Below are 57,069 nucleotides of genomic sequence, written 5' to 3' on the forward strand. Positions count from 1 at the left end.
GGACCGAGTTGCCGAGCACGATCAGGAAGGAGTCGGTCGTCGGGTCGAGGACCAGGGAGGTGCCGGTGAAACCGGTGTGGCCCGCGGTGCGCGGTGTGGCCATCGCGCCCATGTACCAGTGCTGGTAGAGCTCGAAGCCGAGTCCGTGGTCGTCCCCGGGGAAGGCGGTGTTGAAGTTCTTGAACAGCAGATCCACGGACTCCGGCCGGAGAATGCGGGTGCTGCCGTAGACGCCCCCGTTGAGCAGGGTGCGGCCGAGGACGGCGAGGTCCCAGGCGCTGGAGAACACCCCGGCGTGCCCGGCGACCCCGTCGAGGCTGTAGGCGTTCTCGTCGTGCACCTCGCCCCACACCAGGCCCCGGTCCAGGCCGGACCAGGGCGCCCGCTCGTCCTCCGTGGCCGCGATCTTCGGCTTCCAGGTGGCGGGCGGGTTGTAGCGGGTGCGGTTCAGGCCGAGCGGGCCGGTGATGTTCTCGTGGAGCAGGGTGTCCAGTGTGCGGCCGGTGATCTTCTCCAGGACGAGCTGGAGCGAGATCAGATTCAGGTCGGAGTAGAGGTACTTGGTGCCGGGCGGGTTGATCGGCGCCTCGTCGAAGATGAGTTGGAGTTTCGCCGCGCGCGTCGGCGCCTTGTACAACGGGATCCAGTCACGGAACCCCGAGGTGTGGGTGAGCAGCTGACGGATCGTGATGTCCTGCTTGCCCGCCGCGCCGAACTCCGGGACGTAGGAGGCGACCGTCCCCTCCAGCTGCAGCGTGCCGCGCTCCATCTGCTGCACGGCGAGCAGCGAGGTGAACAGCTTGGACACCGAGGCCAGATCGAAGACCGTGTCCCTGGCCATGGGGATCTGCCGGTCGGCCGGGAACTCCACGCCGGTGTCGGTCTTCTCGTCGTACGCCTGATAGCGCACCGCCATCCCGATGGGCTCGTGCAGGGCCACGGTCCCGCCGCGGCCGGCGAGCAGGACGGCGCCCGCGTACCACGGGTGCTTGGGGGACGGGCCGAGGAACGTCTCCGCGTCGGTGACCAGTTGACGCAGATGGGTGGCGAGCAGGCCCGCGCGTTCCGCCGAGCCGTGGCGCAGGGTGGGGTGCCCGGAGCCCGTCGCCGCCTCGGCCGCCGGGCCCGCGGGGAAGGGCGCGACGGCCAGGGCGCCGCCCAAGGCGAGGGCTCTTCGGGCCAGTTGACGTCGGGACAGGCCGGGCCGTCCCGCCGTTTCGTCCGTCATGGGCGATCCTCCACGGAGTGAAAGTATTTTTCCTCGGTCGCCTTCCGGGGTGAAACTTTCGTGTCAGGCGTGCGGTGTGTCAACGAGGCGTGCGGAAGGTGCCGGGCCGTCCAGAAAACTGACGGCGCATCAGAAAAGGTCTTCCGTCGGCCGGAGGACTGCGGCATCCTGCGCCCATGCAGACGGAGCTGAGCAAGAAACTGGGAGTCGAGCACGCCATCTTCGGCTTCACGCCGTTCCCCGCCGTCGCCGCCGCCATCAGCCGGGCCGGAGGCTTCGGAGTGCTCGGCGCGGTCCGCTACACCGCCCCCGACGACCTCAAGCGCGACCTGGACTGGATCGAGGCCCATGTCGAGGGGCGCCCCTACGGCCTGGACGTGGTGATGCCCGCCAAGAAGGTCGAAGCCCCGAAAAATCAGACGCTGACCGAGGCCGAGATCGAAGCCATGATCCCCGAGGCGCACCGGCAGTTCGTCAAGGACACCCTCGCCAAGTACGGCGTGCCCGAACTGGCCGAGGGCGACGCGACCGGCTGGCGCATCACCGGCTGGATGGAACAGGTCGCCCGCAGCCAGCTCGACGTCGCCTTCGACTACCCGATCCGGCTGCTCGCCAACGCCCTCGGCTCCCCGCCCGCCGACGTCATCGCCCGCGCCCACGAGCAGGACGTGCTCGTCGCCGCGCTCGCGGGCAGCGCACGGCACGCGCTCAAGCACAAGGACGCCGGCATCGACATCGTCGTCGCCCAGGGCTACGAAGCCGGTGGCCACACCGGCGAGATCGCCTCCATGGTGCTCACCCCGGAGGTCGTCGACGCCGTCGGCCCACTGCCCGTGCTGGCCGCAGGAGGCATCGGCAGCGGACAGCAGGCCGCCGCCGCGCTCGCCCTCGGCGCCCAGGGCGTCTGGCTCGGCTCGATCTGGCTGACCGTCACGGAGGCCGACCTCGCCTCGCCCGCGGTCACCCGGAAACTCCTCGCCGCCGGCTCCGGCGACACCGTCCGCTCCCGCGCCCTGAGCGGCAAACCGGCACGCCAGCTCCGTACCGAATGGACCGACGCCTGGGACGACCCGGCCGGACCCGGCGCCCTGCCCATGCCCCTGCAGGGCCTTCTCGTCGCCGACGCCCTCACCCGCATCCAGAAGTACGAGGTCGAGCCGCTGCTCGGCACGCCCGTCGGCCAGATCGTCGGCCGGATGAACAGCGAACGCAGCGTCCAGGCAGTCTTCGACGACCTCACGCGCGGCTTCGAGGAGGCCGTCGACCGCATGATCCGTATCGCCGGAAGGAGCGGCACGTGACGAGTACGCCCCCCGTCGGATTCTGGGCCCAGGCCGCGGCCGATCCCGACCGTCAGATCCTTGTCGCGCCCGACGGCGAGCAGTGGACCGCGGGCCGGCTGCACGCCGCCACCAACCGGATGGTGCACGGCCTGCGCGCCGCCGGACTGGAACGCGGCGACGCCTTCGCGGTGGTCCTGCCCAACGGCGTCGAGTTCTTCACCGCCTATCTGGCGGCCAGCCAGGCCGGGTTCTATCTCGTGCCGGTCAACCACCACTTCGTCGGCCCGGAGATCGGCTGGATCGTCGCCGACTCCGGCGCCAAGGTGCTGATCTCCCACGAACGGTTCGCGGACGCGGCACGGCACGCGGCCGACGAGGCCGGGCTTCCGGACACCCACCGGTACGCCGTCGGCACGGTCGAGGGATTCAGGCCGTACGCCGAACTCCTCGACGGGCAGCCGGAGTCGGCGCCCGAGCACCGCGAACTCGGCTGGGTCATGAACTACACCTCGGGCACCACGGGCCGCCCACGCGGCATCCGCCGCCCGCTGCCCGGCAAGACCCCCGAGGAGGCCTATCTCGGCGGCTTCCTCGGCATCTTCGGCATCAAGCCGTTCGACGACAACGTCCATCTCGTCTGCTCGCCGCTCTACCACACCGCGGTGCTCCAGTTCGCGGGCGCGTCCCTGCACATCGGCCACCGGCTCGTCCTGATGGACAAGTGGACCCCCGAGGAGATGCTCCGGCTCATCGACCGTGAGAAGTGCACGCACACCCACATGGTCCCCACCCAGTTCCACCGGCTGCTCGCCCTGCCGGAGGAGGTCAGGCGCTCCTACGACGTCTCGTCCATGCGGCACGCCATCCACGGCGCCGCCCCCTGCCCGGACCATGTGAAGCGGGCGATGATCGACTGGTGGGGCGAGTCGGTCGAGGAGTACTACGCGGCCAGCGAGGGCGGCGGCGCCTTCGCCACCGCCGAGGACTGGCTGAAGAAGCCCGGCACCGTCGGCAAGGCCTGGCCCATCAGCGAACTCGCGGTCTTCGACGACGACGGCAACCAGCTGCCCGCCGGTCAACTCGGCACCGTCTACATGAAGATGAACACCGGCGGCTTTGCCTACCACAAGGACGAGGCCAAGACGAGGAAGAACCGCATCGGCGACTTCTTCACCGTCGGCGACCTCGGCTACCTCGACGAGGACGGCTATCTCTTCCTGCGCGACCGCAAGATCGACATGATCATCTCGGGTGGCGTCAACATCTACCCCGCCGAGATCGAGTCGGCCCTGCTCGCCCACCCCGCCGTCGCCGACGCCGCCGTCTTCGGCATCCCGCACGACGACTGGGGCGAGGAGGTCAAGGCCGTCGTCGAGGCGGCCCCCGGCCACGAGCCCGGACCGGCCCTCGCCGCCGCGATCCTCGACCACTGCGCCGACCGACTCGCGGGCTACAAACGGCCCAAGAGCGTCGACTTCATCACCGAGATGCCCCGCGACCCCAACGGCAAGCTCTACAAGCGGCGGCTGCGTGACCCGTACTGGGAGGGCCGTGCGCGAGCCGTGTGACGGGCGTCGCCGTGCCATGCATTCGGTGACCCGCCGGGCCCGCGACCCCGCCACATGCTTGACCTGACCCGGTGCCGGACCGAGGATCATCAGTCATGACGCAGGGACAGGGCAGCACGGTGGACGGGGTGCTGCGGCGCAGCGCCCGGCGCACTCCCGCGCGCGTCGCGGTGGAGTACCGCGACCGCTCGTGGACGTACGGGGAACTCGACGAGGCCGTCTCCCGGGCGGCGAGCGTCCTGCTCGGCCTGGGCCTCGCCCCCGGTGACCGGGTCGGCGCCTACGGCCACAACTCGGACGCCTATCTGATCGGCTTCCTCGCCTGCGCCCGCGCGGGCCTGGTCCATGTGCCGGTCAACCAGAACCTGACCGGCGACGACCTCGCCTACATCGTCGGCCAGTCCGGCAGCTCGGTCGTCCTGGCCGACCCCGATCTCGCCGACCGACTCCCGGACGGCGTACGGACGTTGCCCCTGCGCGACGCCGAGGACTCCCTGCTGGCACGGCAGGCGACGGCGCCCGCCTACGACGGGCCCGAACCGCGCGCAGAGGACCTGGTACAGCTGCTGTACACCTCCGGCACCACCGCCCTGCCCAAGGGCGCGATGATGACGCACCGCGCCCTGGTCCACGAGTACTTGAGCGCGATCACCGCCCTCGACCTCAGCGCCGGCGACCGGCCCGTGCACTCCCTGCCGCTCTACCACTCGGCACAGATGCATGTGTTCCTGCTGCCGTATCTCGCCGTCGGTGCCACGAACATCGTCCTCGACGCGCCCGACGGCGACCGGATCTTCGAACTGATCGAAGCGGGCCGGGTGGACAGTCTGTTCGCGCCGCCCACGGTCTGGATCGGCCTGTCCAACCGCCCGGACTTCGCGACCCGGGACCTGTCCGGACTGCGCAAGGCCTACTACGGGGCGTCGATCATGCCGGTGCCCGTCCTGGAGCGGCTGCGCGAACGGCTGCCGAAGCTCGGCTTCTACAACTGCTTCGGGCAGAGCGAGATCGGCCCCCTGGCGACCGTCCTCGCGCCCGACGAGCACAAGGGCCGCATGGACTCCTGCGGCCGCCCCGTCCTGTTCGTCGACGCGCGCGTGGTCGACGAGGACGGCAAGGACGTCCCCGACGGCACACCGGGCGAGATCGTCTACCGTTCCCCGCAGTTGTGCGAGGGCTACTGGGACAAGCCCGAGGAGACGTCCGCCGCCTTCCGTGACGGCTGGTTCCACTCCGGCGACCTCGCCGTGCGGGACGCGCACGGCTACTACACGATCGTCGACCGGGTGAAGGACGTCATCAACTCCGGTGGCGTACTGGTCCCTTCACGCCAGGTCGAGGACGCGCTGTACACGCACGAGGGCGTCGCCGAGGTCGCCGTGATCGGCCTGCCCGACGAGCGCTGGATCGAGGCCGTCACCGCCGTCGTCGTCCCGCGCGGCGAGGTCTCCGAGCAGGACCTCATCGCCCACGTCCGTGAGAAGCTCGCCCACTTCAAGGCGCCGAAGCGAGTGGAGTTCGTGGACGAACTGCCGCGCAACGCGAGCGGGAAAATCCTCAAACGGGAGCTGCGGAACCGCTTCGCCGGGTGACGGGATACACAACAAGTCTCATTTCATACCTGGTACGGCCGCCGTTACCATGTCTCATGTATACGGCAGGAGGGCACAAACCAGGCATGCGATGCTGTTTCCCCGCCCCTCTCGCCGCCCTCGCCGGCGTCCCCGGCCCCTGTGAGGTGCTGCGTTCGGGAGCACTGCTCGCCCCCGCCCTGCTCAGGGCCGCCTCCGCCGCCCGCGCGCGTCTCCCGCACCACCAGACCGTCGCGGCCGTGCACCTGGAACTGGTCACGCTGACCGAGGACCGGGCGATCATCACGTGGTACACCGGAGTGCCGGGCACCGACGACGGCTTCGGCCACATGCTGCCGGCCGTCACGGAGGGCGAGGTCGTCTACGGCACCCACCCCGGCCGTCTCGACCGCGTCGCCGGAGAGGATCGGCTCACCGCGCACCACCATGTGGAACTCACCGGTCTCGAACCCGGGCAGACGTACTACTACCAGGCGCGATCCCGCGGCGCGGCCGCCCGGCCCACCACGCTCCACCTGGTCCGGGGCAACGCGGCGGGCACCTCACGGCACGGTCTGGGCTCGCTCGGCGGGCCGTACTCCTTCACCACGCCGCAGCCCCCGCCCGGCCGGCACCTGATGACCCTGGCGCTCTGCAACGACCTGCACCTCGGGGAGACCATCGCCGGGCTGGTGACCGGTTTCCCGCTGTTGCGCGGGATCTCGCAGGAGCCGGGGCTCGCGCCCTATCCGGAGATGATGAGCCGGGCCCTGGTCGAGGAGGCCCGCAGGCGAGGGGCCGACCTGCTGCTGGCCGCGGGCGACATCTCGGCGGGCGGCGGGGAACGGGACCTGGCCGAGGCCAGAGCGATCCTGGACGGGTTCGGCACCCACGGCGAGGAGTACTTCGTCGTACGGGGCAACCACGACCGGCCCGGGTCCGGCGACGGCCGGGGCGACGACGGCGACACCTTCCGGCGCGGCTTCGGCGGCGAGGACGAGCCCGGGTACTTCGCGCGCGAGCTGGGCGGGTTGCGGCTCATCGGCCTCGACACCTACGAGAAGCCGGGCAACGGCGCCGACTCGGGCGGTCTCCGCGCCGAGCAACTGTCCTGGTTCCGCGGCCGGTTGCGCGAGAACCGGGACCAGCCCACCCTGGTCTTCGGCCATCATCCACTGATCGTGCGGGACTCCCTCTTCCCGGTCGGCGCGGGCCAGCGCATGGGCCGCCGCCAGGCGCGCGAGATCGTCGAGGCCTACGCCGCCACCCCCGGAGTCTTCCTGCACCACGCGGGCCACACCCACCGCAACAAGCGCACCCTGCTGCCCCACGCCCCGCACGTGGCCCTGCAGGAGGTCGGCGCCGCCAAGGAGTACCCCGGCGGCTTCGCCCTCCTGCGCATCCACTCCGGCGGCTACGCCCTGAACTTCTACAAGGCCCGCACCACCGAGGCCCTGGAATGGGGCGAACGCAGCCGCCGCATGGCCGCCGGCCTGTGGCCCCACCACGCCCTGGGCCGCTCAGTGAGCGACCGCAACAGCATCGTCTTCCGAGACCTGTCCGGCCTCACCCACCCAACTCCGCCGCCCCCGGCAACAGCTGTCCCGGAACTACCCGCCTGACCTGACGCGCAGCGGGCCCACACCCACGGCCGCGGGCCGACGCCTCCGACGACAGGGCCAGGGCCGCGGCCCGCGCGCTTACGGTTATTGGCGGCGGGTTCATGGCTACGCGCTGCGGGCTCGGCTGCCGGCCACGGGCCCGCGACTATCGGGCGCGGGTTCGCAACTCCGGGCGCAGACGGATGACTTCGGTTGCGGGTTCGTGTCTACGGACCGTGGGCTCGGCTGTCAGCCGCGAGTTCACGACTGTCGGGTGCGGGCGCGCGGCCCTGGCCACGGGTTCATGGACACGGACCTTGGGCTCGACTGTCAGCCGCGGGCTCGCGACTATTGGGCGAGGACTCGCGATTCCGGCCGTAGGACTACGACTCCAAGCGTAGGTTCACGGCTGCCGGCCGCGGGCTGACGAGTCCCTGCGCAGGCTCGCAATTCCGGCCGTAGGCCGACGACCCCGGGTCGGGGACTTGCGACGGCCCGCCACGGGTTCACGGCTTTGGGCCGCAGGCCCAACGGCCCCCGGCCGCAGGCCAGCGACTCCCGGCCGCAGGCCCAACGGCCCCCGGCCGCAGGCCAGCGACTCCCGGCCGCAGGCCATCCCCTACCCTCGCAGATCCACGATCCGCCGGATCTTCCCCACCGACCGTTCCAGCGTTTCCGGTTCGACGATCTCCACCGCCACCGACACCCCGATGCCGTCCTTCACGGTGGTCGCGATCGACCGGGCCGCGGCGTCGCGTGTCTCGGGGGTTGCGTCCGTGCGGGCCTCGGCTCGGATGGTGAGGGCGTCGAGGCGGCCCTCGCGGGTGAGGCGGAGTTGGAAGTGGGGGGCTACGCCGGGGGTGCGTAGGACGATCTCCTCGATCTGGGTGGGGAAGAGATTCACGCCGCGCAGGATGACCATGTCGTCGCTGCGGCCGGTGATCTTCTCCATACGGCGGAAGACGCGAGCCGTGCCGGGCAGCAGGCGGGTCAGGTCGCGGGTCCGGTAACGGATCACCGGCATCGCCTCCTTGGTGAGCGAGGTGAAGACCAGTTCCCCCTCCTCACCGTCGGGCAGCACCTCCCCGGTGATCGGGTCGACGATCTCCGGATAGAAGTGGTCCTCCCAGATGTGCAGCCCGTCCTTGGTCTCCACGCACTCCTGGGCGACCCCCGGGCCGATCACCTCCGACAGGCCGTAGATGTCGACCGCGTCGATCGCGAACCGCTCCTCGATCTCGTGCCGCATCTGCTCCGTCCACGGCTCGGCGCCGAAGATCCCGACCCGCAGCGAGGTCGAGCGCGGGTCGACGCCCTGCCGCTCGAACTCGTCGAGGAGCGTGAGCATGTACGACGGCGTCACCATGATGATCCCGGGCTGCAGGTCCTGGATCAGCTGGACCTGACGGGACGTCATCCCTCCGGAGGCCGGGACGACCGTGCAGCCGAGCCGCTCGGCGCCGTAGTGCGCGCCGAGGCCCCCGGTGAACAGCCCGTAGCCGTACGCCACATGCACCGTGTCACCGGGCCGCCCGCCCGCCGCGCGGATCGAGCGCGCCACCATGTCGGCCCACAGGGAGAGATCGCCCTCGGTGTAGCCGACGACCGTGGGGCGCCCGGTCGTGCCGCTGGAGGCATGGATGCGGCGGATCCGGTCCCGGGGGACCGCGAACATGCCGTACGGGTAGTTCGCCCGCAGGTCGGCCTTGGTGGTGAACGGGAACCGGGCCAGGTCGGCGAGGCTGGTGCAGTCCTCGGGGCGGACGCCCGCCTTGTCGAAGGCCTCGCGGTAGAAGGGCACCTGCTCGTAGGCATGCCGCAACGACGCCCGCAGCCGCTCCAACTGCAGCTCTCGCAGCGCCTCGGCGTCGAGCCGCTCCCCGGCATCCAGCAGATCCTGCGCACCCGCCATCGGGACCTCTCCCTGGCCGACCGGGTAGGCCCGGACGACCGATCATTCGGTAGTTCTGTTCGGGATCAGTAATTCAGGCCAGGTCGGCGCAGGCAAGTGGTCCGGCCATGGTTTCCCGCATCCGCATCCGCATCCGCATCCGCCGCAACGGTCCGCGAAACGCCCGGCGCCGGAAAACCGTTGCGGTCCGCGACCGCGGCCCACGAGGATCGGCGCCATGCCGACCTTCAGTGCCCCCGACGGAACCGAACTCGCCTATCACCTGCGCGGCGAGGGCCCTTCGCTGGTCGTCCTGCCCGGCGGACCGATGCGCGCCTCCGCCTACCTCGGCGACCTGGGCGGACTCACGGCGCACCGCCGGCTGGTCCTGCTCGACCTGCGCGGCACCGGCGACTCGGCCGCACCGGCCGATCCGGCGACGTACCGCTGCGACCGGCTCGTGGACGACGTGGAGGCGCTGCGCGTCCATCTGGGCCTTGAGCGTATGGATCTGCTGGCGCACTCGGCGGGCGGCAGTCTCGCGATGCTCTACGCCGCCCGGCACCCCGAGCGGGTGTCCCGGCTGGTGCTGGTGACCGCCATCCCCTGGGCGCTGGGGATGCCGGCGACACCGGAGCACCGGCTGGCGGCAGCGCGGCTGAGGAGCGCCGAGCCGTGGTTCGACGAGCTGTTCCCCGCCTACGAGGAATGGCTCACGGGCCGGGCCGACTTCGACCCGGCCTTCGCGCCCTTCTTCTACGGCCGCTGGAACACCACGGCCGCGGGGCACGACGCCCGCGCCGAGGACGAGTTCAACGACGACGCCGCCGACGTCTACGGCTCCGACGGCGCCTACGACCCCGAGGCGACCCGCGCCGCACTCGGCGCGGTCTCCGCCCCCGTCCTCGTCCTCGCCGGCGAACTCGACGGCGGCCCCCGCCCCGAACTCGCCCGCGCCGCCGCCGACGTCTTCCCGAACGTGGAGATCACCGTCCAGCCCGGCGCCGGCCACTACCCGTGGGTGGACGACCCGCAGTGGTTCGCGGGCCGGGTGGCCGGGTTCCTCACTTCGGCTGCGGCCCGTACGCCGTCATGAAGCGGTCGCGGAACTTGTTCATGGTCCACTCCGGGGCGTTGTCCGCGGGCTTGAGCCCCTCCGTCCAGCCCCAGTTCGAGACCCGGTCCAGCACCTTCGGGTCGTGGGCGACGATGGTGACCGGCACGTCCCTGTTGGCGCTGCCGCCGGTGACCGTCGGGACGGGCTGGTGGTCGCCGAGGAAGACCAGCACGGTGTTCTTGTCGCCGTAGCGCTGCATCCACTGCGTCAGGCTGTCCAGGGAGTACTGGATGGCCTTGCGGTACTCGGTGCGCACGCGCTTCGCGCTCTTCCAGACCTGGGTGGGGTTGGTGCCCTCCTTCTTGATCTTGTAGAAGACCTTGCCGTTCCCCAGGTCCTTCCAGTCGATCATGTGGGCGATCGGGGACCAGGGGTTGTGGCTGGAGGCGAGGATGATCTCCGCCATGATCGGGTCGCGGTGCTTCTTGCCGTGCTCCAGCTTCTGGAAGGCCTCCAGGCTGAACTGGTCCGGCACCGGCGTCCAGCTGAAGTACGGGCCCTCGTAGCCGAGGTGCGTGGAGTCGTAGATGTGGTCGAGGCCGAAGTACTTGCCCTCGGGCCAGGACTTGCGCACGCCCGGGACGATGCCGACCGTGCGCCAGGCGCCCGTCTTCTGGAAGTAACTGGTGAGGGTCGCGCGGTCGCTGGTGGTCAGGGTGCGGTAGCGCTGCTGGTTCTTGACCCACAGGCCGGACAGGAACGTCGAGTGGGCGAGCCAGCTGCCCGCGCCGGTCACGGGCGACCTGAGCCAGCCGCTGCGCGCGGCGAACCCGGCCGACTTGAGCCTCGCGTCACCCTCCTTGAGCGTCGCGTCGATCTCCGGCGCCATCGACGGATCGTCGATCGCCACCCGACCGTAGCTCTCGATGAACGTGAGCATCACGTCCTTGCCGCGCAGACCGGTCAGCAGCTGGTCGGGCGGGGTCTTGGCGTACGCGTCGACGGCCATCTGCTTCTTGAAGACGTCGGCGTCGCCGAGTCCCTCGCGGACGTACTGCACACGGTTGGACAGGTACTGGGCGTAGCCCTTGGTGGCGACCGTGACCCCGCCGAACTGCACTCCCACGGTGAAGCAGATGATCCAGACGACGCCGAGGACCAGGGTGGAGCGCGCGGCGACCGAGCGGTGCCGGCCCATCAGGTTCGCGAGCCGGACCATCGCCAGAGCGGTCACCACGAGCACGACGACCGCCAGCACGATCACTCCGATGACGGCGAGGATCTCGCCGGAGTGGCCGAAGGAGTCCTTCAGCCAGTCCGCCGCGTCCGTCAGCAGCACCCAGTCGAAGACCAGGTCGAACGGACGGGCCAGCGTCTGGCGGAAGCCCATGTCGAGGCACTTCAGGATGGCCGTGAGGCCGAGGAACACTCCGAGCCCCCCGGCCGTGATCCGCCGTGCCTTCGACGGGAGCAGGAGCAGCAGCGCCGCGAGGAAGAGCCCCTCGACGGGCAGGCGGAAGAACGACCGGACGGTGATCCAGTCGAGCCGGTTGGGCACGAGCAGCACGGTGAGCACCAGCGCGCCGGCCAGGACATGCGTGCCCACCCGCACGACGCGCGCGGCGAGCGGGTAACGCCGCCGCCAGCCGAACCAGCCGGGGCGGGCCGCCGGGGTCGGCGGGGCGGACTCGTCGGTGGGGGCGGTGTCGGCGGTGGACTTGGTGTCAGTGGTGGGTGCGGTGTCGTCGGTGGACGTGGTGTCAGCGGCGGGGGCGGTGTCAGTGGCGGGTGCGGTGTCGTTGTCCGCACCCGGCTCGGGTGATTCCGCCTGTTTCGCCTCCGCCGCACTCTCCGTTGCCGTATCGTCCGATGGCGCGGTCGCATCAGGGGTCACAGCCGTATCGGGGTCGGCCCCCGCTGTGGCGTCCTGCAGCTGGCGAGGGGGCGTGAGGTGCGACACCCGTAGGTCCTTCCGTGCGAAGCCCGGTGATGGCACGGCGGACCGGGCCCGCAGGGCCGGGCCGCCAACCTCCGTACGGCCCGGCTTCACTCTCCGTTCAAAAAGCCCGGGTCAACCGCGCGCAAAGACTACGCCGGTCCATGCCCGGGGCCGAGATTCCGGGGCTCACGCGGGAGCCACGTCCGACGCCGCCGCCACCTCCCGGGCCCACCGGTAGTCCGCCTTCCCGCTGGGCGAGCGCCGTACGGACTGCGTGATCACCAGCTGGCGCGGGATCTTGTAACCGGCGAGACGGGTACGGCAGAAGGACTGGACATCCTCCAGCGAGGGGCGGGCCGCTCCCTCCCGCAGCTGTACGACCGCCGCCACATGATGGCCCCACTTCGCGTCGGGCACCCCGGCCACCAGCGCGTCGTACACGTCGGGATGGGACTTCAGCGCCTGTTCGACCTCCTCCGGGTACACCTTCTCGCCCCCGGTGTTGATGCACTGCGAGCCCCGGCCCAGAACGTTGACGACGCCCTCCTCGTCCACCGTCGCCATGTCGCCGAGCAGCACCCAGCGCTCGCCGTCCCGCTCGAAGAACGTGTCGGCGGTTTTGGCCGGGTCGTTGTAGTAGCCCAGCGGAACGTGTCCGCACTGGGCCACGCGTCCCACCTCACCCGGCGCCACCGGCACATGGGTGGCCGGATCGACCACCTGCGTACGGGGGTTGACGCGGATGCGGAAGCTCTGGCCCGCGCCGGAGTCGTTCGTCGCCGTGCCGTTGAACCCGGACTCGGACGAGCCGTAGTTGTTCAGCAGCATGATGTTCGGCAGCAGTTCCTGGAACTGGCGGCGCACCGTCTCCGACATGACCGCGCCGGACGAGGACACGCTGAACACCGATGAGCAGTCGGTGCCCTTCAGGGGCCCGTTGAGGGCGTCGATCAGCGGCCGCAGCATCGCGTCACCGACCAGGGAGATGCTGGTGACCTTCTCCTTCTCGATGGTGCGCAGCACCTCCTCGGGCACGAACTTGCGGTGGAGCACGACCCGTTGGCCGAAGTTGAAGCCGATGAAGGAGGTGAGGGTGGAGGTGCCGTGCATCAGCGGGGGAGTGGGGAAGAAGGTGATGCCGTCGCCGCCCGCCGCGACCCGCTCGGCCAGCTCCTGCGGCTTGGTCACCGGCTCACCGGTCGGCGCGCCCCCGCCCAGGCCCGAGAAGAACAGGTCCTCCTGACGCCACATCACACCCTTGGGCATCCCGGTGGTGCCGCCGGTGTAGATGATGAACTGGTCGTCTCCCGAGCGCACCGGGAAGCCGCGCTCCGGTGAACCGCCCGCCTCCGCCTCGGTGAAGGGCACTGCGGCGGACTGATCCCCGTCGCCTCCGACCCGTATCAGATGGCGCAGCTTCGGGCAGTGCGGCAGTGAGGCCGCCACCCGGTCGTCGAACTCGGCGTCGAAGACCAGGGCGACGAGATCGGCGTCGCGGTAGAGGTAGACCAACTCGTCCTCTATGTAACGGTAGTTGACGTTGACCGGGACGATCCGTGCCTTCAGGCAGCCGAACACCGTCTGCAGATACTCGATCCCGTTGTAGAGGTGCAGCCCGAGGTGCTCGCCCGGGCGGAGCCCGGCGTCGAGGAGATGGTGTCCGATGCGGTTCGCCGCCGCGTCCAGCTGCGCGTAGGTCAGACGGCGTTCCGCACCCGTGCCCGGATGGTCGATGTACACCAGGGCCTCACGGTCGGGCACCACGTCGACGACCGACTCGAACAGGTCCGCAAGGTTGTACTCCACCGCTCCTCCTGACCCCGGCAGCCATGACGAAGAAAGGCATCCGTCGGTTCGCCGGTCATCAGAGCAAAGGGCGCGGCAACTGTGAAGGGTTCGCGCGAAGAAATCTGACTGTCTGTCAGAAAACTCTTGAAGTGCCTTCCCGGGTACTGCAACCTGTTCTCGTTCCCGGAGAGGGGAGACGGCAATGGGTGGGACCGAACACCTCACCGTGCAGCGGGAAGGCGCCACACTGGTGCTCACGCTCAACCGGCCCGAAGCCAAGAACGCGCTCTCGCTGCCGATGCTCGTCGGGCTGTACGACGGCTGGATCGAGGCGGACGAGGACGACGCCGTCCGCTCGATCGTGCTGACCGGTGCCGGCGGTGCCTTCTGCGCGGGCATGGACCTCAAGGCCCTGGCCGGCCAGGGCATGGCGGGCGAGCAGTACCGCGACCGCCTCAAGGCCGATCCCGACCTGCACTGGAAGGCGATGCTGCGCCACCACCGCCCCCGCAAACCGGTGATCGCCGCCGTCGAGGGCCACTGTGTGGCGGGCGGCACGGAGATCCTCCAGGGCACCGACATCCGGGTCGCGGGCGAGTCGGCGACCTTCGGGCTCTTCGAGGTCAGGCGCGGCCTGTTCCCCATCGGCGGCTCCACGGTCCGGCTGCAGCGCCAGATCCCGCGCACCCACGCCCTGGAGATGCTCCTCACCGGCCGCCCCTACAGCGCCCGCGAGGCCGCCGGCATCGGGCTGATCGGCCACGTCGTACCCGACGGCAGCGCCCTCGCCAAGGCCCTGGAGATCGCCGAACTGGTCAACGCCTGCGGCCCGTTGGCCGTCGAGGCCGTCAAGGAGTCCGTCTACGAGAGCGCGGAGATGACCGAGACGGACGGGCTCGCCGCCGAACTCCGGCGCGGCTGGCCCATCTTCGACACCGCCGACGCCAAGGAGGGCGCCCGCGCCTTCGCGGAGAAGCGACCGCCCGTCTACAAGCGATCCTGAGCCCCAGCAGGCCCTCCCAAGGAGACCGGCATGCCCGAAGTCCTCACCGCCCCTCTCACCGTCGAGTTCCCCTTCACCCGCTCGCTCGGCCCCGTCCAGAGCGCCTTCCTCACCGGCCTGCGCGAGCGCGTCGTCCTCGGGGTGAGGACCGGCGACGGCCGCGTACTCGTCCCGCCCGTCGAGTACGACCCCGTCACCGCCGACGAGATACGCGACCTCGTCGAGGTCGCCCCCACCGGCACCGTCACCACCTGGGCCTGGAACCACGAGCCGCGCCGCGGCCAGCCCCTGGACACGCCCTTCGCCTGGGTCCTGGTCCGGCTCGACGGCGCCGACACCGCCCTGCTGCACGCCCTCGACGCCCCCGGCCCCGACGCCGTGCACACCGGCATGCGCGTCCGTGTGCGCTGGGCCGCGGAGCGCGAGGGCGCCATCACGGACATCGCCTGCTTCGAGTCGTACGACGGCGAACAGGAGCAACCGACCGGTCACAGCGGCGAGTTCGCGGACGCGATCACCAAAATCGTCACCCCCGCGCGCCTCGACTACCGCTACTCGCCGGGCCGTGCGCAGACCGCCTACCTCCGCGCGCTCGCCGACCGGCGCACGGTGGGCGAACGCTGCCCCTCCTGCCACAAGGTGTACGTCCCGCCGAGGGGCGCGTGCCCCACCTGCGGCGTCGCCACGACGGAACAGGTGGAGGTCGGCCCGGCCGGCACCGTCACCACCTTCTGCATCGTCAACATCAAGGCGAAGAACCTCGACATCGAAGTCCCCTACGTCTACGCCCACATCGCCCTCGACGGCGCCGGACTCGCGCTGCACGGCCGCATCGGCGGCATCCCCTACGACCAGGTGCGCATGGGACTGCGCGTCGAACCGGTGTGGACCGAAGGGGCCCGCCACCCCGACCACTACCGGCCCACCGGTGAACCCGACGCGGAGTACGACACCTACAAGGAGCTGCTGTGACGCGGGACATCGCACTGGTCGCCTTCGCCCAGACCGACCACCGCCGCACCAGCGACGAGCTCTCCGAGGTCGAGATGCTCATGCCGGTGCTGCACGACGTGCTCGGACAGACCGGCCTGAAGACCGCCGACATCGGCTTCACCTGCTCCGGCTCCAGCGACTACCTGGCCGGTCGCGCCTTCTCCTTCACCCTCGCCCTCGACGGCGTCGGCGCCTGGCCGCCGATCTCCGAGTCGCACGTCGAGATGGACGGCGCGTGGGCCCTGTACGAGGCGTGGACGAAACTGCTCACCGGCGACGCCGACACCGCTCTCGTCTACTCCTACGGCAAGTCCTCGCCCGGCTCCGTGCGCGACGTCCTCACCCGGCAGCTCGACCCGTACTACGTCGCCCCGCTGTGGCCCGACTCCGTCGCCCTGGCCGCACTTCAGGCGCAGTCCCTCATCGACGCGGGCGAGACCGACGAGCCCGCGCTGGCCGCCGTCGCCGCCCGCAGCCGCACGGACGCCGCCGCCAACTCCCGTGCCCAGCTGAGGGGCTCGGTGCCGCACGGCGACTACCTCGTACGCCCCCTGCGCACCGGCGACTGCTCGCCCATCGGCGACGGTGCCGCCGCGGTCGTGCTCGCCGCGGGGGAGCGGGCCCGTGAGCTGTGCGAGCGGCCCGCCTGGATCCGCGGCATCGACCACCGCATCGAGGCACACAGCCTGGGCGTGCGTGACCTGACCGACTCGCCCTCCGCGCGGCTGGCCGCCGAGAAGGCCGGTGTCTTCGAACGGCCCGTCGACACCGCCGAGTTGCACGCGCCCTTCACCTCGCAGGAAATCGTGCTGCGCAAGGCGCTGCGGCTCGGCGAGGACGTACGGGTCAATCCGTCCGGCGGGGCGCTCGCCGCCAACCCGCTCATGGCCGCGGGGCTCATCCGCCTCGGTGAGGCCGCCGCCGCGATCCACCGCGGAGAGTCGGACCGGGCCCTCGGCCACGCCACCTCCGGTCCCTGTCTGCAGCAGAACCTGGTCGCCGTACTCGAAGGGGATCCGCGATGAGCAAGGAGCCCGTGGCCGTCGTAGGGGTCGGCCAGACCAAGCACGTGGCGGCGCGGCGGGACGTGTCGATCGCCGGGCTGGTCCGGGAGGCGGCCCGAGCGGCGCTCGACGACGCCGAGCTGACCTGGGCCGACGTCGACGCCGTCGTCATCGGCAAGGCGCCCGACTTCTTCGAGGGCGTGATGATGCCCGAGCTCTACCTCGCCGACGCCCTCGGCGCGGTGGGCAAGCCGATGCTGCGCGTGCACACCGCGGGCTCGGTCGGCGGCTCCACCGCGCTCGTCGCGGCGAACCTGATCGCGGGCCGGGTCCACGGCACCGTCCTGACGCTGGCCTTCGAGAAGCAGTCCGAGTCGAACGCCATGTGGGGCCTGTCCCTGCCGATCCCCTTCCAGCAGCCGCTGCTGGCGGGCGCGGGCGGGTTCTTCGCACCGCACGTGCGGGCGTACATGCGACGCACCGGCGCGCCCGACCACATCGGCTCGCTCGTCGCCTACAAGGACCGGCGCAACGCCCTGAAGAACCCTTGTGCCCATCTCCACGAGCACGACATCACGCTGGAGAAGGTGCAGGCTTCCCCGATGCTGTGGGACCCCATCCGCTACTCGGAGACCTGCCCGTCCTCCGACGGCGCCTGCGCGATGGTGCTGACCGACCGGGCGGGTGCGGCACGCGCTCCGCGGCCGCCGGCCTGGATGCTCGGCGGCGCCATGCGCAGCGAGCCGACCCTCTTCGCCGGCAAGGACTTCGTCTCGCCGCAGGCCGGCAAGGACTGCGCGGCCGACGTGTACCGGCAGGCCCAGATCGCCGACCCGCGCCGCGACATCGACGCCGTGGAGATGTACGTGCCGTTCTCCTGGTACGAGCCCATGTGGCTGGAGAACCTCGGCTTCGCCGACGAGGGCGAGGGCTGGAAACTCACCGAGTCCGGGGTGACCGAGCTCGACGGGGACCTGCCCGTCAACATGTCGGGCGGCGTCCTGTCGACCAATCCCATCGGTGCCTCGGGCATGATCCGGTTCGCGGAGGCCGTGCTCCAGGTGCGGGGGCAGGCCGGAGAACACCAGGTGGAAGGGGCCAGGCGGGTCCTCGGGCACGCCTACGGGGGCGGATCGCAGTTCTTCTCCATGTGGCTCGTGGGCAGCGAACGCCCGGGCTCGTAGAACTCCGCCGAAAAGGTCCCCCTCACGTGGCCTGTCGGCATCAGAAACCGATCGCTAGGCTGGCCGCGGACGACGAACCGGGAGGAGCACGGACGTGGCCGAGAGCACCATCCAGCAGTACCCGCTTGCAGGCTGGGAGAAGCCGGATCTGGACCTCAGCAACGCCGACTGGCATTCGAGCAGCCGTGGCCTGGGGGATGTCCAGATCGCCTTTGTCGAGGGATTCATCGCGATGCGCAACAGCGGCCGCCCCGAAAGCCCTTCCCTGATCTTCACGCCCGCGGAATGGGGCGCGTTCGTGTCGGGGGCGCGGGAGGGAGAGTTCGATCTGACCTGACCCGGTACGGGCCGGACCGCCCCGGCACGGGCGGTCCGGCCCGCACCGGGCCTGCGTAAGGGCGACGCACGCATTGACCGGCCGACGCCGCCTGCACCCCCCAGGGGCGCGGGGAACTGCGCGACCAACCCAGTCGAACCCGCACCCGCCCAACAACCGAACCCCTCCGAACCCTGGCACCCCCACCCCCACCGCCGGACGGCACGTACCATTGCGGCATGTCGTTCCTCCGCCGTCGCAGCGCGACCCCCGCCGGCCCAGACTTCGACGTACTGGCCATGGACCCGGGCGACTGGCCCGGCAACCTCGGCGCCGGCCTGCTCCCCGCCCCCGACGGCAGCTGCCAGGGCGTCTTCCTGCGCTACGACCTGTTCGGCGGCCGCGGCCCCGCGATGATCATCGGCAATCTGCCGGAGGGCTCCCCGGCCCGCGAGGTCGCCGAGGGCGAGGTCCCCTTCGAGGTGGCCCAGCTGCTGCTCGCGCTGGAGAACGAGGAGGAGGTGACCGTCGTCGGCGCGGACGACATGCCGGTCATGCAGGGCGACAACCTCCTGATCGTGCGCCGCCTCAAGCTCTCCGAGAGCCGTATCTCCTGTGTGCAGTTCGACCGCAGCGACAACGTCCTGGTGACCATCGCCGCCTGGGACCGCCCGATCACGGACGACCTGTACGCCCTGCTCAAGCCGCTGCCCGCGGAGCTGTTCCAGCAGAGCTGACGCCGGCCCTGCCGGCACGGCGCACCTGACACCTAGTCGCGAATGTCCTGCAACAACCACTCGCGCGGGACCTCATGCCCCATGCCGCGCTCGCGAGCCCGCTCGTAGACGACGGCCGCGACGGCGTGGAACTGTGCGCCCTGGATGTTGCCGCGCTCCGAGAACGTCACCTGGTGCTCGTCGTCGCGCGCGCGTTCGCGGCCCGCGAGGACGGCGTCGAGGCCGACCGTCCGGGCCGTGCGGGGCGGGCGGCGCGGCCCCCTTTCGTGGTGGTGCTGCCAGACGGGGTCGTCGGGCCGGGCGCGGTAGGACACGTACTCGTCGTCCGTCGCCCAGGCGGGTGTCGACACCGGCACGCTCGCGCTGCCCAGCCGCAGCCGGACGTCGAAGCGCTCCAGGGCCGCCGCGTCCGGGTGGCCGCCGATGCAGGTGACATGGGTGCCCGGGGACAGATGGCGGCCGAGGACGACATCCCCGACGGCATCGGTGCAGCCCGCCACGATGTCGGCGCCGTGCTGGGCGTGTTCGGGCTCGTCCACCGCCACCACGTCCAGGCCGTGCAACTCCCGCATCTCGGCGGCGAAGCGCTCACGGTGGCCGAGGGTGGGGCTGTAGACCTGGATTCGTTCGAGAGGGCGTACCGTGCGAAACGCCTCGACGTGGCTGCGGGCCATGCCGCCCGAACCCAGCAGGCCCAGCACCCGGGCGTCCTCCCGGGCCCCGAAGCGCACACCGATCGCGGAGTCCGCGCCGACCCGAAGATGCTGCAGCAGCCCGTCGTTGAGCAGCGCGAGGGGTTCCCCTGAGCGTGCGTCGAGCAGGAGCACGAGGCCGCAGAACCTGCCCGGCCGTACGCAGTACTTCTCCTGGGTCCGCAGTCCGGGCGGCCCGGTCTCCGTGAGCACGTCGGACTTCATGCGGATGGCGACATAGCCGCTGCGCGCCGAGCCGCCCTCCATGGTTCCCCACCGGTACACGCGCGTGCCGTCCACGGGGAGGTTCAGGTCGATGCGCGGCCGGCACACGCCCTCGCCGTCGGCCAGGTCCCGGTAGGACTCCTCCAGCGCCCGCACCACATCGGGCATGGTGAGGACTTCGGCGGTGACCTTGTTGTCGAGGACGAGCATGATCCTCCGCTCGGTCGGAAACCGGGGCGCCGGGGGGCGCGAGTCAGCCGCGCAACGGGATACCGGGGCCTTCGTGCTCCACCCGGGCGGTCAGATGGCGCCACATGGCGGCGACGTTGAACGCCGGTCCCAGATCGGGCAGTTCGGCGATGTCCTCGTCGGGTATCGGCTTCAGCGGAGCGCCGGTCGCCGCGACGGCGAGAGCGGTGCGGGCCAGTGAGTCCACCGCCAGCGCATGCGTGACGGCCTCCGCGACAGCCTGGGCCGGGTCGCCCGTGCCGACGGCGACGAGGCCGTGGCCGCGCAGGACGACGACGGGGCGGTCCCCGAGCGAGGCCGTCATCCGCTCGGCCAAATCGCGGCGGCGGATCAGCGCCGAGCGGGGCCAGACGGGGATGCCGTCGTGGGCCAGGCGGGCGGCCGGGATGTCGTAGGAGCCGACGAGCGGCAGCCAGGGCAGTTCCGCGACGGACGCGGCGACCACCGCCGGCGGATGGGCGTGCACGACGGCCGTGACCTCGGGGCGGGCGCGCAGCACCTCGCTGTGGATGGGGAGTTCGCTCGGCACCCGCCAGTCCGCCGGAACGTCGCCTTTGCCGTCGAGGTCGACCTGCTGGACGTCGTCGACGACGGTGAAGGCCAGCCCCCGCTCCTCGGGACCGCGTCCGCGGATCAGCAGCGTCTCGGGGCCGGTACGGGCGCTGACGTGACCCAGGATGTGCTCGACCAGGCCGGTGACGGCGAGCACCCGGCAGGCCAGGGCGATCCGTTCACGCAGAGCGTCGTGGGAGCTCTCGGGGAATCCCATGTCCGTGTCGGTCTCCTCGCGTACGATTCACCCGCAAGCCATTGGACTGTTGGTATGACTTTAAGCCATTGCGTAGGATGACGTCAACGGACCCTCTGACCATGGGACAATGCGCGCATGCCATCGCGACCGAGCCAGCCTCAAGGCGCTGAGAACGGCGGAACGACGCCTGCCAGGAAGACCGCCCCCGCGGACGGTCTGTTCAAGGCGGTCTCCTCCAGCCGTGTCTCCCAGCTGATCGTGGAGCAGATCAAGCTGCTGCTGAAGGAAGAGCGTCTGCAACCGGGCGATCGGCTCCCCAGTGAACGCGAGCTGTGCGTGCAGTTCGGCGTCAGCCGGGTGACCGTGCGCGAAGCCCTGCGCAGCCTGGAGGCCAGCGGCCTGGTCGAGATCCGGGTCGGTGCCCGTGGTGGCGCGTTCGTGACGGCGCCGTCCTCGCAGCGGGTCGGGGAGGGTCTCGCCGATCTGCTGTCCCTGTCGCCGCTGACCGCGGCCGAGGTCACCGAGGCGCGCATCGTCTTCGAGCTCGGCATCGTGCCCCTGGTCGTCGAGCGCGCCACCGACGAGGACATCGAGAGTCTGCGCGCCCTGTGCGACGAGCACGCCGAAGCGGTGAAGCAGGGCGTGTACGACATGGAGATGTCGGCCGACTTCCACACCCGTGTCGCGGCCTGCACGCACAACACCGCGATCGAGATGCTCGTCCAGTCCTTCCACGGCCCCCTGCTCATGAGCCTGCGCGAGGCCCAGAGCGTCGAGCCGCAGATGGGTCAGCAGGGCTCCAAGGAGCACCGCAAGTTCGTGGACGCCGTGGCGGCGCGTGACGTCGAGACCGCCTCGGACATCATGCGGACGCACATCCGGCGCACCGCCTCGCGCGTGAAGGGCGGCGGCGCAGGCAAGTGAGCCGGATCCGCGTGATCCACAACTGATCGAGTCCCGGGTCCGGTTGGGTCCGGGACTCTTTTGTGTCCTGCACTAAGGCATTATGGTTAGACCATCAGTCATTGGCAGTCATTCATTCAGTGATCCATCGGAGGCACCATGGGCAAGAAGGGACGCGTCTTCGTCCGCGGCCTGACCTCGGAGACATACGGGCTCGGGGAGTTCCGCCGAAGGCAGCTGGCCGTCAAGCGCGTGCGCGACGACTCGGTGGTCGTCGACGACGCGAAGGTGGCCCACTCCGGCGACAGCGAGAAGTCCCGGACGTGGTGGCGGGTCGGCCCGGGCGACGAGGAGTTCCTCACCCAGACGATCCAGGTCCACTTCGTCGAACTGCCGCCGCAGTCCAGCAACCACGGACACGGCCACCAGAACGAGGCGGCCTTCTACATCCTCGAGGGCCGCGGCTACGAGATCCACGACGACCAGCGCTACGACTGGACCAAGGACGACCTCGTCTTCGTCCACACCGACTCCGTGCACCGCCACTTCAACCCCTACGACGAGACCGCGACCGCCCTGGTGGTAAAGGCCAAGAGCACCTGGATGTTCATGGGCCTGCTGCAGCAGGGCCGCAGCGGACCGGTCGAGCGTGAGACCGAGTTCGGGCCCCGCGAGGACTGGTCGCGGATCTGGACGCCCGGCGTGCTGGACCGCAAGAAGGTCATCAGCCTCGGCGACACCACCTGGGAGAACACCCCGCTCGGCCGCGTCCGCGTGATGTCCTCGCCCGAGCGCACCGACGCCCGCATCTTCTCCATCGACGCCTTCGAACTCGACATCCCGGCCGGCAGCCGTTCGGGCAAGTACTGGAAGATGGCCGACGAGGTCTTCTACGTCCTCGACGGCGGCGGCTACGCCCTGCAGTGGGAGGTCGAGGCGGAGATCGCGGAGAAGTACTACGCCCGCATCGCCAAGGAGCCCACCCGCCACGAGATCACCAAGGGCGACACGCTGTACGTGCCGCAGAACCACGTCTGCCGGCTCTTCGCCCACGACGGCACGCCCCTGAGGGTGCTGTCGGCACAGAACCGCGTCTTCAAGCACCTCGGCTACGACACGGTGCACTTCCTGGAGGACGCGCCCGAGTACGCGTCGGCGCGAAACGCCTGACGGGGCATACGAGTTCGGCCCCACACCCTTGCGCGAGGGTGTGGGGCCGAAGCGCTGTCGGGCCGGGTCGGGCTCGCCGGGCCGGGTCAGCCTTGCTGCGCCGACGCCTCCTCTGCGGCCGCGACCAGGTCGTCGAGAGCCAGCAGCGCCGGATCACGCGCCGTCTCCAGTCGCAGCGCGAGCGCCCCATGGACCGTCTTGCGGATACGGCGCCCGTCCAGACCGTGCAGCAGCTTGCCGACCTTCCGGTGCACCGCCGAGTCCTCGGCCAGTGCGGCCAGTTCGGGCCACTGAGCCGCCAGACCGCGCAGCGAGTCGGCCACGATCAGCGGGACCACCGACTCGTCGGGCAACTCGGTGCGTACGACGAGGTCGGCCCGGGACAGGAACGCCTCGTCGACGGCCTCGGCGAAGTTGGTCGTCACGACGAGCAGTGTGCCGGGGCGCTGGGCGCGCAGTGCGTCGAGTCCGCTGAGCACGGCGTCCGTCGCCCGGTGCACGTCCACCGGATTGGTGTCGAAGGAGGCCGAGTGCCGCCGCACGGCGAGCGCCTCGACCTCGTCCACGAGCACGATCGTGTGCGGACGGCGCGCGGCCAGCTCGGGCAGGGTCTCCCTGAACAGCCGGGAGACCGACCGCTGGCTCTCGCCGAGCATCTCGCTGGGAAAGGCGTGCGGATCGACCTCGACGAGCGTGGTCGCGCCGTGCGGGGCCAGCGTGCGCGCCGCGGCCTGCGCGAGGCCCTGGGCCAACGTGGTCTTGCCGGTGCCCGGCGGCCCCGCCAGCACCACCAGGCCGTGCGGTGCCACGGCCGAGCCGGCGAGCCGCCGCCCGTGCCGGAGCACGAGGACGGCGGTCGCCAACAGCCGTTCCTTCAGCCGGTCCTCGACGATCACGGAGTCCCACGGCCCGTCATGGTGGTCGGCGGGCAGCGCATGGATCCCCGCGACGCCGTGCGGCAGTGTCTCGCTCACCGCGTGCCGCCCCCGTTCACGGCCACGTGGGGCGCGTCAGCGCCGGCCACTGGATCGTCGACGGATCGCCGGCCTGCGCGTCGCGGATGTGGTCCGGCGGCTCCTCGAACAGCACCAGCGGATCGCACAACGCCCGCATGGTCTCCAGCAGGCTGTCGAACATATGGATGCGGACCACCTTGGCGGTCTGTTCCGGGTGGGAGTTGATGTGCTGGTGCCACAGGAAGTGGTCGACGACGATGATGTCGCCCTTCTTCCACGGGTGCTTCTCGCCGCCCTCCGGCTCGGTGCCCAGATAGCTCTCGCCCGAGCCCTCGACCACGTACAGCCAGGCCTCGCCCGGGTGCCGGTGCATCGACTGGGCGCGGCCCGGGCCGATCTCGAACATCGCCATGGTGATGCCGGAGGCCTGGTAGCCGATGGCGCGGTCGAGCAGGAAGGTCGTCCGGGTGCCGCGCGGGGTGTTGCGCAGTTCCAGCTCGTCCCAGCTGGTGTGCAGCCGGCCCGAGCGGCGGGCCTCCTGGTCGCGGGCGAGCCTGCGCAGCCGGTTGGCGTACGGGTCTGCGCCGTCGCGGCCGGGGGAGAAGGCGGGACGCGGCGGCAGCTCGGAGACCGGGGTGTGCCCGGCGTCCTCGATCACGGCCATGCCCATCGTCTCCAGCAGCGGCGCGCACGAGAAGGTGAGGTAACGCGTCGTCGTGTCACCGTCGTTGCCGCTGCGGTGCCAGGCCCAGGCCGGAAGGTGCAGCGAGTCGCCGGGGCCCCAGTCGACGCGCCTGCCGTCGATCTCGGTCCAGCCCCAGCCGGCCACGACGAACACCATGGCGTCCCACGAGTGCCGGTGCAGCGTGGTCGTCGTCCCCGGGTCGATCTCGTGAGCGAGCGCGTCCATGGTGCGGGTCGGCCGGTCGCCGTCGGCACCGACGTAGACGCCCACCCGGCTGCCCCGTTCCGTGGGGTGCATCTCGACGTCTTCCAGCGCGACGATCGTGCGGTGGGTCTTGCGCCACTCCTCGATGAAGGCGGCGCGTCGTCGTTTCTGGACGTGGTAGTGGGTGACTTCGGTCGTGGTGTGCGTACTCAAGGTGTCTCCCAACAGGCCGAATAAAGCGGGGAGTTCGAGGTGCGGTTTCAGGAGGTGGCGGGCTCAGGGCGGGGCACGCTGTACTCGCGGACGGTGCGGCTGCGCACCGCGCTGACCGCGGAGACAGCCGTCGGCACCAGGCCGCCGACGGTCAGCGCCGCGATGGGGCCGACGGCGCCCGCGAACAGACCCATCACCGAGTCGCCGATCGCGGGACCACCGCGCGAGCACATCTGGTAGATGGCCGAGACCCGGCCGCGCAGTTCGTCGGGGGTCTCCACCTGTACGGCGGCATGGCGGACGGTGGTCGCGACCGCGTCCGCCGCGCCCAGGAGGAGGGCCATGACGATGGCGACGGCGAACACCCGCGCCTGCGCCAGGCCCACAACTACCACGCCGTACGCGGCCGTTCCCCACAGCACGATCCGTCCGGCACGCGCCGTGCGCACCAGCCGGAAGACCCACATCGAGCCGATCAGGGCGCCCGCCGAAGGCGCCGCGGACAGCAGGCCGTAGCCGGTGGCTCCCACATGCAGGACGTCCGCGGCGAACGCGGGCAGCAGCACCCGGTAGGCGCCGAACACCGTGGCCGTCATGTCCAGGCCCATCAACTGCCAGACCACGGGCCGGTGCGCGACATACCGCACGCCCTCCCGCAGGCTCTCCAGCAGCGAGCGCCTTCCGGTGTCGGCGACCAGCGGCGGCACGCGCAGCACGGCCAGGACGACGACGAGGGCGGCGTAGGTGACGGCGTCGAAGACGTAGACCGCGCCCGGCCCGCCGACCGCGATCAGTACGCCCGCGAACGCCGGCCCGACGAGGACGGCCAGTTCGCGCGACGGGTTGAGCAGTGCGAACGCCTCGACGAGCCGTTCGCGGGGCACCATCGCCGGGATCAGGGCCTGCCGGGCGGGCTGGTCGAAGGTGGCCGCCGCCGTCGCGAGGAGCGAGGAGACGACGACCGTCCAGACGGTGGCGGCGCCGGCCAGGGTGATCGCGGCCAGGCCCGCGGACACCAGCAGCGCGATGCCCTGCGTGGCCTGCAGCAGCCGGCGCCGGTCCAGCCGGTCGGCGTAGATCCCGCCGACCGGTGACAGGACCAGCAGCGCGACGGCCTGGGCGAGGCCCACCAGCCCCACCTGGGCGGTGGAGCCGGTGAGTTGGTACACCTGGTAGAGATTGGCGGCGACGGCGCCCCGGGTGCCGATCTGGGAGAGGACGACGCCGCTCCAGTAGAGCGTGAAGTCGCGGTTGCGCAGTACCTGGGGTATCGGCATCGCTCAGTCGACCGGGACCAGGGTCACCTTGTCCGGGGCCACGGTGAAGTGGACCTCGGTCCCCGGCGGGATCGACAGGTTGGGGTTGGAGCGGTTGCGGATCTCCAGGTCGCCCACGCCCACGATGTGGTCGACGACGTCGCCCATGAAGGCACGGTTGCGGATCGTGCCGGACCACTCGTTGGGCACGTCGCCGCGCGGCTCGCGGGACAGGTCGACGCACTCGGGCCGGATCGAGATCAGCACCGTGTCACCGATGGCCGGCGTCCGCTCCACCCCGCGCGCGACCATCCGGCCGTGCGCGGTGTCGGCCTGCACCTCGTCGCCCTTGACCGAAACGACCTTGGCCTCCATGAAGTTGGAGGTGCCGATGAACTCGGCGACGAAGCGGGTGGCCGGCTTGGTGTAGATCTCGCGGGGCTTGCCGATCTGCTCGATACGGCCCTGGTTCATCACCGCGATCCGGTTGGACATCACCAGCGCCTCGGACTGGTCGTGCGTCACATAGATCGCGGTGAGGTTCAACTCCCGCTGCAATCGCTTGAGTTCGAAGCGCATGGTCTCGCGGAGCTTGGCGTCCAGGTTGGACAGCGGCTCGTCGAGCAGCATCAGTTCGGGCCGGGTCACCAGGGCGCGGGCCAGGGCGAGGCGCTGCTGCTGGCCGCCGGAGAGCTTGGTGGCGGGCCGGGACGCGTAGGCACCGAGCTCGATCACGTCGAGGACCTGTCCGACGCGGTCCTCTATCTCCTTTCGGTCGGGGCGTTTGCCGCGGGGCAGTACGTCCAGCGGGAACGAGACGTTCTTGAAGACCGACATGTGCGGCCAGATCGCGTACGACTGGAAGACCATGCCGAGTCCGCGCCGGTTGGCACGCATGTTGATGCCCTGTTTGTGGTCGTAGAGGACCTTGCCGCCGAGCGTCACCCGCCCCTCCGTCGGGCGTTCGAGGCCCGCGACCGAGCGCAGGGTCGTGGTCTTGCCGCAGCCGGAGGGGCCGAGCAGCGTGAACAGTTCGCCGTCGTGGACCTCGAAGTCGACCCCGCCCACGGCGTACACCCGTGTGCCCGCCCCGGAACCGCGTTTCGCCTTGCGTCCCGACGTGTCGTCGTAGCTCTTCTTGAGGGATTCGACCGTCAACATCGCTGATGGTTCCTTCGGTTAGTTCGCGGAGTCGTTCTGCAGCCCGAAGCGGGCGCCCAGCCGGTAGGCGACGGAGACCAGCACGACGAGCAGGACGACCATCAGGACGCCCAGGGCGGCCAGGGTGGTGAACTGGCCGTTCTCGAACTGCTCCCAGATCAGCACCGACAGCACCTCCTTGCCGGGGCTGTACAGCAGGATCGTGCTGGACAGCTCGCGGAAGGACACGACGAGGATGTAGACCCAGCCGGCCAGGATGCCGCCGCTCATCAGCGGCAGCACCACGCGCCGGAAGGTCTGGAACCAGGAGGCGCCCGACACCGCGGCCGACTCCTCCAGCTCCGGGGACATCTGCGCCATGGCCGACGACGCGTAGCGCATGCCGTAGGGCAGATAGCGCGTGCAGTACGACACCAGCAGGATCAGCAGCGTGCCGTAGATCGGCAGCGGCATCCGCAGGTAGACGAACGACAGCGCGAGGCCCAGGACGAGCCCGGGGATGACGATGGGGGTGAACGCCAGCAGGTCCAGGGCCCGCCGGCCGGGTGCCTTGGTGCGCAGGACGACCCAGGACACGATCGACGTCAGGAGCATCACCGCGGTCGCCGCGCCGAGTCCGACGATCAGCGAGTTCTTCAGCGCGGTGAAGGCGAGCGGCATGTTGAGTACCTGGCGGTAGTTGGCCAGCGTCATCTGGCTGAGCGTCTTGTGCGTCGGGGCCGCGTAGTACTTCAGCAGCGAGGCGTAGACGAGGACCGCGACCGGCAGGACGACGGTGAGCAGGAAGTAGAGGATCACTCCCGCGCCCACGAACGGCCGGGCGCGGCCCAGTTCGACCGGGCGGGGCCGGAAGGCCTTGCCGGTGACCGTCTGGAAGTTGCGCGAGGAGCGCTGCAGCCAAGCCGAGAGCAGCACGCCCGCGGCGGCGATGACGAGCAGGCCGATGGCGTACGCCCCGGCGGCTCCGTAGTCGACGGGGTAGGCCCGCAGCACGAAGTAGATCCGGCTGGTGAAGACGTAGATGCCGTTCTGCAGGCCGAGCAGGCCGGGCACCTCGAAGCTCTCCAGGGACTGCACGAACATCAGCAGTGCCGCCGAGATCATCGCGGGCCGCAGCAGCGGCACCGTGACGCGGCGCAGCACGGTGATCCTGCTCGCCCCCGACATGGCGGCGGACTCCTCCAGCGAGGGGTCCATCGCCCGGAAGGCGGCGACCATGAGCAGGAACGCGACCGGCGCGAGATGCAGCCCCTGCACCCAGATCATGCCCCACACGCTGTAGATGTTGATCGGCGTGGAGCCGAACAGGGGCTTGAAGACAAGGGCGTTGAGCAGTCCGCTCGACGGGTCGCCGAGGAAGATCCACGAGGTGGCGTACAGAATGCCGGGCACGATCAGCGGCACCAGCGACGCGGCGAAGAACAGCGCCTTGAACGGGGTGTCCGTGCGCACCTGGATGTAGGCGAGCGAGGTGCCGAGGACCAGGGCCAGCGCGGCGGCGCCGACCGCGAACCACAGCGAGTTGAGCATCATCTCGCCGGACTGCGAGTTGCCGCCGTAGGCCCGTGAGAAGGCGCCGAAGGAGACGCCGTTGCCGTCGGCGCTCAGGAACGTGTCGTGGATCAGATAGCCCAGCGGCACGACCGCGAGATAGCCGACGATGATCACGGCGCCGCCGACCAGCAGCCCCTGCAGGGACAGCGGGCGGCGCAGCAGGCGAACGAGCCTGCCGGGACGGGTGACTTCGGGTGGCTGCGGGGCCGGCGCGGGTCCGGCGCCGTCGTCACGTGTGGTGGTGGTCGCGAGGGTCATCGGCCGTCACTTCCCCACGGACGCGACACCGCGCAGCAGCGCGTCGTACTTCTTGTCCCAGCTGCCGTCGTCCTTGCTCAGTCCCTTGACGTCGAAGGGCACCAGGGTGATGCCGGTCAGGCTCTTGTCGCCCGGGACCTTCGTCGACGGGGTCAGGCCGAGTTTGACCAGTTCCTTCTGGCCGTCGGTGAGCAGCCAGTCGTAGAACAGCCAGGCGGCGGCCGGGTGTTGGGCGTTCTTGATCATGCCGACACCGTTGGGCCGGCCGAAGGCGGGGATGGACGACTTGCCGCTCTTGGGCAGATGGGTCACGGGGGCGCCCTTCTCGGCGGCGCGGTCCGTGATGTACGTGTAGTTCATCGCCTCCATGGGCGTCTGGCCCGCGGTGAGGAACTGCATCATCGTCGTGTGGCCCTTGGCCACCTTGGCGTTGGCGGCGATCTGCTTCCACAGCTGGTCGACCTCGGCCTGCGACTTGCCGTGGTCCAGCCAGTACTTGGTGACGTTCTCGAACCAGTCGCTGTCGCTGACCTCGAGGGTCACCTTGCCCTTGTACTTGGGCAGCGCCAGGTCCTCCCAACTGTGCGGCTCCTGGCCGGGCTTGATCAGGTCGGTGTTCCAGGCGGGCTGGAAGACGTTGAACCGGCTGGCCGTCCAGTACCTGAACTTGCCCGTCGGCTCGACCTTGCCGAGGGCCGAGCCGTTGAAGGCGGCCAGGATCTTGTTGTCGGAGAGGGCGGTCATCTCCAGGAAGTTGGTCTCCACCGCATCGGCGCCGGCCTTGCCGGCCTGGGCCTCCTGCATGGCCCGCTGGAGCACGGTCTCGGAGTTGCCGCGGAAGACGTTGACATGGATGCCGTACTTCTTCTCGAAGGCGTCGGCGACCGGAGTCGCGATGTCCGCGGTCATCGACGTGTACAGGGAGAGCGTGCTGCCCTCCTTCTTGGCCAGCTCCTTTGCCTTGGCGCGCTGTTGGTCCTTGGGGAGGCCGGCGATCTGCGTGTACACGCCGCTGGCCTTGGCGTTGGACGCGGTGGTGACGGCACCGCCGCATCCGGTGGTGACGGCCGCGACCAGCAGCACGGCCACGGCGAGGGTGGTGTTACGGGTGCTCATGCGGTGCTCTCCTGGAAGAGATGCGATACGGGGATGTGCGGTCAGCCCGCCGCCGGGACGCCGCGCAGCAGCGCGTCGTAGGCGGTGTTCCATTTCTTGGTGTCGGTCTCGGCTGTCTTCGACAGGCTGTACGTCCTGGTGCCGGGCGGGATCGGGTCCGTGTAGCCGGGCACCGACTTGGCCGCGGGGATGCGCAGCGACTCGGCGATCACCTTCTGGCCGGGGCCGAGGACCCAGTCGGTCCACAGCAGGGCGGCGGCCGGGTGCCGGGCGCGGGCCATCAGGGCGACGCCGTTGGGGCGCAGGATCACCGGCGCGACGGCCGGCCGCCAGGCGACGGGCGCGCCCTTCTTCGCGGCCTTGTCGACGGTGTGGCTGTAGACCGAGAGGGCCACCGCGAACTGCCCGGCGCTGAGCAGTTCGCCCTGCACCGTGTGGCCCTTGACCACCTTCACGTTGGCGGCGATCTTCTTGAACAGGGCGTCCGCCCGGGCGTCGGACATCCCCTTCTCCTCGGTCAGATACGTGTGCATGGACGCGTACCAGTCCCAGTCGCCGACCTCGACGGAGAGCTTGCCCTTCCACTTGGGGTCGGCGAAGTCCGCGAAGTCGGTGGGCTCCTCGCCCTTCTTGACCTTGTCGGTGTTCCAGCCGACGACGAAGGCGTTGAAGCGCTCGGCCGTCCAGCCGCCGAGGTTCTTCGCGGCGTCCTTCAGGCCCGCCTCGGCGGGTCCCTCGTAGGCGTGCAGCAGATGCTGGGAGTCCAGGGCGCGCAGTTCGAGGTCGTTGGTGTCCATGACGTCGTTCTGCGGCTTGTTCGCGTCGTTCTCCTGGATCGCCCGCTGCAGCACGGTCTCGGAGTTGGCCCGGAAGGCGTGCACCTTGATGCCCGGGTACGTCTTCTGGAACGCGTCGACCAGGTCCTGGATGTCGGTGTTGGAGGTGTAGAGGTCGAGCGCGCCGCCCTCGCTCCTGGCGTCGGCGAGCAGCTTGCCGGTGCGCCTGCTGCCGGTGAGCGACTCGTAGGGGGCGTAGGGGTTCTTCGAGGGAGCGGAACCGGCCGCGCCGGCCGTGGGAGAGGCGCCGCAGCCGGTGAGGAGGAGACCCGCGGCCAGCAGACCGGCGGGTAGAGCACCTTGACGCATCGCACACTCCTTGGACGAGGCGAACGGCTCGTGGTGCGGACGGAAGAGCACAGAGTGTGGGGGACACGGCCGCGCCGACGGTGGGACGGGGAAGTCGTCGGGCGGCCGGGGAACGCTTTGCGGATCACGTCCGACCGTGTGTCGGGTCCCTGCATAAAACAGCAGGAGAGGTCTTATGGTCTAACCACCGGACCAGAGCTTTGCTCTATTGTTACGAGCCGGAGTCCGGCGGGTTGACAGGGCCGGACCGGGTGCCCCGGGACAGGCACCCGGCGGCTCAGCGGGGGTCCTGGCCGAAGACGAGCGACTTGATGGTGACCGGGACCGTGCGGGACGGCAGACGCAGCCGTCCGATGTCGACGTAGTCGAAGTCGCGCAGGCTCAACCCGTCGATGACGAGCACGTCGCCGGTGACGTCCAGCTCCTCGCGCAGCAGCCTGCCCAGCGTCATGGCGACGTCCCAGTCGAGCACGACGTACAACGGGCGTCCCGCGGCCGTGCGCTCGGCGACGGCGTCCCTGATGCCCCGGGCGAAGGGCAGCAGCCGCTCATGGCTGGGCGGTCCGCTCCACGACAGCGCGAGGGCGATGTCCGCGCCGGTCTGTGTCACGTCGAGGGCGACCAGATGGCGGCGGATCGCCGCTTCGACCGTGCCGGCGTCCACCACCTCCCCGAGCTCGTACACGGGCCGCAGGACCTGCAGATTGCGGCGCGGCAGCAGCGTGTCCGGGTCCGAGACGCAGCCCGTGTTCCCGCTGAGCTGCACGCTGTACTCCGAGGCCCCGAGCGCCGTGGCCCGGATGCACTCGCCCGCGGGCAGCAGGGGATACGGCAGTGCGCCCGAGTCCACGTGCCGGCGCAGCGCATGGCCGAGACGGCGGCCGAGGTCGCCGAAGTCCGCCTCCTCGCGCCCGTAGACGTACTCCCCGACCCCGCCCGAGAACATCACCCCGTCGACCGGACCGAGTTCGGGCAGCGGACCGGTGAGGTAGAGCGCGCGGACCTCCGGGGAGGGCGGGGCGCCGGTGACGGCCTCGACGAGCGCCCGCGCCATCGACTCCGCCACCCGCGTCAGCTCTTCGCCGGTGACGGTGTCGCCGGTCTTCCAGATGAGCCCGGCGCGCGCGGCGTGCTCGCTCCCGGCCGGGTCGAGCCGTACGATCCGGCCCGTCCCGTCGACCACCTGGAGCCGGCCGCCGACATGGACCGCCGCGGTGGCGACGACCTGTCCGCGGTCGAGGACGGCGAGCTTGGTGGTCCCGCCGCCGATGTCGACGTTGAGGATGCGCCGCCCGCTCTCGTACGACGCCTTGGCGGCCCCCGAGCCGTAGGCGGCGAGCATCGCCTCCATGTGATGGCCGGCGCTCGCGTTGACCAGCTCGCCGCCGCGTTCGGCGAGGATCCCCGCGATGGCCTCCGCGTTGCGGCGGCGCAGCGCCTCGCCGGTGAGGATCACCACCCCGGTGTCCACGTCGGCCGGTTCGACGGCCGCCTCGCGGTAGGCCGAGTCGATGATCGAGCCGAGCACGGGAGCGTCGATGTACTCGTCGTCGGCGTACGGCGTCAGCTCCACCGGCGACCGGTGCAGGGTCTCCCGCCGTACCACCAGGTAACGGCTCGTCAGATCCTCGCTGATGCGCCGCAGATGCAGCCGCGAGAAGACGACCTGGGTGCCCGAGGAGCCGATGTCCATGCCGACGCTGTGCAGCGTGACGTTGTCCTGCTGCCAGATCGGGTTGTCCTCCAGCGCCCCGTAGCCCTCGTCGTCGTGCAGATGGTCGTGGTCGGGGAGGTACGCCGAGTGAACCGTGCGCACCCCGTCGTCGTGGTCGTGTCCTTCGGTGTGCGGCACGATCGCGCTCCTTCATGGACGTCGCTCGGGTCAGACGGTGGCGGGCTGCTCCGGCAGCGGCGGGAGCGTGGCCAGCTCCGCCTCGTACACGGCGTCCATCCGCGGCTCCATGCCGTGCTTGGCGAGCGCCTCGCGGAACGTCTCGCGCACGTACGGCGACTCGTCGGCGTAGTCGATCTGGTCGCCGCCGATGCGCTTGCTGATCCATGCCTTGGGCACGCCCTGGGCGTTGCGGACGGAGACCACCTCGTGCTTGAAGGCGAGGTAACGGCTCGGCTCGCTGCCGGTGTTGAAGTGCTGGTGGAACCACATGTTGGGCGGCACGATCAGCGCGCCCGGGCCCCACTCGTAACGACGCGGCTCCTCGCCCTCCGGCCACATCAGGCTGTAGCCCTCGCCGGACAGGATGATGACGTGGGCGCCCGGGCCGTGCCGGTGTCCCTTCTTGTAAGTGGCCGTCGGGAACTGCGAGATGTGGCTGTTCATCGAGCCCTTGGCCATCGCGAACCGGATGTGCCCGCCGCCCGCGCCGCGCTCCTTCGCCTCGACCAGCGGCAGGTTGACCGCGTCGGCCACGAAGTTCGTGTCGAGCAGCAGACCCTTCTGCTCGCCCTTGGGGGAGAAATAGTCGGGCTCGCCGTCGAAGCGGTCCGGAAAGTCCCGCGGGGTGCCGAAGACGAAGTCGGGATCGCCGTAGAGGTTGATGACGGGCGGCATGTTCGTCGAGGAGACGAAGCGGGCGGCCTTGCGCCCTGAGCCGTTGAAGTGCTGGTGGTGGGCGTTGAGGGGGATGGCGAAGATCGATCCGGTCTGCCATTCGAAGCTGACCTCGGCGCCGGAGTCGTTCCAGACCTTGGTCGAGCCCTGCCCCTCCAGGACGAAAATCATCTCCTCGAACAGCTGCCGCTGCGGGGCGAGTTTGCCGCCCGCCGGGATCTCGCAGACGTAGCAGTCGTTGGAGGTGCGGGTGGCCTCGTGGTTGATGAACACGCCCCGGCCGCCGCGTCGTTCCCATGGCTTCAGCTCGACGGTGCGCAGGTCGGGAATGTAGTGCGCGGCGATGATGTCCAGGCCCTCGTCGGCCACCCAGCGCGTGTAGGGGGAGTCCTTCTCGGTGGCGAACTTCGCCGCCAGGGTGTCGTTGACGATCGCGTCCTTGGCCATGCGGGCCCTTCCCGGTCGGCTCGTTCAGCACGGCATGTGCTGACATTCACAGGGGGTGGATTGGTAGAACCATAAGGCCACCCCTGGGAGGCGTCAACGAGTCGTACCGAGTCGTCTGCGGCCTTGACCGGCCACCTCGGCCGCCCTTTCGGCGGCGGCGCGCGGCTCCAGATAGCGTCCGCCGCGCACCAGTGGCACCAGGTCTTCGTCCAGGTCGTAGCGCAGGGGCATGCCCGTCGGGATGTTCAGCCCCAGCAGCTCTTCGCGACTCAGCCGGTCGAGATGGGCGACCAGTGCCCGCAGCGAGTTGCTGTGCGCGACGACCAGCACGGTCCGGCCCGCGCGCAGATCGGGTACGACGGCGTCGTGCCAGTACGGCAGCAGCCGCGCGGTGACGTCCGCGAGCGACTCGGTGCGCGGCAGCAGTTCGCGCGGCAGGTCCGCGTAGCGCGGATCGTGCACCACGTCCGCGGTGCCGCCCTCCGGCGCAGGCGGCGGCGCCGCGTCGTAGGAACGGCGCCACCGACGGAAGCGCTCCTCGCCGAACTCCCGCAGGACCTCGCCCTTCTCGCGGCCCTGCAGGGCGCCGTAGTGCCGCTCGTTGAGCCGCCAGTGCCGGGCGACGGGGGCATGGGGGAGGCCGGCGGCCGTCATCGCCAGGGTGGCGGTGCGCGCCGCGCGGGTCAGCACGGAGGTGTGCACGGACTGCGGCAGCAGGCCCGCCGAGCGCAGCAACGTCCCGCTGTGGCGGGCCTGTTCCTCGCCCCGTGGGGTCAGGTCCACATCGATCCAGCCGGTGAACAGGTTCTTCGAGTTCCAGGCACTCTCGCCGTGGCGCAGAAGGATCAGCGTTCGCATGCCGCCGATTGTGACCCCGCGTCCCGTCTCTTGTTTCCCGTTCTCCGCATCTGGTCTAATGGACAGACCACCGGACCGGGAATGTGGCCCTGTCGGCCTGCCCGTCCGCAGTGGAATCCGCCGATCGCGAGAGGAACAGGGACCTTGCCCAAGGTGATCTTCGTCGGCAGTGACGGTCCCGAGTACACCGTCGATGCGACGGTCGGGGACTCGGTCATGACGGCCGCGGTGAGGAACGGCGTTCCGGGGATCGTCGCCGAATGCGGCGGCAACCAGTCCTGCGCCACCTGCCATGTCTGGGTGCGCGAGGAGTTCGCGCCACTGGTCGGCCCGCCGGGCGAGATGGAGGACGACCTCCTCGACCTCGCGGTGGCCGAACGGCGCGACACCAGCCGGCTGTCGTGCCAGATCCGCGTCACCCCACAGCTGGGCGGACTGACCGTGGAGATCCCGCCGGAACAGCCCTGACCGCGGCGCCCCGCCCGGCACCGATGTCCACGACCCGGCCACGGGTCAGTACCTGAAAGGGAAACGGCTGTGCTCAGGAAAGACATCAACGAACTGCTCACCCGGACCGGTCCGGGAACGCCGATGGGCGAACTGTTCCGCCAGTACTGGATCCCCGCCCTGCTGGCCGAGGAACTCCCCGACAACGACTGCCCGCCCGTACGCGTCAAGCTCCTGTCGGAGCGCATGGTCGCCTTCCGCGACAGCGAGGGACGCTACGGCCTCGTCGACGAGTTCTGCGCCCACCGCGGCGCCTCCCTCTGGTTCGGCCGCAACGAGGGCTCGGGCCTGCGCTGCCCGTACCACGGCTGGAAGTACGACGTCACCGGCCAGTGCATCGAGGTGCCCTCCGAGGCCGACAACAGCAGCTTCTGCCAGAACGTCCAGCTCACCTCCTACCCGTTGGTGCGGATCGGCGACGTGCTGTGGACCTACATGGGCGACCGGGCCACCCAGCCCCCGTTGCCCGAGTTCGAGTGGGTGCACGTCCCGCCGGAGCAGACCTACACCTCCAAGCGCTGGCAGCAGTGCAACTGGCTGCAGGCCTTCGAGGGCGGCATCGACTCCAGCCATGTCACCTTCCTGCACTCCGGCGGCCTGAAGACCGACCCGCTGTTCCGGGGCGCAAAGGGCAACGAGTACAACATGAAGGACACCAAGCCCTTCTTCGAGGTCGCCGACAGCGAGGGCGGACTCTTCGTCGGCGCCCGGCGCAACGCCGAGGACGGCACGTACTACTGGCGGATCACGCCCTATGTGATGCCGGCGTTCACCATGGTCCCGCCGCGCGGCGACCACCCCGTGCACGGCCACTTCTGGGTGCCGATCGACGACGAGAACTGCTGGACGTTCTCCTTCGACTACCACCCCGTACGCCCGCTCACCGACACCGAGCGGCAGGCGATGATCGACGGCCACGGCGTGCACAGCAGGAACATCCCCGGCACCTACCGGCCGATGGCCAACATGGACAACGACTATCTGATCGACCGGGAGGCGCAGAAGCGCGGCGAGACCTACTCCGGTGTGGCCGGCATCGCCATGCAGGACGCCTCGCTGCAGGAGAGCATGGGCCCGATCGTCGACCGCTCCAAGGAGCGCCTGGTGCCCGCCGACAGCGGGATCATCAAGGCCCGCCAGAAGCTGCGCAAGGCCGCCATCGCCCTGCGCGACGAGGGCGTGACCCCGCCCGGCGTCAACCCCGAGCACCACAAGGTGCGTTCGGCGGCGGTGGTGCTGCCGCAGGCCGAGTCCTTCCTGGACTCCTGCCGCGACGCGGTCAAGGTGACGCCCGGCGTCCCGCAGGCCTCGGTGTGACATGACGACGCCCACCCTGCAGTTGAGCGAGAGCGCCCGCGCGGCCTCGGCGAGTGAGTCCCGGTACCGGATCGACGCACCGATCCGGCCCGCCCGCTCCGCACGTGTCGTCGCCCTGGACGAGAAGGCGGCCGCCGTCGCCCGCCGCCTCGCCGCACACCCTTGGGCCCACGCCCGCTTCTACACCGGCGACGGCGACGCACGATTGCGAGAACTCGACGGAGCCGCCGCCTTGTTGGACGAGGTGCTCACCGGCACCGACGTGGTCGTCGTCCTCGCCACCGAGGACGGCGGCCGTGCGGCCGCGGCCGCCATCGGGCGGATCTGCGGGCGGCGGGGCATCACCACCGCCGGCGTGGTCCTGGGCGACGGCTTCGAGGCGGACGACGCGGTCGCCGCACTGCGTCCGTACGCCCGGGTCCTGCTGCTGTCCGCCGACGAGGCCGACGCCTTCGAACTGCTCACCGCACTCAGGGTCTAGGAGGCCCGGCACATGTCCGAGAAGGTCACCCTGCGCGGTCTGCAGCGGATGAAGGGCGAGGGCCGCAAGATCGTCGGCGTCGTCGCCTGGGACTACCAGATCGCGCGCATCGTGGACCGGGCGGGGGTGGAGCTGGTCTCCGTCGGCGACACCGTCGGCGTGAACCTGTGGGGCCACGCCAACCCCTTCGAGGTGACGATGGACGAGATGGTCGTCGTCGCCCGGGCGGTGCGGCGCGGGGTCGAACGGGCCCTGGTCAGCGTCGACTTCCCGTTCGGCCCGCTGCAGGAGGGCACGGACAGCGCCGTCCGCGCGGCGGTGCGGTTCGTCAAGGAGGCCGGGGTCGACCTGGTCAAGCTGGACGCCGCCGCCGACTTCCCCGAGGCCGTGGAGGCGATCACCCGCGCCGGGATCCCGGTCTTCGCGCAGTTCGGCATCACCCCGCAGACCGCCCTGCGCTACGGCGTCGAGTACCACGCGATCCCTTCCTCCGCCGACCAGGTGCCGGAGGAGATGAAGGACGCCATGGTCGCCGAGGCCAAGCGGCTGGAGGAGGCCGGCGCGGTCCTGCTGAACTTCACCAACTCCGGTCCGGTGGTGGGCGCCGCGGTTGCGAAGGCCGTCACGGTCCCCGTGGTCGGCGGCTTCGGCGGCGGACCCTGGCTGGACGGCCGGATGCGCATGGCGCACGCGGCCATCGGCTACGCCGCCTCGAACATCGACGAGCCGGCGACGACCTACGCCAACGTCGCCCGCACCACGCTCGACGCGATCACCACCTACGCGGCGGACGTACGGGCCGCACGCCAGGTCGCCGGCGGTGTCCCCGTCCCGCCGGCGACCTGAACCCCGCCCGGAAAAGGAGCACGCCATGCCCACGGCCGTCATCGACGGGATCTCCACACGCTACGAGGCCACCGGCACGGGACCGCCCCTGCTGATGTTCTCGCCCGGCGGCTTCGACTCCAGCCTGGAGAGCTGGCGGACGGTCGGCGTCTACCGCCGGCTGCGCCTGCTCGACCACCTCACCGAGCAGTTCACCTGCATCACCTTCGACCGCCGCGAGTCCGGCCGCTCCGGCGGTCGACTGCAGCGGATCTCCTGGGCCGACTACGTCCGTCAGGGCGTCGGCCTCCTCGACCATCTCGGCATCGCGCAGGCCCACTTGATGGGCGGCTGCGTCGGCTGCTCCACCGTGGCGTCGGTCGCGGTGGCCCATCCCGAGCGCGTACTGAGCATGGTGCTGTACTCACCGGCCGGAGGCGTCAGATACCGCATGAAGCAGCACGAGCGCTTCCAGCGCCATCTCGCCCACGTCGACGAACACGGCCCGGAGGCGGTCGTGACCCTGGCCCGCGGCACGGACGCGGGCTTCACCAAGGACCCCCGGGTCGGCCCGTGGGCCCAAGTGATCCGCAACGACGCGCAGTTCGCCGACGAATACGCCCGCACCGACCCCGCCCGCTACCGCTCCACGGTGTCCGGCATGGCCCGCCTTCTCTTCGACCGCGACACGGTGCCGGGCCCCGAGCCCGAGGACCTGCTCGGCCTCGACGTACCGGCACTGATCGTCCCCGGCCAGGACACCTCGCACGCGCCGTCGGCCGCGCGGTACTTGCAGGAGTGCCTCGCGGACAACGAGTACTGGGACGTCCCGGTCGCAGAGCAGACCGAAGAGACCGCGCCCGCAAGGGTGTTGCAGTTCCTGGCCCGGAAACCGGCGTGAGAGACGGCGCGGTCACGGCTCGCTGCCGCGGCCGCGCCCATACCGTTCAGCCCTCGCCGTTCAGCCCTGCGAGGCCACCCGCTCCAACTCGGCGATCTGCTCCAACCGCCGCGCATGCACACCCCCGTTGAACGGCGTGCTCAGCCACACCTCCACGATCTCCTCCGCCATCTCCGGCGCGAGGACCTTCGCGGCGAGGACGAGGACGTTGGAGTCGTTGTTGCCGCGGGAGATACGGGTGCTCCACACGTCGTGGCAGAGCCCGGCCCGGATCCCACGGAGCTTGTTGCAGGCGATGGTCTCACCCAGTCCGCTGCCGCCGAGGACGATGCCGCGGTCGGCGGGGCCGTCGGTGACCTGGCGGCAGACGTCCGCGCACAGGGGCGGATAGTCCACCGTCCGGTCGCTGTGACTGCCCCGGTCGTCGACGACGTGCCCGGCGGCCGTGAGCCGGGCGGTGAGCCGGTTCTTGAGGGCGAAGCCGTTGTGGTCGGCGGCGATGGCGATGCGCATCTGTGTCCCTTCGGCGGGTCGGGCGGCAGGCGGGTGAGGCAGTCGGGTGGTGCGGTGGTGAGGCGGTCGGGCGGTCGCGCGGTCGGGCGGTGAGAGGTCAGGTGGTGAGGCGGTCGGGCGGCGAGGCGGTTAGGCGGCAAGGCGGTCGGGTGGTCAGGCAGTGAGGCGGTTGGGCGGACCGGCGGCGAGGCGGTCGGGCGGTCAGGCGGTGAGGCGGTCGCGCAGTCGCGCGGTCGGGCGGTGAGAGGTCAGGTGGCGAGGCGGTCAGGCGACGAGGCGGCCAAGCAGTCAGGCGGTCAGCGTGCGTGTCGTCTCGGCGAACAACTCCTCCAGCGGCAGCGGCCGTTCGAGGATTTGCTGGTCGACCGTGTGCCGTATCAGCCGCTCCAGCACGGCCCGGTTGGGCTCGATCCCGTACGGCAACGGGTCCGCGCCGGTCAGTTCCATGACCCGCCGGTACATACGGTCGGTGGGGGAGTCGCCGTCGCCGGCCCGCAGCCCGTCCACGTACAGCCGTTTGGCGCGGGCGAACGCGTCGAAGACATCGGCCCCCAACCCCGGGCGTTCGGCCAGCAGTTCGTCCCGGATCACCACCAGGTGGTTGATCGGGTACAGCCCGCGCTCGCGCAGCGCCGTGAACCCGGCCTGCTCGGGGTCGGGGATCAGCCGGACCAGTTGGGGCGACTCGGGCCTGGGGCCGATCATCGCGGCCAGGTCGCCCGCGGCCACGGACTCCTCCAGGGAGCGCCCCGCCTCCAGCGGTACGACGTTCGACGGCGGCCGGAACGTGGCCACGTGCTCGTCCCCCGACAGCACCCAGGTCACCTTGCCGAGGTCGACGCCGTACTCCTCGGCGAGAACCGCACGCGCCCAGACGCCGGTGGTGACCGTGTAGCCGCGGCTGACGCCGACCCTTCGGCCCTCCAGGTCCTTGGGCTCGCGCACGCCGGACGACGGGTCGTGGAAGATCGCGCCGTGGTGGAAGCCGCGTACCAGGAAGGTCGGAACGGCCGTGAAGCGCGCGCCGTGCGCCTTGGCCACCAGATAGGTGGTCAGCGCCATCTCGCTGACGTCGAACTCGTTCCCGCGCACCATCCGCCGGAACGCCCCCACCAGGACCGGCACTTCCTCGAACTGGAATGCGAAGCCGTGCGGCGTCACCGCCCCTGTCTTGAGCGCCTCGTTGTTGCCCTGGGTGCGGGTCACTGTCCTGAGCCGAGGTATCACCATGCGCCGAAAGGTAGCATGGTTAGTCCATTCGTCCATAGACTGTCGGCACCCCCCGAACGTGAGGAGACGACGTCATGGCGGAACAGGTGCTGGCGGCCGTGCGGACGGCGCCCGGCCGGACCGAGCTGAGGAAGTTCCCGATGCCGGACATACCCGACGACGGGGCACTGCTGAAGGTGGAGGTCGCCGGGATCTGCGGCACGGACGTGAAGATGTACGGCAAGCCGCCCTTCACCGAACCGGTGATCATGGGTCACGAGAACGTGGGCGTCATCGCGAAGGCCGGGCGCACCTTCACCGAGCGCAAGGGCCTCGCGGAGGGCGACCGCGTCTTCGTCGAGCACTACGTCGGCTGCTTCCGCTGCGAGTGGTGCCACCGGGGCGAGTACCGCCACTGCGAAGCCACCGACTGGCGCACCAACCCCGACGCCCGCCGCTACGGCTACACCTCGTCCGACCACCCCGGCCGGCTGTGGGGCGGCTTCTCGCAGTACCTCTATCTGCCGTGGAACGCGGTGACGCACCGGGTGCCGGACGGCGTCTCGGCCGAACTCGCGGGCCTGGTCACCCCGTTGTCGAACGGCATCGAGTGGGCCCTGGTCACCGCGGGCGTCGGCTACGCCTCCACCGTCCTCATCCAGGGCCCCGGCCAGCAGGGTCTGTCCCAGGTCGTCGCCTGCAAGCAGGCGGGCGCCTCGCTCATCATCGTCACCGGCACCACCAAGGACGCCGCGCGGCTGTCCCTGGCCAGGGAGCTGGGCGCCGACCACGTCATCGACGTGGCGCAGCAGGACGCGCTCACCGCCGTCCTGGAGATCACCGGCGGCCGGGGCGTCGACGTCGTCCTGGACTGCACGGCGGGCGCCGGCACGGCCCCCGTCCTGCTCGGCATCGACGCGCTCAAGCGGCGCGAGGGCGTCATGGTCGCCCAGGGCGAGCTGGCCGCCTTCCCCGACTTCCCCATGAAGAAGCTGACGGAGAAGTCGATCGCCCTCAAGAGCGCCCGCGGCCACAGCTACCGCGCCTGCGAACTCGCCCTGGAACAGCTCGCGTCGGGCCGCTTTCCGCTGGAGAAGCTGAGCACCCACAGCTTCCCCCTCGCCGAGGCCGACCGCGCCATCCGTACCGTCGGCGGCGAGAGCGGCGAGGACGCCGTGCACGTCTCCCTGCTGCCCTGGGCGGCGGCATGAGCGTCGTCGTCCGCGATCCCCGCCGCGCCGACCGCGCGACCGTCGACGCCTTCGCCGAGTTCGGCGTCGCCACCGTCCACGAGGCCCAGTCGCGCACCGGCCTGCTCGACCCCGCGCTGCGGCCCGTCTGGCCGGGCGCGCACATCGCGGGCACCGCCGTGACCGTCAGCGTGCCGCCCGGCGACAACTGGATGCTCCATGTCGCGGTCGAGCAGTGCCGCGACGGCGACGTCCTCGTCGTCGCCCCCACCTCGCCTTCCGAGGCGGGCTACTTCGGCGACCTGATCGCCACCGCGGTCGCCGCGCGCGGTGTGCGCGGCCTGGTCATCGACGCCGGCTGCCGCGACGTCGCCGACCTCAGGGAGATGGGCTTTCCCGTGTGGTCGCGGCACATCAGCGCCTTCGGCACGGTCAAGGAGACCCTCGGCGATGTGAACACCCCGATCGTCTGCGCCGGACAGCGGATCGCGCCCGGCGATGTGATCGTCGCCGACGACGACGGCGTGGTGGTCGTGCCCCGGCTCGAAGCGACCACCGTCCTCGCGGCCTCCCGCGCCCGCGAGCAGCGGGAAGCCGCCCTGCGCAAGCGCTACGCGAGCGGTGAACTCGGCCTCGACATCAATCACATGCGCGAGCGACTGGCCCGCAAGGGCCTGACCTACGTCGACCAGGAGCCGACCGATGATCATTGACATCCACGGCCACTACACGACGGCCCCACCGCAGCACCAGGCCTTCCGCGACGCCCAGTTGGCCCGGCTGGTCGACCCCTCCCTCCCCGCCCCGCAACCGGCCGTCACCAGCGACGACGCGATCCGGGAGAGCGTCGAGAACAACCAGCTGAAGGTTCTGCGGGAGCGCGGTGCCGACCTCATGCTCTTCTCGCCGAAGGCCTCCGGCATGGAACACCACGTGCCGGACCCGGCCACCGCCCGCGCCTGGGCACGTGCGAGCAACGACCTCGTCCACCGTGTCACCGGCCTGTTCCCCCGGCACTTCGCCGCCGTGTGCCAGCTGCCCCAGACCGCGAACGGCCCGCTCGACGACGCGATCGCCGAACTGCGCCGCTGCGTCGAGCAGTTCGGCTTCGTCGGCTGCAACCTCAACCCGGACCCGTCCGGCGGCCACTGGAACGCACCACCGCTGACGGACCCGTACTGGTACCCGCTCTACGAGACGATGGCCGAGCTGGACGTCCCCGCGATGATCCACGTCTCGACGTCCTGCAACCCGAACTTCCACACCCTGGGCGCCCATTACCTCAACGCGGACACCTCCGCCTTCATGCAGTTCGTCGAGGGCGACCTCTTCGACCGCTTCCCCGCGCTGAGGTTCGTGATCCCGCACGGCGGCGGGGCGGTGCCGTACCACTGGGGCCGCTACCGCGGACTGGCCGTCCGGATGGGCCGCCCCGACCCGGCCGAACACCTCATGGACAACGTCTTCTTCGACACCTGCGTGTACCACCAGCCGGGTATCGATCTGCTGCACCGTGTGGTCGGCAGCGACAACATCCTGTTCGCATCGGAGATGCTGGGTGCGGTGCGCGGGGTCGACCCGGCGACCGGGATCGCCTGGGACGACACCAAGCAGTACGTCGACCGGGCCCCACTCACCGACGAGCAGCGCAAGAAGGTCTTCGAGACCAACGCCCGGCGCGTGTACCCGCGGCTGGACGCACGACTGACGGCGGAAGGCAGGTAGCCCACACCCATGTCCCGACTGCAACTCACCTTCGCCTGCGGCGACTACGACCGCACCCGCGCCCTGGAAGAGGGCACAATCCGACCCGACGGCATCGAGCTGACGTATCTGCGGCTGCCCGTCGAGGAGACGTTCTTCCGGATGATGCGCCACCAGGAGTTCGAGGTGGCGGAGATGTCCCTGTCCTCGTACGTCCTGTCGCTGCGCGACGATCCCTCGCCCTTCGTGGCCCTGCCCGTATACACCTCGCGGATGTTCCGCCACGGCTCGCTGTACTGCCACGCCGACTCCGGCATCAACACCCCCGAGGACCTGCGGGGCAAGCGGATCGGCACCCCCGAGTACCAGCTGACCGCCTGCGTGTGGATGCGCGGCATCCTCGCCGACCGCCACAACGTGCCCTTCGACTCCGTCAGTTACCTCACCGGCGGCCAGGAGACCCCGGGACGCATCGAGAAGGCGGGCGTCGACCTGCCGGACTCGCTGCGCATCAGCCGCATCCCCGAGGACCGCACGCTCGCGCAGATGCTCGCCGAGGGCGAGATCGACGCCCTGTGCACCCCCCGCGTGCCGAGCCCCTTCACCGCGGGGGACCCGCGCGTGCGGCGGGTGTTCCCGGACGTCGTCGCCGCGGAGAAGGAGTACTACACGGCGACCGGCATCTTCCCGGTCATGCACGTCGTGGTGATCCGCCGGGACGTCTACGACCGGCACCGCTGGGTCGCGCAGTCCCTGTACAAGGCGCTGCTGGCCGCCAAGAACGCCGCCTACGACAACCTCTACGACACCTCGGCCCTGCGGTTCATGCTGCCCTGGCTGACACCGCAGCTGGAGGAGGCCCGGGAGCTGATGGGCCGGGACTACTGGTCCTACGGGGTCGAGGGCAACCGCGAGACCCTCGCGACCTTCCTGCGCTACCACCACGAACAGGGACTGTCGGCCCGGAGGTGGGAGCCCGAGGAACTGTTCGCCCCCGAGTCGCTGGAGGCGGCGGTCATCTGACGGGGAAGCGCTTCGACCGGCGGAAGGGGCCCACTGCCCTTCCGCCGGCCGGTGTCTGCGGTGCTTCTTTGTGGTTTCTTCGGTGCTTCCTCAGGCCGAGGTCACGGCGTCGGGGCGGGCCGTCAGCAGGGTCTTGAGCGGCGTTGCGGGATCGGACGCGAGGGCGGCCGGGACGGTCCTGCCGTCCGTGAGGGCTTTGCGGACCGCCATGTAGTCGGCGGGGCTGTTGACCGCGTCCACCGCCAGAAGCTCGCCCCGGCGGTAGTAGAGGAGCGAGAACCGCTCGTCGGCCGGGTCACCCCGGAGGACGTACTCGTCGTAACCGGTCGACAGTCCCGCGATCTGCAGTTTGAGATCGCCCTGGTACGACCAGAACCAGGGCACCGTCCGCGCCGGCTCGGGCCTGCCGAGCAGCGTGGCGGCGGCGGTCGTCGCCTGCGCCACGGCGTTCTGCACCGACTCCAGCCGGACCCGGCCCAGCCCGGTCAGGGGGTGCGGCTGGACCGTGCAGTCCCCGGCGGCGGTGATGTGCGGATCGCTCGTACGGGCACAGGCGTCGACGACGATGCCGCCGTCGCACTCCAGCCCCAGCTGCGAGGCGAGTTCGGTGCGGGGCACGACGCCGACCCCGACCAGCACGAGGTCGGCGGGCAGCGCCGAGCCGTCGGTCAGCCGTACCGCGCTCACGCGGCCGTCCGTTCCCTCGAAGCCGGTGACACCGGTGGACAGCAGTACGCGGGTGCCGCGCCGCCGGTGCGCCCGCAGATAGAACTCGGAGACCACGGGCGCGACCGCGCGCGCGATCAGCCGATCGGCCGCCTCGACGACGGTGACCTGCTTGCCGAGCTCGCGGGCCACGGCGGCGGCCTCCAGGCCGATGAACCCGCCACCGACGACCACGACGCGGGAGGCGGAGCCGAGCCGGGTCCGCAACTCGGCGGCGTCGTCGCGGTCCCGCAACGAGCAGATGCCGTCGAGTCCGGCGCCGGGGACGTCGAGCCGCCGGGGTCCGGCTCCGACGGTGAGGGCGAGCCGGTCGAAGGACAGGGTGCGTCCGCCGGAGGTGCTGGCCGTCCCTGAGCCCGGGCGGCCGGAGTCTGCGAGCGTGATCTCGTCGACGCGTTCTCCGCTGACCAGGTCGATGCCCGCGTCGGCGTAGTAGGCGGGCGCACGGAAGGCGAGCGACCCGGCGTCCGCGCGCCCGGCCAGGAACTCCTTGGACAGCGGCGGCCGCTGGTACGGCGGATGGCTCTCCTCGCCCACCAGCACGATCGGCTCCGTGTCTCCCAACTGCCTCAGGGATACGGCTAGTTGGAGACCCGCCTGGCTGGCGCCGACGATGAGCGTTCCGCCCGTCATTGCGTGACCCCTTTCGATCCCCGGTTAATGTCATACCATTATACCAAGGTGAGGGGTGAAAAGAAGTGCGGGCCGGGAACGCCAAGTCCCCGGCCCGCACTCGCCCCTCGTGCCTACCGCCCGGACGGCATCACCGTCACGTCAGCCGCCCGCACCCACTCGACACGGTGGCCGTACTGGATCTCGTAGTAGAGGTCCTTGCCCCGCACCACCTTGTGCGAGTCGGTGGTGAAGGTGACCGCGTAGTAGTACTCGCCCGGCATCACGCCACCGACCACGTACTTCTGGCCCTTCGGCAGCGTGTACGGCAGCGGTGAGACGGACTGGACCGGCACACCCGCCGGATATGCCGACGCCTCCGGATAGGCGCGGCCGTACACCGGGACGCTGTCCACACCCGCCTTGGGAGTCACCACGAAGCCGGCCGCGTCCACCGCGTTCGGGTGCTTCTTCGGGTTCTTGAACCACGCCTTCTGGCCGAGGTACCAGATCGCCGTCCAGTCGCGGTAGTGACCGGCGACCGCGTACTGCTGGCCCGTGGAGACCCGTGAGGACACGTCGTTGACGTCGATCGTGGACGGGGCGGTGCCGTGCGCGCCGACGTCCTTGATCAGGGCGGAGCTCTCGTCGTGGTCGGAGTACAGCCGCACCTCACTGGAGCCGTGCGCCGCGCAGGGCTCGTCCTTGGTGACACAACCGGTGTACTCCGGCTGGTTGGACGCGTAGTTGGGCAGGATCGTCACCAGCCCGCCGCTCTTGCCCCCGGTGCGCTTGAAGGGGTGGCCCAGCAGGTCGAAGTAGTGCCGCCAGTCCCAGTACGGGCCGGGGTCGGTGTGCATCCCCGGGATGGACGAGGTCGTCGGCCCCGGCACGTTCTCATGGCCGAGGATGTGCTGCCGGTCCAGCGGGATGCGGTACTTCGCGGCCAGGTACCTCACCAGCCGCGCCGAGGAGCGGTACATCGCCTCCGTGTACCAGGCGTCCGGGGAGACGAGGAAGCCCTCGTGCTCCAGTCCGATCGAGGAGGCGTTGACGTACCAGTTGCCCGCGTGCCAGGCCACGTCCTTGTTCTTCACATGCTGGGCGATGAGCCCGTCCGTGGAGCGCAGGGTGTAATTCCACGACACGTACGTGGGGTCCTTGATCAGGTTCAGTACGCCGTCCCAGGTGCCCTCGGTGTCATGGATGACGATGTACTTGATGCTCTGCGAGGCCGGGCGGTCGCCCAGGTCGTGGTTGCCGTAGTCGTTGTCCCCGAACTCCGCGTACGGCGCGGGGATCCACTCGCAGGACACCGACTTCGGGCACTCGGTGCCCTCGTCCGAGACCGTGCGCAGACCCGTCTCCTTGATCTGTGCGGTGTCGGGGGCGAGCCCCGGCCGGGCCGCCAGGGCGACCTGCTGCCCCGCGTCCGTGGTGCGCCGCTCGCCGGTGCGGATCACGTCGTACACGTCGTTCGCGTACGCCTCCGCCGTCGCGGTGTCGTCCGCGCCGGAGAAGCGTGCCACCGCGCCGTACCAGTCCGCCGGGTCCGTGCTCAGCGGCTCACCGAGGTCCTTCTGCGCGGCGGCCAGCAGGGCGGCACCGCCCGCGACGTTCGCGGCCGGGTCCGTACGCAGCTTCTCGGCGCTCAGCCCGGTCAGCCCTGCCGCCTTCGGCAGGGTCCGGAGCCGGGCCGGGAGCTGCGAGTTCGCCGGCACCTCGGTGGTCGGGTGCAGGGCGGGCCGGGCCGAGTCCCCGCGGGCGTCCTCCGTACCCTCGCTGTGGTGCGAGGAGGCGGCGAGCGCGGCGCGGGCGTCGGTGAGATGCATCGGGCCGTACCCGCCGGTGACACTCGGCGCACCCTCGTGGGCGTCCCAGCGCGACTGCAGATAGGAGACGCCGAGCAGCACGCTCTGCGGTACGTGGTACTCGGCGGAGGCCGAGGCGAACGCCGACTGGAGCCGGTTCGCGGAGGGCTGGGCGTCGGAGGGGGCCGCGCCGAGCAGCGGCAGCAGCAGAGCCGCGCCGGCGAGAGCTCCCGCGGTTCTGCGGGCGCGTCTGTGGCCGGATGCGGACGTGGGGTCGGGGGCGGATTCTCGCAATGCAGCCTCCAGGGACGGACGAGCGTGGCGGGGCGTGCAGGGGCCGAGCGGTGGGTCTGTGGTACCCGCTGGCAGACGATCCGTCAATCATGCCCAGAGGCGAAAGATTTCCCATGTCAACACGAGGATGGAGGAGTTTCGTGGCGGCGCCGTGCGGGCCTGGGGGGCGTCAGTGGCGTACACCAATGGCCCCGCACAAAGGTTTTTGCATATACAAAAGGCCCGCGGTGCGCACCCCCCCGTGCGCATCGCGGACCTTCGTCCCCGTCAGCGAGTGCCGACCGCCGCGCGTACGGCCCTGCGGGCCAGCTGGCAGTCGTCGTGCAGCCGCCTCAGCAGCAGCCGCTGTTCCTCGCCGGACGGCGCAGCACCCGGGTGGGCCGTGCCCGGTGCCGCCGGGGCCGTGTCGTGCATCGAACGCTGCACGGCCGTCTCGTAGGTGCGGATCTCCCGGGTCAGCACCAGCATCAGGTTCACCAGGAAGGCATCGCGCGAGGCCGGGCCCGCCGACTGCGCGATCTGACTGATCTGACGACGGGCCACCGGTGCGTCCCCGAGCACCGACCACAGCGTCGCCAGGTCGTAACCCGGCAGGTACCAGCCCGCGTGCTCCCAGTCCACCAGCACTGGACCGGCCGGTGAGAGCAGGATGTTCGAGAGCAGTGCGTCGCCGTGGCAGAACTGGCCCATGCCCTGCCGGCCCGAGGTGTGCGCGATGCCGTGCACCAGTTTCTGCAGGTCGCCCATGTCGCGGTCGGTCAGCAGACCCAGTTCGTGGTAGCGGGAGATGCGGGCCGCGTAGTCGAGCGGGGCATCGAAGGTGCCGGCCGGCGGCCGCCAGGCGTTGAGCCGGCAGACCGCGCCGAGCGCCATCCTGATGTCCGCGCGCGGCGGGGCCTCGGCCGGGTGCCGCTGCAGCGCCGCCACCCGTCCCGGCATCCGCTCGATGACCAGTGTGCAGTTGTCCGGGTCCGCCGCGATCAGCCTCGGCACCCGCACGGGCGGGCGGTGCCGGACGAACGAGCGGTACGCCGCTATTTCGTGGCGGATCCGCTCGGTCCAGACGGGGGAGTGGTCCAGTAAGCATTTGGCGACGGCCGTGCTGCGCCCGGTCGTGCCGACCAGGAGCACGGAGCGGCCACTGCGGCGCAGCACCTGCACCGGAGCGAACTCCGGGCAGATCCGGTGCACCGACGCGATGGCCGTACGCAGCTGGGCGCCCTGGGGGCCGGACAAGTCGAGTCTCCCGCTGAGCGGTTGGGTGCCGAGCCCCGGCACGCGCCGCGGCCGGCCCGCGCCGAGCGCGGGGGCCGCCGGACGTGCCCCGGGGTCGAGATACGGGCCGCTGTCCGCCGGGCGGGGGCGCAGCGGCCGGGGCGGTGCGGACACGGAGGACGATGCTGCGTACATGGGCGAAACAGATCCCTTCGTGTGCCTGCGACGACAGTGCGCTACCCGGCCCGGTCCCTTGGGTGCACCCTGGGGGAATGCATCCCGTCCTGCGACAGGCGACCGGGTCGGGGTGGCGCGTTCCTACCTGACACCCGTCGGCCAGTGGCACACCATCTGGCGGACCCTGGCGAACCCTGGCGAATAGTCGCCCGGCAACTTGCAGCGGGCTACTGTCAACTCAGCCGAGAACCTGGGGGCTTGACGTGAGCGGACAACCCAACACCCGCCTGGCGGACCTGTTCGGCCTGGCCGGCTGGTCCAAGGGTGAACTCGCGAGGCTGGTCAACCGGCAGGCGGCGGCCATGGGCCACCCCCAGCTGTCGACCGACACCTCCCGGGTGCGGCGTTGGATCGACATGGGAGAGATCCCGCGCGATCCGGTGCCGCGGGTGCTGGCGGCTCTGTTCACCGAGCGTCTCGGCCGTGTCGTGACCATCGAGGACCTCGGTCTGGTCCGGCACGGGCGTACGGGGAAGCGGCAGGACGCCGGGAGCGCGGAACATCCCGACGGTGTGCCGTGGGCGCCCGAGCGGACAGCGGCGGTCCTCACCGAATTCACGGGAATGGACCTCATGCTCAACCGACGCGGCTTGGTGGGCGCGGGTGTCGCGCTCACCGCAGGATCCGCACTCAGCAGCGCCATGTACGACTGGCTGCACACCGATCCGACCCTCTCCGCCGACGCTCCCGACTACGACAATCCCCTGCACGCCGACCCCGCTGGGTACGACCGCTTCGAGGCCGCCCCCATCGGGTCGCAGGAGATCGAGGAACTGGAGCGCTCGGTCGAGGTCTTCAGGGCCTGGGACGCCGCCCGCGGCGGCGGGCTGCAGCGCAAGGCGGTCGTCGGCCAGCTCAACGAGGTGGGCGGCATGCTCGCCTACCGTCACCCCGACCATCTCCAGCGGCGCCTGTGGGGCGTCGCCGCCAACCTCGCCGTCCTCGCGGGCTGGATGTCGCACGACGTCGGCCTGGAGCCCACGGCCCAGAAGTACTTCGTCATCGCCGCCCATGCGGCCCGTGAGGGCGGCGACCGGCCACGCGCCGGGGAGGCGCTCTCCCGAGCGGCTCGCCAGATGGTGCACCTCGGCCGGCCCGACGACGCACTCGACCTGATGAAGCTCGCCCAGTCGGGTTCCGGCGAAGAGGTGCTGCCGCGCACCAGGGCGATGCTGTACACCATCGAGGCCTGGGCACAGGCCTCCATGGGCAAGGGCCAGGCGATGCGCCGCACGCTCGGCCTGGCGGAGGACCTCTTCGTCTCCGACAGCGGCGACGTGCCGCCGCCGAGCTGGATGCAGATGTTCAAGGAGGAGGACCTCTACGGCATGCAGGCCCTGGCCTACCGCACGCTGGCCGAGCACGAGCCCGGAGCGGCCGTGCACGCCCAGCACTACGCGGAGAAGGCCCTGGCCCTGCGGGTCGACGGACGGCAGCGGTCGAAGATCTTCGACTTCCTGTCCATGGCCTCGGCCTGCTTCATCGCCGACGACCCGGAACAGGCGGACCGCTACGCCCGCCTGGCCCTGATGTCGATGGGAACCAACTCCTCCCACCGCACCTGGGACCGGCTGCGCCAGATGTACCGGCTCACCGCGGAGTACTCCAGCTATCCGAAGATCCACGAATTGCGGGAGGAGATCAAACTGTCGCTGCCCAGGGCGGCGAAGGGCGGCAGCAGCGCACGGGTGTAGGGGGTGCGCTTCACAACACCCTGGCGACGAGTACGCATGCGTCGTCCTCGCGTTCGGCCGCGCCGAACTCCTCCACGACCAACCGCGCGCAGTCCTGTGCGGTCCGGGCTCCGCCGAAGCGGGGGGCCAGGTCGAGGAGACGGTTCACGGTCTGCGTCACCGTGCGCCCGGGCACCAGCCCGTCGGTGTGCAGCAGCAGCAGATCGCCCGGCTCGAGGGTCTCTTCGGCCTGCTCGTAGGAGGCGTTCGAGGTCGCACCGAGCAGCACTCCGCCCGGTGCGCCCAGCCTGCGCCCCGTCCCGCGCCGGAACAGCAGCGGGGCGGGGTGTCCGGCCTGCGCCCAGGTCAGCGTGCGGGTCTCGGGGCGGTAGCGGCAGCAGACGGCGCTGCCGAGGGCGGGTTGCACGGTGGCGTCGAGTAACTGGTTGAGCCAGGACATCAGTTGCCCGGGTTCGGTGCCGGCCATCGCCATGCCGCGTACGGCGCCCAGCAGCGTCGCCATGCCCGAGGTGACGGCGACGCCGTGCCCGGTGAGGTCGCCGACGCTCAGCAGGGTCTGTCCGTCGGGCAGTTCGAGCGCGTCGTACCAGTCGCCGCCGATCAGGTCGCTCGACGTCGACGGCAGATGGCGTGCCGCCAGATCCAGGGTCTCGGGCCCGTCGTGCGGGAGCCGCAGGGTGCCACGCCACGGCGGCAGCACGGCCTCCTGCAGCTCGACCGCGAGCCGGCGCTCGGTCTGCGCGCGGTGCTGGTGCTGCAGCGAGTCACGGGTCTCGCTCACCACCCGTTGGCTGCGGCGCAGTTCGCTGACGTCGCGCAGCACGGCCCACATCGAGGCGGTGCTGCCGTCGGCGGCGAGCACCGGTTCGCCCATCATGTGCACCGAGCGCACCTCGCCGTCCGGGCGCACGATGCGGAACTCGCCGTCGATGGGCTTGGCGTCGACGAGGCAGTCCGTGACCATCGTCGTCAGCTTCGTGCGGTCCTCGTCCATGACCACGGCGGGCAGTTCGTCGAGGCTGAGCGGGGGCGCCGCGGGGTCGCGGCCCAGGATCTGGAACAGCTCGCCGGACCAGCTCGCCTCGTCCGTCAGCAGGTTCCACTCGGCGCTGCCGACCCGGCTGAGCAGCGAGCCGCGCCGGGACGCGGGCGCGCCGGCCCGGGTCTCCGTGGCCTTGGGCGCCGGGGACGGTCCGTCCCGCAGCTGCCCCAAGTGGGCGTCGATGTCGGTGAGTTGGTGCAGCGCGAGGTCGTAGAGCGCGCGCTGCCAGCGTTCCTGGGGGTCCGAGCCGTCGCCGTGTGCGTCCCGCCGGACGGCGTCCACGTCGCCCTTGAGCCGCCGCGTCTGCGATATCAACGCGTCGACCGAGCCGCGTCCTGGCGGCTCGGCGGCTGGGCGATCCGCGGAGAGATGGGACGGCATGGCGCACTCCGAGGCGGGACGGAACGACCGGGGCTGACTGCTCTGGGGGACCGTTACGACTCTTGCACAGCGCGCGACTGCCTGTAAGAGATTTGGCAAGACACGATACGGTGGTGCTTCTGACATATGCCACAGTCCCCATGGAGGGGGCGTGCGGTACGCATGGTGTACGTGCGCCGACCGGCCAAGTCGTAGGCAGCGTACGCGATTCGGGGTGCCGTCGGGGGCATGGGCCGCACGTTCAGTCGCGCGTTCGACGGCTGTCTGTTCTACGGCGGCCCGGGGCCCCGCGGCGCTTCACGTGAGCCGCGTCCAATCCTGATCGCGACGTGATGCAGGTCACAGAAATTGGAAAGCGCTTCCCCGTAATGCGATCGGCATCAGCGGGGTCGTACAAGCATGGACATCACGCTCGAGCAGCCTGCCCGCGGCCGCCTCATCACCGCCGACGAGCAGGAGCTGCCCGCTCCGGTCACCCTGCGCTATGTCTCCACGGACCCGCTGGCCGTCCACCTCGACTTCCCGCCCGAGATCTCCCTCGACGGCGCGGCGGTCACCTGGACGTTCGGCCGCGCCCTGCTGGACGAGGGGCTGCGCGGCCCGGCCGGCGCGGGTGACGTGCACATCTGGCCGTGCGGTCCCACCCAAGCCGTCATGGAACTGCACTCGCCCTACGGCCTGGCCCTGATCCGGTTCGAAACGGCCGAACTGCGGCGGTTCCTGCTGCGCACCTATGCCGCGGTGCCGGCGGGCCAGGAGGACATCGGCGCGGCCGTTGAGCAGAGTCTGGGCTCACTGTTCGGCAGCGTCTGAACCGAAGCCCCCGAGCCGGTACGTCCGGGCCGGGGGCCCCGGATCGTTCAGTAGCGCAGGATGCCCGCGATGCCGGTCGCGTCGCCGAGCATCCCGTCGGGGACGAAGCGCACGTCCGCGCCCGTCTCCAGGCACTGCTCGACGATCTCGTCCACGATGTCCTCGCGCGCGTCGAGTTCGCCGCTGTCGGCGGGCACCAGATGGTCGCCGTGCGTGTCGCGCATGGTGACGCGGTAGTTCTCCTCGACGGCGAGCAGACGTACGCGGCCCTCGCGGGCGCTCTGCCACACCTCGTCGACACCGGCCGCGAACGCCTTGCGGCCACGGGCCGTTTCGAGCTCCCGCGCCACCTCGTCGCTGTTCTCGCGGGCCACGGAGTCGATCACGGGCCGGATCACCTGCCACACGGCGTCCGGGGTGCCGTGCGCGAGACCGCCGTGCGGCACGTGCACCGCCTCCTTGGTCACCCCGCCCACCTCGTCCATCAGCGACAGAGCGGCCGGCTCACCGGTGACGTACAGCGGCCGTGGGGAATCGCGCAGCACCATGCCCATCGCGGCGTCGGCCTCGCGCAGGAAATGGCGGGTGCCCTCGTCGCGGAAGGTGCTCGGCATGTCGCCGATCCGCTCCTGCCGCTCGGCGTCGAAGTTCTGCGGACTCCTGGTCAGCGGGAACCCGCCGGCACCGTCCTCCGCCACCCGGTCCGCACCCCCGTTCCACAGCGTTGCCCGGTCGGCGGAGACCGACAGCACCCAGAACGGCCGCTCGGCGGCCTGCGCGGAGACGAGGTTGCGGGTGAGGAAGGTGTCGGAGAGCACCACGCGCTCCGGGACGGTACGGCCGAGCGACCACACCTGGTGCTCGCCCGGAGCGGCGAAGATCACCAGACCGTCCTCGGCGTGCGCCAGATCCACCTCCGTGAGTGCCTGGTCGAGCTGACGGACCACGTCCAGACGGCGTTCCCGCGTCACTGCGGGATCGGCCTCCAGTTGCTTCTTGGCCTCGGCCACCACATTGCGCAGCCGGACCGGATCCTGGGTGTTCTCGGGCTCTCGACGATGCGTCGGCGTCAGCACGGACACGGCCGGATAGACGCGCGGGCGCCGGAGCTCGGACAGCGTGGACGGACTCAGGTCGTGCTCCATAACAGCACCATAGGTCCGTTTCGCCGATCGGGCATCAGGGGCGGCAGCAGCAGGCATACAGGGCAATTCGCAAGGTCCGGCCCGGCGTCGGCCACCGCCCGGTGCGATCACCGTGACGGTCCCCACCGCGCGACCTGCGCCGCCGTTCCGGACCTCAGTGCTCGTCCTCCTCCGGCCCGCACGAGCTGCCGGTCGGCGGCAGGTTGCCGTAGAGCAGGAACGTGTCGACCTTGCCGTGCACGCACTTGGAGGAGGCGTAACCGGTGTGCCCCTCGCCCTTGTTGTCGAGCACCACGGCCGAGTCGCCGAGCCGCTCGGCCGTCTCCACGGTCCAGCGGTACGGCGTCGCCGGGTCGCCGCGGGTACCGACGAGCAGCATCTTGGGCGTGTGGACGTCCCGTACGTCCTCGCGGATGTAGTCGGTGCCCTTGGGACGGCCGTAGCACATCAGCAGTTCGGTCAGGCGGTAGCGGCCGAAGACCAGTGACGCCTGCTCGTACTCGGTGCGCAGCTTGCCGAGTTCCTTGACGATGGTGGCGGCGGCCGGACGGTCGGGGTCGTCCGCGCAGTTGATCGCCATCAGCGCCGCAGGAAGGTTGTCGAGCGGTACGTCGTTCTCGTCGACCAGCCCGTTGCTGCGGTGCTGCCGCACGGGCAGCCCCGCGCCGCCGCTCGCGAAGCCCATGACGCCGCGGGTGTCGCCGTCCTCCACGAGTTCGGCGATCGCGCGCTCCAGCGAGGGCCACAACTGCTCGCTGTAGAGCGCCTGGCTGATGGCGCCGACGAGATCCTGTCCCGTGAAGTCCTGACCGAAGTCCGTGGGCACCGGGTCCTTGTCGAGGGAGTGGACGAGCTGCACGACCTGCTCACGGGCGTCGCGCGCGTCCTGCCCGAACGGGCACGCGATGTCCTCGGCGCACCAGTCGATGAAGTCGTCGAGCGCCGTCTGCTGTCCCTCGGCGCCCGCGACCCCCTGCTCGGACATCGGCTCGGTGAGCGTGTCCACCCCGTCGAGCACCAACCGGCCGACCTTCTTGGGGAACTGGGCCGCGTACACCGCGCCGAGCCGGGTGCCGTAGGAAAATCCGAGGTAGTTGAGCTTCTTGTCGCCCAGGGCCTTGCGGATCACGTCCAGGTCGCGTGCCGAGTTCACCGTGCCGATGTGGGGGAGCACCGGGCCCGAATGCTTCGCGCACTCGGCGGCCGCCTTCCTCAACTGCTCGAGCACGGCCTGCGGATGGTCGGCCTCGGCGCCCCCGGAGGAGGCGATCGCGTCCTCGGCGGCCCCGTCCCCGCAGCTGACCGGCGAGGACCGGCCGACCCCGCGCGGGTCGAAGGAGACCACGTCGTAGCCGTTGGTCAGGCCCATGAAGTCGTCCCCGCCGGCGGCGAGTTCACTGACGCCCGCGGCGCCGGGGCCGCCGAAGTTCAGCACGACCGAGCCGCGCTTCTTGCCCGTCGCCCGATAGCGGGCGAGCGCCAGGTCGAGCGTGCCGGCCCCGGGCCTGCCGTAGTCGAGGGGGACGGTGACCTTGCCGCACTGCAGGTCCTTGGGCATCTCCTCGCCCTTGCACGTGGACCACTTGACCTGCTGCCCGTAGAACCGCGTCAGGCCGGGGCCGGTGCCGTCCGCGGCCATGGCGGGCAGGCCCGCGCCCACCAGGGCCAGTGCGGTCGCTCCGGTGGCGGCGCAACGTCGGACGACAGCGGGCCGCGTCGACAACTTGGCCAGCATGGATGCCTCCAGGGACGCCTGCCGGGGACCGGGAGCGCGACGTCCTCGATCACGATAAGCGGGCGTCGCGGGGCCCGCCTCCGGACCAGCGGGACCGTGCCGGGTGCCCTACCCTGTGC

At 70.6% G+C, this 57,069-nt stretch carries 48 protein-coding genes (1 of these 48 running past the window's edge); 24 read left to right on the forward strand and 24 right to left on the reverse strand.

The annotated features are described in order from the left end of the window. Positions 1-1,228, reverse strand: the 5' portion of a protein-coding gene (locus JYK17_RS05060; RefSeq protein WP_222809852.1) for a serine hydrolase domain-containing protein. The gene continues 554 nt to the left of window position 1, outside the view; the window shows 1,228 of its 1,782 coding nt (coding positions 1-1,228); it begins with the start codon at positions 1,226-1,228; its stop codon lies off the left edge, out of view. Between the two features lie 176 nt (positions 1,229-1,404). On the opposite strand from JYK17_RS05060, the gene JYK17_RS05065 reads away from it, so the two are divergent. From JYK17_RS05065 to JYK17_RS05080, 4 genes are all read left to right on the forward strand, one after another. Continuing rightward, complete coding sequence (locus JYK17_RS05065) at positions 1,405-2,529, forward strand: nitronate monooxygenase (RefSeq protein WP_222809853.1); 1,125 nt, start codon at positions 1,405-1,407, stop codon at positions 2,527-2,529. After that, positions 2,526-4,079 (forward strand): acyl-CoA synthetase, encoded by a 1,554-nt coding sequence (locus JYK17_RS05070; protein ID WP_222809854.1) that lies wholly within the window; start codon positions 2,526-2,528, stop codon positions 4,077-4,079. The genes JYK17_RS05065 and JYK17_RS05070 overlap by 4 nt, the downstream gene beginning before the upstream one ends. Positions 4,080-4,174: 95 nt before the next feature. Further along, positions 4,175-5,671, forward strand: a complete 1,497-nt coding sequence (locus JYK17_RS05075; RefSeq protein ID WP_222809855.1) for an acyl-CoA synthetase — start codon at positions 4,175-4,177, stop codon at positions 5,669-5,671. Positions 5,672-5,757: 86 nt separating this feature from the next. After that, complete coding sequence (locus tag JYK17_RS05080) at positions 5,758-7,272, forward strand: purple acid phosphatase family protein (RefSeq protein ID WP_222809856.1); 1,515 nt, start codon at positions 5,758-5,760, stop codon at positions 7,270-7,272. Between the two features lie 598 nt (positions 7,273-7,870). Here the strand turns inward: JYK17_RS05080 and paaK are convergent. Continuing rightward, a complete protein-coding gene (gene paaK / locus JYK17_RS05085; protein WP_222809857.1) occupies positions 7,871-9,163 on the reverse strand; it encodes a phenylacetate--CoA ligase PaaK in 1,293 nt (430 codons plus the stop codon). A 217-nt stretch (positions 9,164-9,380) separates the two neighbouring features. Here paaK and JYK17_RS05090 point away from each other — a divergent pair, with 217 nt between their 5' ends. After that, positions 9,381-10,238 (forward strand): alpha/beta fold hydrolase, encoded by an 858-nt coding sequence (locus JYK17_RS05090; protein ID WP_222809858.1) that lies wholly within the window; start codon positions 9,381-9,383, stop codon positions 10,236-10,238. Here JYK17_RS05090 and JYK17_RS05095 read toward each other — a convergent pair. Together JYK17_RS05095 and JYK17_RS05100 are read right to left on the reverse strand one after the other, a co-directional pair. Next, positions 10,207-12,159 carry an alkaline phosphatase family protein gene (locus JYK17_RS05095; protein ID WP_222809859.1) on the reverse strand — a complete coding sequence of 651 codons (1,953 nt, stop codon included), beginning with the start codon at positions 12,157-12,159 and terminating at the stop codon, positions 10,207-10,209. The two genes, JYK17_RS05090 and JYK17_RS05095, sit on opposite strands and share 32 nt — an antisense overlap. Positions 12,160-12,324: 165 nt before the next feature. Then, entirely contained in the window at positions 12,325-13,944 is a 1,620-nt protein-coding gene (locus tag JYK17_RS05100) for an acyl-CoA synthetase (protein WP_222809860.1), read from the reverse strand. 184 nt (positions 13,945-14,128) lie between these two features. Here JYK17_RS05100 and JYK17_RS05105 point away from each other — a divergent pair, with 184 nt between their 5' ends. The 6 genes from JYK17_RS05105 to JYK17_RS05130 all read left to right on the forward strand — a co-directional run bounded on the left by JYK17_RS05105 (position 14,129) and on the right by JYK17_RS05130 (position 19,163). Continuing rightward, positions 14,129-14,929 carry a crotonase/enoyl-CoA hydratase family protein gene (locus JYK17_RS05105; protein ID WP_128804013.1) on the forward strand — a complete coding sequence of 267 codons (801 nt, stop codon included), beginning with the start codon at positions 14,129-14,131 and terminating at the stop codon, positions 14,927-14,929. A 30-nt stretch (positions 14,930-14,959) separates the two neighbouring features. Continuing rightward, complete coding sequence (locus tag JYK17_RS05110; protein WP_222809861.1) at positions 14,960-15,901, forward strand: Zn-ribbon domain-containing OB-fold protein; 942 nt, start codon at positions 14,960-14,962, stop codon at positions 15,899-15,901. Continuing rightward, positions 15,898-16,947: a thiolase family protein gene (locus JYK17_RS05115; protein ID WP_108012757.1), complete on the forward strand. Its 1,050-nt coding sequence runs from the start codon at positions 15,898-15,900 to the stop codon at positions 16,945-16,947. The genes JYK17_RS05110 and JYK17_RS05115 overlap by 4 nt, the downstream gene beginning before the upstream one ends. Continuing rightward, positions 16,944-18,110 carry a thiolase family protein gene (locus JYK17_RS05120; RefSeq protein WP_108012758.1) on the forward strand — a complete coding sequence of 389 codons (1,167 nt, stop codon included), beginning with the start codon at positions 16,944-16,946 and terminating at the stop codon, positions 18,108-18,110. The genes JYK17_RS05115 and JYK17_RS05120 overlap by 4 nt, the downstream gene beginning before the upstream one ends. A gap of 94 nt (positions 18,111-18,204) precedes the next feature. Next, positions 18,205-18,447, forward strand: a complete 243-nt coding sequence (locus JYK17_RS05125) for a DUF397 domain-containing protein (protein WP_016433331.1) — start codon at positions 18,205-18,207, stop codon at positions 18,445-18,447. A gap of 218 nt (positions 18,448-18,665) precedes the next feature. Further along, positions 18,666-19,163 carry a hypothetical protein gene (locus JYK17_RS05130; RefSeq protein ID WP_108012760.1) on the forward strand — a complete coding sequence of 166 codons (498 nt, stop codon included), beginning with the start codon at positions 18,666-18,668 and terminating at the stop codon, positions 19,161-19,163. A gap of 32 nt (positions 19,164-19,195) precedes the next feature. On the opposite strand, the gene JYK17_RS05135 is transcribed toward JYK17_RS05130, so the two are convergent. Further along, positions 19,196-20,290, reverse strand: a complete 1,095-nt coding sequence (locus tag JYK17_RS05135) for an ornithine cyclodeaminase family protein (protein WP_108012761.1) — start codon at positions 20,288-20,290, stop codon at positions 19,196-19,198. Positions 20,291-20,333: 43 nt separating this feature from the next. Next, positions 20,334-21,098 (reverse strand): 3,4-dihydroxyphthalate decarboxylase, encoded by a 765-nt coding sequence (phtC, locus tag JYK17_RS05140; RefSeq protein WP_108012762.1) that lies wholly within the window; start codon positions 21,096-21,098, stop codon positions 20,334-20,336. A 117-nt stretch (positions 21,099-21,215) separates the two neighbouring features. On the opposite strand from phtC, the gene JYK17_RS05145 reads away from it, so the two are divergent. After that, positions 21,216-22,004, forward strand: coding sequence for a FadR/GntR family transcriptional regulator (locus tag JYK17_RS05145; RefSeq protein WP_108012763.1), 789 nt, complete (start codon positions 21,216-21,218; stop codon positions 22,002-22,004). Positions 22,005-22,142: 138 nt separating this feature from the next. Next, positions 22,143-23,153 carry a cupin domain-containing protein gene (locus JYK17_RS05150; RefSeq protein ID WP_222809862.1) on the forward strand — a complete coding sequence of 337 codons (1,011 nt, stop codon included), beginning with the start codon at positions 22,143-22,145 and terminating at the stop codon, positions 23,151-23,153. An 86-nt stretch (positions 23,154-23,239) separates the two neighbouring features. On the opposite strand, the gene JYK17_RS05155 is transcribed toward JYK17_RS05150, so the two are convergent. The 10 genes from JYK17_RS05155 to JYK17_RS05200 all read right to left on the reverse strand — a co-directional run bounded on the left by JYK17_RS05155 (position 23,240) and on the right by JYK17_RS05200 (position 35,575). After that, positions 23,240-24,127, reverse strand: coding sequence for an AAA family ATPase (locus JYK17_RS05155; RefSeq protein ID WP_128804017.1), 888 nt, complete (start codon positions 24,125-24,127; stop codon positions 23,240-23,242). A 16-nt stretch (positions 24,128-24,143) separates the two neighbouring features. Further along, positions 24,144-25,211 (reverse strand): cupin domain-containing protein, encoded by a 1,068-nt coding sequence (locus JYK17_RS05160; RefSeq protein ID WP_128804018.1) that lies wholly within the window; start codon positions 25,209-25,211, stop codon positions 24,144-24,146. Positions 25,212-25,258: 47 nt separating this feature from the next. Then, complete coding sequence (locus JYK17_RS05165) at positions 25,259-26,488, reverse strand: MFS transporter (RefSeq protein WP_108012767.1); 1,230 nt, start codon at positions 26,486-26,488, stop codon at positions 25,259-25,261. Between the two features lie 3 nt (positions 26,489-26,491). Next, the gene (locus JYK17_RS05170) at positions 26,492-27,628 is read right to left on the reverse strand and encodes an ABC transporter ATP-binding protein (RefSeq protein WP_108012768.1); all 1,137 of its coding nucleotides are present in this window, start codon (positions 27,626-27,628) and stop codon (positions 26,492-26,494) included. Positions 27,629-27,646: 18 nt separating this feature from the next. Continuing rightward, positions 27,647-29,440, reverse strand: coding sequence for an ABC transporter permease (locus JYK17_RS05175; protein ID WP_108012769.1), 1,794 nt, complete (start codon positions 29,438-29,440; stop codon positions 27,647-27,649). A gap of 6 nt (positions 29,441-29,446) precedes the next feature. Beyond that, on the reverse strand, positions 29,447-30,556 hold the full coding sequence (locus tag JYK17_RS05180) for an ABC transporter substrate-binding protein (protein WP_222809863.1): 1,110 nt from the start codon (positions 30,554-30,556) through the stop codon (positions 29,447-29,449). Positions 30,557-30,597: 41 nt separating this feature from the next. Next, positions 30,598-31,701, reverse strand: coding sequence for an ABC transporter substrate-binding protein (locus tag JYK17_RS05185; protein ID WP_222809864.1), 1,104 nt, complete (start codon positions 31,699-31,701; stop codon positions 30,598-30,600). Positions 31,702-31,978: 277 nt separating this feature from the next. Further along, positions 31,979-33,553, reverse strand: a complete 1,575-nt coding sequence (locus JYK17_RS05190) for an ethanolamine ammonia-lyase reactivating factor EutA (RefSeq protein ID WP_222809865.1) — start codon at positions 33,551-33,553, stop codon at positions 31,979-31,981. A gap of 30 nt (positions 33,554-33,583) precedes the next feature. Next, a complete protein-coding gene (locus tag JYK17_RS05195) occupies positions 33,584-34,717 on the reverse strand; it encodes a cupin domain-containing protein (RefSeq protein WP_222809866.1) in 1,134 nt (377 codons plus the stop codon). 93 nt (positions 34,718-34,810) lie between these two features. After that, positions 34,811-35,575 (reverse strand): 2,3-bisphosphoglycerate-dependent phosphoglycerate mutase, encoded by a 765-nt coding sequence (locus JYK17_RS05200; protein ID WP_222809867.1) that lies wholly within the window; start codon positions 35,573-35,575, stop codon positions 34,811-34,813. Positions 35,576-35,728: 153 nt separating this feature from the next. Between JYK17_RS05200 and JYK17_RS05205 the strand changes: the two genes are divergently transcribed. The 5 genes from JYK17_RS05205 (at position 35,729) to JYK17_RS05225 (ending at position 39,606) form a co-directional block, all read left to right on the forward strand. Continuing rightward, on the forward strand, positions 35,729-36,043 hold the full coding sequence (locus JYK17_RS05205; protein ID WP_308011646.1) for a 2Fe-2S iron-sulfur cluster-binding protein: 315 nt from the start codon (positions 35,729-35,731) through the stop codon (positions 36,041-36,043). A gap of 69 nt (positions 36,044-36,112) precedes the next feature. Further along, entirely contained in the window at positions 36,113-37,399 is a 1,287-nt protein-coding gene (locus JYK17_RS05210; protein WP_108012776.1) for an aromatic ring-hydroxylating dioxygenase subunit alpha, read from the forward strand. A gap of 1 nt (position 37,400) precedes the next feature. Continuing rightward, complete coding sequence (locus JYK17_RS05215) at positions 37,401-37,880, forward strand: 3-methyl-2-oxobutanoate hydroxymethyltransferase (RefSeq protein ID WP_108012777.1); 480 nt, start codon at positions 37,401-37,403, stop codon at positions 37,878-37,880. 12 nt (positions 37,881-37,892) lie between these two features. Further along, a complete protein-coding gene (locus tag JYK17_RS05220) occupies positions 37,893-38,726 on the forward strand; it encodes a 3-methyl-2-oxobutanoate hydroxymethyltransferase (protein ID WP_128804024.1) in 834 nt (277 codons plus the stop codon). 25 nt (positions 38,727-38,751) lie between these two features. Beyond that, positions 38,752-39,606, forward strand: coding sequence for an alpha/beta fold hydrolase (locus tag JYK17_RS05225; protein WP_108012779.1), 855 nt, complete (start codon positions 38,752-38,754; stop codon positions 39,604-39,606). A 60-nt stretch (positions 39,607-39,666) separates the two neighbouring features. On the opposite strand, the gene rpiB is transcribed toward JYK17_RS05225, so the two are convergent. Then, positions 39,667-40,119, reverse strand: coding sequence for a ribose 5-phosphate isomerase B (gene rpiB / locus JYK17_RS05230; RefSeq protein ID WP_181362489.1), 453 nt, complete (start codon positions 40,117-40,119; stop codon positions 39,667-39,669). A 288-nt stretch (positions 40,120-40,407) separates the two neighbouring features. Continuing rightward, entirely contained in the window at positions 40,408-41,349 is a 942-nt protein-coding gene (locus tag JYK17_RS05235; RefSeq protein WP_222809868.1) for an ABC transporter substrate-binding protein, read from the reverse strand. Between the two features lie 74 nt (positions 41,350-41,423). On the opposite strand from JYK17_RS05235, the gene JYK17_RS05240 reads away from it, so the two are divergent. From JYK17_RS05240 to JYK17_RS05255, 4 genes are read left to right on the forward strand one after another with little or no spacing between them, the layout of a single operon-like run. Continuing rightward, positions 41,424-42,539, forward strand: a complete 1,116-nt coding sequence (locus JYK17_RS05240; protein WP_222809869.1) for a zinc-dependent alcohol dehydrogenase — start codon at positions 41,424-41,426, stop codon at positions 42,537-42,539. Continuing rightward, positions 42,536-43,231, forward strand: a complete 696-nt coding sequence (locus tag JYK17_RS05245; RefSeq protein WP_222809870.1) for a 4-carboxy-4-hydroxy-2-oxoadipate aldolase/oxaloacetate decarboxylase — start codon at positions 42,536-42,538, stop codon at positions 43,229-43,231. Before JYK17_RS05240 ends, JYK17_RS05245 begins: the two co-directional genes overlap by 4 nt. Further along, a complete protein-coding gene (locus tag JYK17_RS05250; RefSeq protein ID WP_108012783.1) occupies positions 43,221-44,243 on the forward strand; it encodes an amidohydrolase family protein in 1,023 nt (340 codons plus the stop codon). Before JYK17_RS05245 ends, JYK17_RS05250 begins: the two co-directional genes overlap by 11 nt. Before the next feature lie 9 nt (positions 44,244-44,252). After that, the gene (locus tag JYK17_RS05255; RefSeq protein WP_108012784.1) at positions 44,253-45,245 is read left to right on the forward strand and encodes a substrate-binding domain-containing protein; all 993 of its coding nucleotides are present in this window, start codon (positions 44,253-44,255) and stop codon (positions 45,243-45,245) included. A gap of 90 nt (positions 45,246-45,335) precedes the next feature. On the opposite strand, the gene JYK17_RS05260 is transcribed toward JYK17_RS05255, so the two are convergent. The 3 genes from JYK17_RS05260 to JYK17_RS05270 all read right to left on the reverse strand — a co-directional run bounded on the left by JYK17_RS05260 (position 45,336) and on the right by JYK17_RS05270 (position 50,098). Next, positions 45,336-46,604 (reverse strand): NAD(P)/FAD-dependent oxidoreductase, encoded by a 1,269-nt coding sequence (locus JYK17_RS05260; RefSeq protein WP_222809871.1) that lies wholly within the window; start codon positions 46,602-46,604, stop codon positions 45,336-45,338. Positions 46,605-46,717: 113 nt separating this feature from the next. Beyond that, positions 46,718-48,688, reverse strand: a complete 1,971-nt coding sequence (locus JYK17_RS05265; RefSeq protein ID WP_128804028.1) for an N-acetylmuramoyl-L-alanine amidase — start codon at positions 48,686-48,688, stop codon at positions 46,718-46,720. 267 nt (positions 48,689-48,955) lie between these two features. Continuing rightward, on the reverse strand, positions 48,956-50,098 hold the full coding sequence (locus JYK17_RS05270; protein WP_108012787.1) for an aminoglycoside phosphotransferase family protein: 1,143 nt from the start codon (positions 50,096-50,098) through the stop codon (positions 48,956-48,958). 245 nt (positions 50,099-50,343) lie between these two features. On the opposite strand from JYK17_RS05270, the gene JYK17_RS05275 reads away from it, so the two are divergent. Beyond that, positions 50,344-51,834: a DNA-binding protein NsdB gene (locus tag JYK17_RS05275; RefSeq protein ID WP_108012788.1), complete on the forward strand. Its 1,491-nt coding sequence runs from the start codon at positions 50,344-50,346 to the stop codon at positions 51,832-51,834. Between the two features lie 10 nt (positions 51,835-51,844). On the opposite strand, the gene JYK17_RS05280 is transcribed toward JYK17_RS05275, so the two are convergent. Further along, entirely contained in the window at positions 51,845-53,257 is a 1,413-nt protein-coding gene (locus tag JYK17_RS05280) for a PP2C family protein-serine/threonine phosphatase (protein WP_222809872.1), read from the reverse strand. Positions 53,258-53,656: 399 nt separating this feature from the next. Here JYK17_RS05280 and JYK17_RS05285 point away from each other — a divergent pair, with 399 nt between their 5' ends. After that, positions 53,657-54,070, forward strand: a complete 414-nt coding sequence (locus JYK17_RS05285; RefSeq protein WP_128804031.1) for an SsgA family sporulation/cell division regulator — start codon at positions 53,657-53,659, stop codon at positions 54,068-54,070. Positions 54,071-54,117: 47 nt separating this feature from the next. Here JYK17_RS05285 and JYK17_RS05290 read toward each other — a convergent pair whose 3' ends face one another. Both JYK17_RS05290 and JYK17_RS05295 read right to left on the reverse strand, forming a co-directional pair. After that, positions 54,118-55,215 carry a baeRF3 domain-containing protein gene (locus JYK17_RS05290; RefSeq protein WP_222809873.1) on the reverse strand — a complete coding sequence of 366 codons (1,098 nt, stop codon included), beginning with the start codon at positions 55,213-55,215 and terminating at the stop codon, positions 54,118-54,120. Positions 55,216-55,369: 154 nt separating this feature from the next. Next, the gene (locus JYK17_RS05295) at positions 55,370-56,950 is read right to left on the reverse strand and encodes an alpha/beta hydrolase (RefSeq protein ID WP_222809874.1); all 1,581 of its coding nucleotides are present in this window, start codon (positions 56,948-56,950) and stop codon (positions 55,370-55,372) included. Between the last annotated feature and the right edge of the window lie 119 nt (positions 56,951-57,069).

Source organism: Streptomyces plumbidurans (assembly GCF_019857225.1).
Classification (GTDB): domain Bacteria; phylum Actinomycetota; class Actinomycetes; order Streptomycetales; family Streptomycetaceae; genus Streptomyces; species Streptomyces plumbidurans.

Excerpts from the sequence above, each read along its gene's own strand:
- JYK17_RS05065 (WP_222809853.1), top strand. The coding sequence starts at position 1,405 with ATGCAGACGGAGCTGAGCAAGAAACTGGGAGTCGAGCACGCCATCTTC.
- JYK17_RS05075 (WP_222809855.1), top strand. The coding sequence starts at position 4,175 with ATGACGCAGGGACAGGGCAGCACGGTGGACGGGGTGCTGCGGCGCAGC.
- JYK17_RS05080 (WP_222809856.1), top strand. The coding sequence starts at position 5,758 with ATGCGATGCTGTTTCCCCGCCCCTCTCGCCGCCCTCGCCGGCGTCCCC.
- paaK (WP_222809857.1), bottom strand. The coding sequence starts at position 9,163 with ATGGCGGGTGCGCAGGATCTGCTGGATGCCGGGGAGCGGCTCGACGCC.
- JYK17_RS05090 (WP_222809858.1), top strand. The coding sequence starts at position 9,381 with ATGCCGACCTTCAGTGCCCCCGACGGAACCGAACTCGCCTATCACCTG.
- JYK17_RS05105 (WP_128804013.1), top strand. The coding sequence starts at position 14,129 with ATGGGTGGGACCGAACACCTCACCGTGCAGCGGGAAGGCGCCACACTG.
- JYK17_RS05110 (WP_222809861.1), top strand. The coding sequence starts at position 14,960 with ATGCCCGAAGTCCTCACCGCCCCTCTCACCGTCGAGTTCCCCTTCACC.
- JYK17_RS05120 (WP_108012758.1), top strand. The coding sequence starts at position 16,944 with ATGAGCAAGGAGCCCGTGGCCGTCGTAGGGGTCGGCCAGACCAAGCAC.
- JYK17_RS05130 (WP_108012760.1), top strand. The coding sequence starts at position 18,666 with ATGTCGTTCCTCCGCCGTCGCAGCGCGACCCCCGCCGGCCCAGACTTC.
- JYK17_RS05135 (WP_108012761.1), bottom strand. The coding sequence starts at position 20,290 with ATGCTCGTCCTCGACAACAAGGTCACCGCCGAAGTCCTCACCATGCCC.
- phtC (WP_108012762.1), bottom strand. The coding sequence starts at position 21,098 with ATGGGATTCCCCGAGAGCTCCCACGACGCTCTGCGTGAACGGATCGCC.
- JYK17_RS05145 (WP_108012763.1), top strand. The coding sequence starts at position 21,216 with ATGCCATCGCGACCGAGCCAGCCTCAAGGCGCTGAGAACGGCGGAACG.
- JYK17_RS05150 (WP_222809862.1), top strand. The coding sequence starts at position 22,143 with ATGGGCAAGAAGGGACGCGTCTTCGTCCGCGGCCTGACCTCGGAGACA.
- JYK17_RS05165 (WP_108012767.1), bottom strand. The coding sequence starts at position 26,488 with ATGCCGATACCCCAGGTACTGCGCAACCGCGACTTCACGCTCTACTGG.
- JYK17_RS05170 (WP_108012768.1), bottom strand. The coding sequence starts at position 27,628 with ATGTTGACGGTCGAATCCCTCAAGAAGAGCTACGACGACACGTCGGGA.
- JYK17_RS05175 (WP_108012769.1), bottom strand. The coding sequence starts at position 29,440 with ATGACCCTCGCGACCACCACCACACGTGACGACGGCGCCGGACCCGCG.
- JYK17_RS05180 (WP_222809863.1), bottom strand. The coding sequence starts at position 30,556 with ATGAGCACCCGTAACACCACCCTCGCCGTGGCCGTGCTGCTGGTCGCG.
- JYK17_RS05185 (WP_222809864.1), bottom strand. The coding sequence starts at position 31,701 with ATGCGTCAAGGTGCTCTACCCGCCGGTCTGCTGGCCGCGGGTCTCCTC.
- JYK17_RS05195 (WP_222809866.1), bottom strand. The coding sequence starts at position 34,717 with ATGGCCAAGGACGCGATCGTCAACGACACCCTGGCGGCGAAGTTCGCC.
- JYK17_RS05200 (WP_222809867.1), bottom strand. The coding sequence starts at position 35,575 with ATGCGAACGCTGATCCTTCTGCGCCACGGCGAGAGTGCCTGGAACTCG.
- JYK17_RS05215 (WP_108012777.1), top strand. The coding sequence starts at position 37,401 with ATGACGACGCCCACCCTGCAGTTGAGCGAGAGCGCCCGCGCGGCCTCG.
- JYK17_RS05220 (WP_128804024.1), top strand. The coding sequence starts at position 37,893 with ATGTCCGAGAAGGTCACCCTGCGCGGTCTGCAGCGGATGAAGGGCGAG.
- JYK17_RS05225 (WP_108012779.1), top strand. The coding sequence starts at position 38,752 with ATGCCCACGGCCGTCATCGACGGGATCTCCACACGCTACGAGGCCACC.
- rpiB (WP_181362489.1), bottom strand. The coding sequence starts at position 40,119 with ATGCGCATCGCCATCGCCGCCGACCACAACGGCTTCGCCCTCAAGAAC.
- JYK17_RS05235 (WP_222809868.1), bottom strand. The coding sequence starts at position 41,349 with ATGGTGATACCTCGGCTCAGGACAGTGACCCGCACCCAGGGCAACAAC.
- JYK17_RS05240 (WP_222809869.1), top strand. The coding sequence starts at position 41,424 with ATGGCGGAACAGGTGCTGGCGGCCGTGCGGACGGCGCCCGGCCGGACC.
- JYK17_RS05245 (WP_222809870.1), top strand. The coding sequence starts at position 42,536 with ATGAGCGTCGTCGTCCGCGATCCCCGCCGCGCCGACCGCGCGACCGTC.
- JYK17_RS05250 (WP_108012783.1), top strand. The coding sequence starts at position 43,221 with ATGATCATTGACATCCACGGCCACTACACGACGGCCCCACCGCAGCAC.
- JYK17_RS05255 (WP_108012784.1), top strand. The coding sequence starts at position 44,253 with ATGTCCCGACTGCAACTCACCTTCGCCTGCGGCGACTACGACCGCACC.
- JYK17_RS05260 (WP_222809871.1), bottom strand. The coding sequence starts at position 46,604 with ATGACGGGCGGAACGCTCATCGTCGGCGCCAGCCAGGCGGGTCTCCAA.
- JYK17_RS05270 (WP_108012787.1), bottom strand. The coding sequence starts at position 50,098 with ATGTACGCAGCATCGTCCTCCGTGTCCGCACCGCCCCGGCCGCTGCGC.
- JYK17_RS05280 (WP_222809872.1), bottom strand. The coding sequence starts at position 53,257 with ATGCCGTCCCATCTCTCCGCGGATCGCCCAGCCGCCGAGCCGCCAGGA.
- JYK17_RS05285 (WP_128804031.1), top strand. The coding sequence starts at position 53,657 with ATGGACATCACGCTCGAGCAGCCTGCCCGCGGCCGCCTCATCACCGCC.
- JYK17_RS05290 (WP_222809873.1), bottom strand. The coding sequence starts at position 55,215 with ATGGAGCACGACCTGAGTCCGTCCACGCTGTCCGAGCTCCGGCGCCCG.
- JYK17_RS05295 (WP_222809874.1), bottom strand. The coding sequence starts at position 56,950 with ATGCTGGCCAAGTTGTCGACGCGGCCCGCTGTCGTCCGACGTTGCGCC.